The organism is Vibrio sp. Y10_XG_PY6 (assembly GCF_024181795.1).
GTDB lineage: Bacteria > Pseudomonadota > Gammaproteobacteria > Enterobacterales > Vibrionaceae > Vibrio > Vibrio diabolicus.
In genome coordinates this window covers 285,825-343,495 of sequence record NZ_JAMZAQ010000003.1, presented here as the reverse complement: position 1 = coordinate 343,495, position 57,671 = coordinate 285,825, and the positions used below count along the sequence as shown (strand labels likewise).

The 57,671-nt window shown below is 45.7% G+C and carries 51 protein-coding genes and 1 riboswitch (2 of these 52 cut by a window edge); of the genes, 21 read left to right on the top strand and 30 right to left on the bottom strand.

Annotation, left to right across the window (positions count from 1 at the left end):
• Together dhaL and dhaK are read right to left on the bottom strand one after the other, a co-directional pair.
• Nucleotides 1-320: the 5' portion of a dihydroxyacetone kinase subunit DhaL gene (gene dhaL, locus NL644_RS17700; RefSeq protein WP_053304323.1), read on the bottom strand. 316 nt of this gene lie to the left of the window's left edge; 320 of the gene's 636 nt are visible here — the first part of the coding sequence; its start codon is at nucleotides 318-320; the stop codon falls past the left edge of the window.
• A 15-nt stretch (nucleotides 321-335) separates the two neighbouring features.
• Nucleotides 336-1,394: a dihydroxyacetone kinase subunit DhaK gene (gene dhaK, locus NL644_RS17695; RefSeq protein ID WP_253658682.1), complete on the bottom strand. Its 1,059-nt coding sequence runs from the start codon at nucleotides 1,392-1,394 to the stop codon at nucleotides 336-338.
• 353 nt (nucleotides 1,395-1,747) lie between these two features.
• Here dhaK and NL644_RS17690 point away from each other — a divergent pair, with 353 nt between their 5' ends.
• Nucleotides 1,748-2,830, top strand: coding sequence for a glycerol dehydrogenase (locus NL644_RS17690; protein ID WP_005379703.1), 1,083 nt, complete (start codon nucleotides 1,748-1,750; stop codon nucleotides 2,828-2,830).
• Between the two features lie 54 nt (nucleotides 2,831-2,884).
• On the opposite strand, the gene NL644_RS17685 is transcribed toward NL644_RS17690, so the two are convergent.
• From NL644_RS17685 to NL644_RS17665, 5 genes are all read right to left on the bottom strand, one after another.
• A complete protein-coding gene (locus NL644_RS17685) occupies nucleotides 2,885-4,270 on the bottom strand; it encodes a heavy metal sensor histidine kinase (protein WP_253658681.1) in 1,386 nt (461 codons plus the stop codon).
• Nucleotides 4,263-4,955 carry a heavy metal response regulator transcription factor gene (locus NL644_RS17680; RefSeq protein ID WP_005480575.1) on the bottom strand — a complete coding sequence of 231 codons (693 nt, stop codon included), beginning with the start codon at nucleotides 4,953-4,955 and terminating at the stop codon, nucleotides 4,263-4,265. The genes NL644_RS17685 and NL644_RS17680 overlap by 8 nt, the downstream gene beginning before the upstream one ends.
• A gap of 102 nt (nucleotides 4,956-5,057) precedes the next feature.
• Nucleotides 5,058-5,435 (bottom strand): DUF3316 domain-containing protein, encoded by a 378-nt coding sequence (locus tag NL644_RS17675; protein ID WP_021823444.1) that lies wholly within the window; start codon nucleotides 5,433-5,435, stop codon nucleotides 5,058-5,060.
• Nucleotides 5,436-5,639: 204 nt separating this feature from the next.
• Entirely contained in the window at nucleotides 5,640-7,472 is a 1,833-nt protein-coding gene (gene glmS, locus NL644_RS17670) for a glutamine--fructose-6-phosphate transaminase (isomerizing) (RefSeq protein ID WP_005392238.1), read from the bottom strand.
• 113 nt (nucleotides 7,473-7,585) lie between these two features.
• The gene (locus tag NL644_RS17665) at nucleotides 7,586-8,347 is read right to left on the bottom strand and encodes a DeoR/GlpR family DNA-binding transcription regulator (RefSeq protein WP_005392240.1); all 762 of its coding nucleotides are present in this window, start codon (nucleotides 8,345-8,347) and stop codon (nucleotides 7,586-7,588) included.
• A gap of 433 nt (nucleotides 8,348-8,780) precedes the next feature.
• Between NL644_RS17665 and pykF the strand changes: the two genes are divergently transcribed.
• Together pykF and NL644_RS17655 are read left to right on the top strand one after the other, a co-directional pair.
• Nucleotides 8,781-10,193 carry a pyruvate kinase PykF gene (gene pykF, locus NL644_RS17660; RefSeq protein ID WP_005392243.1) on the top strand — a complete coding sequence of 471 codons (1,413 nt, stop codon included), beginning with the start codon at nucleotides 8,781-8,783 and terminating at the stop codon, nucleotides 10,191-10,193.
• A gap of 157 nt (nucleotides 10,194-10,350) precedes the next feature.
• Nucleotides 10,351-11,037 (top strand): GntR family transcriptional regulator, encoded by a 687-nt coding sequence (locus tag NL644_RS17655; RefSeq protein WP_258586607.1) that lies wholly within the window; start codon nucleotides 10,351-10,353, stop codon nucleotides 11,035-11,037.
• A gap of 64 nt (nucleotides 11,038-11,101) precedes the next feature.
• On the opposite strand, the gene NL644_RS17650 is transcribed toward NL644_RS17655, so the two are convergent.
• The 8 genes from NL644_RS17650 to NL644_RS17615 form a co-directional block, all read right to left on the bottom strand.
• The gene (locus NL644_RS17650; RefSeq protein WP_253658680.1) at nucleotides 11,102-12,982 is read right to left on the bottom strand and encodes a diguanylate cyclase; all 1,881 of its coding nucleotides are present in this window, start codon (nucleotides 12,980-12,982) and stop codon (nucleotides 11,102-11,104) included.
• Between the two features lie 109 nt (nucleotides 12,983-13,091).
• Nucleotides 13,092-13,586, bottom strand: coding sequence for an acetolactate synthase small subunit (gene ilvN, locus NL644_RS17645; RefSeq protein ID WP_005392253.1), 495 nt, complete (start codon nucleotides 13,584-13,586; stop codon nucleotides 13,092-13,094).
• A 1-nt stretch (nucleotide 13,587) separates the two neighbouring features.
• The gene (locus tag NL644_RS17640) at nucleotides 13,588-15,312 is read right to left on the bottom strand and encodes an acetolactate synthase 3 large subunit (RefSeq protein ID WP_053809447.1); all 1,725 of its coding nucleotides are present in this window, start codon (nucleotides 15,310-15,312) and stop codon (nucleotides 13,588-13,590) included.
• A gap of 449 nt (nucleotides 15,313-15,761) precedes the next feature.
• Complete coding sequence (locus NL644_RS17635; protein WP_046874025.1) at nucleotides 15,762-17,570, bottom strand: long-chain fatty acid--CoA ligase; 1,809 nt, start codon at nucleotides 17,568-17,570, stop codon at nucleotides 15,762-15,764.
• 293 nt (nucleotides 17,571-17,863) lie between these two features.
• The gene (gene calR, locus NL644_RS17630) at nucleotides 17,864-18,823 is read right to left on the bottom strand and encodes a LysR family transcriptional regulator CalR (protein ID WP_005379693.1); all 960 of its coding nucleotides are present in this window, start codon (nucleotides 18,821-18,823) and stop codon (nucleotides 17,864-17,866) included.
• 555 nt (nucleotides 18,824-19,378) lie between these two features.
• Entirely contained in the window at nucleotides 19,379-20,425 is a 1,047-nt protein-coding gene (locus NL644_RS17625) for an MJ1255/VC2487 family glycosyltransferase (protein WP_005379691.1), read from the bottom strand.
• A gap of 3 nt (nucleotides 20,426-20,428) precedes the next feature.
• Nucleotides 20,429-20,977 (bottom strand): phosphatase PAP2 family protein, encoded by a 549-nt coding sequence (locus NL644_RS17620; RefSeq protein ID WP_005379690.1) that lies wholly within the window; start codon nucleotides 20,975-20,977, stop codon nucleotides 20,429-20,431.
• Between the two features lie 148 nt (nucleotides 20,978-21,125).
• The gene (locus NL644_RS17615) at nucleotides 21,126-21,923 is read right to left on the bottom strand and encodes an SH3 domain-containing protein (protein ID WP_047009047.1); all 798 of its coding nucleotides are present in this window, start codon (nucleotides 21,921-21,923) and stop codon (nucleotides 21,126-21,128) included.
• 514 nt (nucleotides 21,924-22,437) lie between these two features.
• On the opposite strand from NL644_RS17615, the gene leuA reads away from it, so the two are divergent.
• The 5 genes from leuA (at nucleotide 22,438) to NL644_RS17590 (ending at nucleotide 28,423) form a co-directional block, all read left to right on the top strand.
• A complete protein-coding gene (gene leuA, locus NL644_RS17610) occupies nucleotides 22,438-23,985 on the top strand; it encodes a 2-isopropylmalate synthase (protein WP_006742733.1) in 1,548 nt (515 codons plus the stop codon).
• 82 nt (nucleotides 23,986-24,067) lie between these two features.
• The gene (gene leuB / locus NL644_RS17605) at nucleotides 24,068-25,159 is read left to right on the top strand and encodes a 3-isopropylmalate dehydrogenase (RefSeq protein ID WP_006742732.1); all 1,092 of its coding nucleotides are present in this window, start codon (nucleotides 24,068-24,070) and stop codon (nucleotides 25,157-25,159) included.
• 110 nt (nucleotides 25,160-25,269) lie between these two features.
• The gene (leuC, locus tag NL644_RS17600) at nucleotides 25,270-26,670 is read left to right on the top strand and encodes a 3-isopropylmalate dehydratase large subunit (protein ID WP_039841408.1); all 1,401 of its coding nucleotides are present in this window, start codon (nucleotides 25,270-25,272) and stop codon (nucleotides 26,668-26,670) included.
• A gap of 11 nt (nucleotides 26,671-26,681) precedes the next feature.
• On the top strand, nucleotides 26,682-27,284 hold the full coding sequence (gene leuD, locus NL644_RS17595; protein ID WP_104971226.1) for a 3-isopropylmalate dehydratase small subunit: 603 nt from the start codon (nucleotides 26,682-26,684) through the stop codon (nucleotides 27,282-27,284).
• Nucleotides 27,285-27,640: 356 nt separating this feature from the next.
• A complete protein-coding gene (locus NL644_RS17590; RefSeq protein ID WP_253658679.1) occupies nucleotides 27,641-28,423 on the top strand; it encodes a DUF547 domain-containing protein in 783 nt (260 codons plus the stop codon).
• A 100-nt stretch (nucleotides 28,424-28,523) separates the two neighbouring features.
• Here the strand turns inward: NL644_RS17590 and djlA are convergent, their stop codons facing one another.
• On the bottom strand, nucleotides 28,524-29,378 hold the full coding sequence (gene djlA / locus NL644_RS17585) for a co-chaperone DjlA (RefSeq protein WP_005383076.1): 855 nt from the start codon (nucleotides 29,376-29,378) through the stop codon (nucleotides 28,524-28,526).
• Between the two features lie 266 nt (nucleotides 29,379-29,644).
• On the opposite strand from djlA, the gene lptD reads away from it, so the two are divergent.
• From lptD to NL644_RS17555, 6 genes are all read left to right on the top strand, one after another.
• Nucleotides 29,645-31,990: an LPS assembly protein LptD gene (gene lptD, locus NL644_RS17580; RefSeq protein ID WP_006742729.1), complete on the top strand. Its 2,346-nt coding sequence runs from the start codon at nucleotides 29,645-29,647 to the stop codon at nucleotides 31,988-31,990.
• A 60-nt stretch (nucleotides 31,991-32,050) separates the two neighbouring features.
• Entirely contained in the window at nucleotides 32,051-33,334 is a 1,284-nt protein-coding gene (surA, locus tag NL644_RS17575; protein WP_114323105.1) for a peptidylprolyl isomerase SurA, read from the top strand.
• Nucleotides 33,324-34,322: a 4-hydroxythreonine-4-phosphate dehydrogenase PdxA gene (gene pdxA / locus NL644_RS17570; protein ID WP_104974541.1), complete on the top strand. Its 999-nt coding sequence runs from the start codon at nucleotides 33,324-33,326 to the stop codon at nucleotides 34,320-34,322. The genes surA and pdxA overlap by 11 nt, the downstream gene beginning before the upstream one ends.
• Nucleotides 34,319-35,128 carry a 16S rRNA (adenine(1518)-N(6)/adenine(1519)-N(6))-dimethyltransferase RsmA gene (rsmA, locus tag NL644_RS17565; RefSeq protein ID WP_005379669.1) on the top strand — a complete coding sequence of 270 codons (810 nt, stop codon included), beginning with the start codon at nucleotides 34,319-34,321 and terminating at the stop codon, nucleotides 35,126-35,128. The genes pdxA and rsmA overlap by 4 nt, the downstream gene beginning before the upstream one ends.
• A gap of 75 nt (nucleotides 35,129-35,203) precedes the next feature.
• Nucleotides 35,204-35,584, top strand: coding sequence for a Co2+/Mg2+ efflux protein ApaG (gene apaG / locus NL644_RS17560; RefSeq protein ID WP_005379668.1), 381 nt, complete (start codon nucleotides 35,204-35,206; stop codon nucleotides 35,582-35,584).
• Between the two features lie 15 nt (nucleotides 35,585-35,599).
• Complete coding sequence (locus tag NL644_RS17555) at nucleotides 35,600-36,406, top strand: symmetrical bis(5'-nucleosyl)-tetraphosphatase (RefSeq protein WP_114323104.1); 807 nt, start codon at nucleotides 35,600-35,602, stop codon at nucleotides 36,404-36,406.
• A gap of 268 nt (nucleotides 36,407-36,674) precedes the next feature.
• Here the strand turns inward: NL644_RS17555 and folA are convergent, their stop codons facing one another.
• From folA to rplU, 6 genes are all read right to left on the bottom strand, one after another.
• Complete coding sequence (folA, locus tag NL644_RS17550; RefSeq protein ID WP_114323103.1) at nucleotides 36,675-37,154, bottom strand: type 3 dihydrofolate reductase; 480 nt, start codon at nucleotides 37,152-37,154, stop codon at nucleotides 36,675-36,677.
• Between the two features lie 9 nt (nucleotides 37,155-37,163).
• Complete coding sequence (locus NL644_RS17545; protein ID WP_005392295.1) at nucleotides 37,164-37,637, bottom strand: threonine/serine exporter family protein; 474 nt, start codon at nucleotides 37,635-37,637, stop codon at nucleotides 37,164-37,166.
• A complete protein-coding gene (locus NL644_RS17540; RefSeq protein WP_005392296.1) occupies nucleotides 37,637-38,437 on the bottom strand; it encodes a threonine/serine exporter family protein in 801 nt (266 codons plus the stop codon). The genes NL644_RS17545 and NL644_RS17540 overlap by 1 nt, the downstream gene beginning before the upstream one ends.
• Nucleotides 38,438-38,632: 195 nt before the next feature.
• Entirely contained in the window at nucleotides 38,633-39,808 is a 1,176-nt protein-coding gene (gene cgtA, locus NL644_RS17535; RefSeq protein ID WP_005383091.1) for an Obg family GTPase CgtA, read from the bottom strand.
• 205 nt (nucleotides 39,809-40,013) lie between these two features.
• A complete protein-coding gene (gene rpmA, locus NL644_RS17530) occupies nucleotides 40,014-40,271 on the bottom strand; it encodes a 50S ribosomal protein L27 (protein ID WP_005383095.1) in 258 nt (85 codons plus the stop codon).
• A gap of 20 nt (nucleotides 40,272-40,291) precedes the next feature.
• Nucleotides 40,292-40,603 (bottom strand): 50S ribosomal protein L21, encoded by a 312-nt coding sequence (gene rplU, locus NL644_RS17525; protein ID WP_005383096.1) that lies wholly within the window; start codon nucleotides 40,601-40,603, stop codon nucleotides 40,292-40,294.
• 256 nt (nucleotides 40,604-40,859) lie between these two features.
• Between rplU and ispB the strand changes: the two genes are divergently transcribed.
• Nucleotides 40,860-41,831, top strand: a complete 972-nt coding sequence (ispB, locus tag NL644_RS17520; protein WP_005392297.1) for an octaprenyl diphosphate synthase — start codon at nucleotides 40,860-40,862, stop codon at nucleotides 41,829-41,831.
• An 89-nt stretch (nucleotides 41,832-41,920) separates the two neighbouring features.
• Here ispB and NL644_RS17515 read toward each other — a convergent pair whose 3' ends face one another.
• Both NL644_RS17515 and mdh read right to left on the bottom strand, forming a co-directional pair.
• Entirely contained in the window at nucleotides 41,921-42,112 is a 192-nt protein-coding gene (locus tag NL644_RS17515) for a hypothetical protein (RefSeq protein WP_005392299.1), read from the bottom strand.
• 113 nt (nucleotides 42,113-42,225) lie between these two features.
• The gene (mdh, locus tag NL644_RS17510; protein ID WP_253658678.1) at nucleotides 42,226-43,161 is read right to left on the bottom strand and encodes a malate dehydrogenase; all 936 of its coding nucleotides are present in this window, start codon (nucleotides 43,159-43,161) and stop codon (nucleotides 42,226-42,228) included.
• A gap of 359 nt (nucleotides 43,162-43,520) precedes the next feature.
• Here mdh and argR point away from each other — a divergent pair, with 359 nt between their 5' ends.
• The 4 genes from argR to NL644_RS17490 all read left to right on the top strand — a co-directional run bounded on the left by argR (nucleotide 43,521) and on the right by NL644_RS17490 (nucleotide 48,722).
• Nucleotides 43,521-43,991: a transcriptional regulator ArgR gene (gene argR, locus NL644_RS17505; RefSeq protein WP_031780246.1), complete on the top strand. Its 471-nt coding sequence runs from the start codon at nucleotides 43,521-43,523 to the stop codon at nucleotides 43,989-43,991.
• Nucleotides 43,992-44,396: 405 nt separating this feature from the next.
• Nucleotides 44,397-45,365, top strand: coding sequence for a TAXI family TRAP transporter solute-binding subunit (locus NL644_RS17500; RefSeq protein ID WP_005392302.1), 969 nt, complete (start codon nucleotides 44,397-44,399; stop codon nucleotides 45,363-45,365).
• Between the two features lie 295 nt (nucleotides 45,366-45,660).
• Nucleotides 45,661-48,240 carry a TRAP transporter permease gene (locus NL644_RS17495; RefSeq protein WP_065644958.1) on the top strand — a complete coding sequence of 860 codons (2,580 nt, stop codon included), beginning with the start codon at nucleotides 45,661-45,663 and terminating at the stop codon, nucleotides 48,238-48,240.
• Between the two features lie 44 nt (nucleotides 48,241-48,284).
• Nucleotides 48,285-48,722, top strand: coding sequence for a universal stress protein (locus NL644_RS17490; protein WP_005392306.1), 438 nt, complete (start codon nucleotides 48,285-48,287; stop codon nucleotides 48,720-48,722).
• A 63-nt stretch (nucleotides 48,723-48,785) separates the two neighbouring features.
• On the opposite strand, the gene NL644_RS17485 is transcribed toward NL644_RS17490, so the two are convergent.
• The gene (locus NL644_RS17485) at nucleotides 48,786-49,862 is read right to left on the bottom strand and encodes an alkene reductase (RefSeq protein ID WP_253658677.1); all 1,077 of its coding nucleotides are present in this window, start codon (nucleotides 49,860-49,862) and stop codon (nucleotides 48,786-48,788) included.
• Between the two features lie 92 nt (nucleotides 49,863-49,954).
• On the opposite strand from NL644_RS17485, the gene NL644_RS17480 reads away from it, so the two are divergent.
• On the top strand, nucleotides 49,955-50,902 hold the full coding sequence (locus NL644_RS17480; protein WP_253658676.1) for a LysR family transcriptional regulator: 948 nt from the start codon (nucleotides 49,955-49,957) through the stop codon (nucleotides 50,900-50,902).
• 18 nt (nucleotides 50,903-50,920) lie between these two features.
• Here NL644_RS17480 and thiQ read toward each other — a convergent pair whose 3' ends face one another.
• The 5 genes from thiQ to mpl all read right to left on the bottom strand — a co-directional run bounded on the left by thiQ (nucleotide 50,921) and on the right by mpl (nucleotide 56,489).
• Nucleotides 50,921-51,625, bottom strand: coding sequence for a thiamine ABC transporter ATP-binding protein (gene thiQ / locus NL644_RS17475; RefSeq protein WP_182019211.1), 705 nt, complete (start codon nucleotides 51,623-51,625; stop codon nucleotides 50,921-50,923).
• Nucleotides 51,625-53,211: a thiamine/thiamine pyrophosphate ABC transporter permease ThiP gene (gene thiP / locus NL644_RS17470; RefSeq protein ID WP_253658675.1), complete on the bottom strand. Its 1,587-nt coding sequence runs from the start codon at nucleotides 53,209-53,211 to the stop codon at nucleotides 51,625-51,627. The genes thiQ and thiP overlap by 1 nt, the downstream gene beginning before the upstream one ends.
• 41 nt (nucleotides 53,212-53,252) lie before the next feature.
• Nucleotides 53,253-54,245, bottom strand: a complete 993-nt coding sequence (gene thiB, locus NL644_RS17465) for a thiamine ABC transporter substrate binding subunit (protein ID WP_047009039.1) — start codon at nucleotides 54,243-54,245, stop codon at nucleotides 53,253-53,255.
• A 71-nt stretch (nucleotides 54,246-54,316) separates the two neighbouring features.
• A riboswitch (TPP riboswitch) is annotated at nucleotides 54,317-54,453 on the bottom strand.
• A gap of 37 nt (nucleotides 54,454-54,490) precedes the next feature.
• Complete coding sequence (locus tag NL644_RS17460) at nucleotides 54,491-55,126, bottom strand: flavin prenyltransferase UbiX (protein ID WP_046874042.1); 636 nt, start codon at nucleotides 55,124-55,126, stop codon at nucleotides 54,491-54,493.
• A 4-nt stretch (nucleotides 55,127-55,130) separates the two neighbouring features.
• A complete protein-coding gene (gene mpl, locus NL644_RS17455) occupies nucleotides 55,131-56,489 on the bottom strand; it encodes a UDP-N-acetylmuramate:L-alanyl-gamma-D-glutamyl-meso-diaminopimelate ligase (protein WP_253658674.1) in 1,359 nt (452 codons plus the stop codon).
• Between the two features lie 312 nt (nucleotides 56,490-56,801).
• Between mpl and fbp the strand changes: the two genes are divergently transcribed.
• Nucleotides 56,802-57,671 carry the 5' portion of a class 1 fructose-bisphosphatase gene (fbp, locus tag NL644_RS17450; RefSeq protein WP_005392321.1) on the top strand. 147 nt of this gene lie beyond the right edge of the window, so 870 of the gene's 1,017 nt are visible here — the first part of the coding sequence; it begins with the start codon at nucleotides 56,802-56,804; its stop codon lies beyond the right edge, outside the window.

Genomic DNA, 57,671 nt, shown 5'->3' with positions numbered 1-57,671 from the left:
ACCAACTCTTCAAACGTTAGTTGCTCTCGGGTTCCGACAGCAGCAGCCGTGCGAATAAACAGCGTGCCATACAGCGGGCCACTTGCCCCACCGACACTAGAAAGCAAAGTCATGCCCGTATTCTTGAGAATGCTGCCGATATTTTGGTCCGCAAATTGCGGCAGTTTTTCAGCAACTTTTTTAAAGCCTCGGTTCATATTGAGACCATGGTCTGCGTCACCAATATCACGATCAAGGTCGGTCAGAAAATCTTGATTCTCTTGATACGTTTTTGCACATAACTCTAACCAGTGAACGATATGTTGTTTTTCAATTTGCATGTTTGCTCCCCCCTGTTACCACTTGATCGCAGCCGTATCGACAGGAGCATCAAACAGCTCCAACATCTCTTTATCTACTTTCAGCAACGTAATTGAAACGCCTTCCATATCAAGTGACGTACAAAAGTTACCGACCATATTACGCACGATACGGAACCCCGCTTGCTCGCAGTTATGGGCAAGACGGCGGTACACTCCGTAAAGCTCAGAAATTGGCGTTCCGCCCATACCATTCACCATCACAATGTAGTCGTGTTCAGCGGCGAAAGGCTCAATGCTGGATTCCACTTCATCCCATTCACCTTCGTCACGATTCCAAATACGCAATGTGCGCTGATAAGGTGTGTTTTCAGCAACTTCAGCAAACATTTCATCCACTAACGTATCGACGTCGGTGTATTTCACTCGCTTGATACCTGGTTCACCATGGATACCAACACCAAACTCCACTTCATCATCTTCCAGAACAAAAGATGGTTTACCCGCCGCTGGCACAACACAAGCATTAAGCGCCACGCCAAATGAGCGACAGTGATTATTAACGCGACGAGCCAGAGCTTCACATTGCTCCAGCGAATAACCTTTGTTCGCGGCAGCCCCAACTAACTTCTCAACCAATACCGTTCCAGCGACGCCACGGCGACCAGCGGTATACAGGCTGTCTTTGACTGCAACATCGTCATCCACCAACACCGACCCAACTTTGATGCCATCGGTATGAAGGAGCTCCACGGCCGTTTCAAAGTTCAACACGTCTCCGGTGTAGTTTTTAATGATAAATAGCACACCTTCACCAGTATTCACTTGGTTGCCACATTCGTACATTTGATCAGGCGTAGGTGAAGTAAATACCTCACCAGGGCAGGCACCTGTCAGCATGCCTTTACCAATAAAACCTGCGTGCAAAGGTTCATGACCACAGCCACCACCAGAAACCAATGCCACTTGCCCCGGCGTTTCCTCGTGCCACATGTAACGAGGCTCGTAGTTGGCTTTTAGCTCAGGGCGGGACAATGCCAGGCCCTCCATTTGCTGCAATACAACATCATCGACTTGGTTAATTAACTTTTTCATCGTTCTATCTCATTCCATTTATATTTTTATGTAGGGTATGAATTCATCTTAAACAGAGAAAAAGCGTACTCAACAAAAATCAATCCGTTTCATATTGAAACAAAATCTTCGACATTCTTGTTTCAATATGAAACGAAAAACGACAAATTTTCCTGAATAGTGATCGTCGCCATAAAGCATGCTGATGCTTATTACTTCTGACAGTCGGTTTGACACAGAGGTCATAAAAGCATGGAACAAAACCAGAGATATCCTTCACCACTTACCACACCAAACCTAATATAAACCTTATCGCTACAATGGACTTTCATTGCAGTCAAAAACACACATAAAAAAGGTTAAAGGTTTGAATTATGGACAAAATTATTATCAGCCCAAGCAAATACGTCCAAGGTGAACAAGTACTTACATCTATCGCTCACTATGTGAAAACATTAGGTGAACGTCCGTTAGTCATTGCCGATGAGTTCGTCACTAACCTGGTTGGTGATGACGTCAAACAAAGCTTTGCTGACGAAAAGCTTCCACTCACTATGAACATTTTTGGTGGCGAATGTTCGCGCGTTGAGATTGAACGCATCACGGACATTTGTGCCACTCAAAAACATGATGTCATTGTCGGTATTGGTGGTGGTAAAACCTTAGATACAGCTAAGGCCGTTGCGTTTTACACCAAAATTCCTGTCGTGGTGGTTCCTACGATTGCCTCGACTGATGCGCCAACCTCAGCGCTTGCGGTGATATACACACCAGAAGGTGAATTTGCGGAATACTTGATGATCCCTAAAAACCCAGACATGGTCATAATGGATACATCAGTCATCGCCAAAGCCCCTGTTCGCTTACTTGTATCGGGGATGGGCGACGCGCTTTCCACCTACTTTGAAGCTCGTGCCAACATGACCTCTGGTAAGGCAACAATGGCTGGTGGGTTAGCGACGCGTTCAGCACAAGCGCTTGCGAAACTTTGCTATGAAACCTTGCTTGAAGATGGTGTAAAAGCAAAAGCTGCGGTAGAAAATGGTGTGAGCACCAAAGCGGTAGAAAACATTATTGAAGCCAATACATACCTAAGCGGTATCGGTTTTGAAAGCAGTGGTCTAGCAGGCGCTCACGCTATTCATAACGGCCTAACTAAGCTTGAAGAGTGTCATCATCTCTATCATGGTGAGAAAGTCGCGTTCGGCACACTAGTTCAGCTGGTACTAGAAAACGCAGCGATGGAAGAGATTAATACGGTTCTTGCATTCTGCCGCTCTGTAGGTCTACCAACCAACTTATTTGATATGGGCGTTAAAGAGCTTAATCACGCTAAGTTGCGCGAGGTCGCCGAAGCTTCAACGGCCGAGGGAGAAACCATCCACAATATGCCATTCCCAGTGACGGCAGAAAATGTCTACTCTGCTATTCTAACCGCTCATCAACTGGGCCAATAACCCAAATAACTTCAAACGAGTTTGAGTCTCAAAAGGCAAGCCAAGGTTTGCCTTTTATGCTTCAACTGACTTATCACTTCCATTGACACCTGCCGATGGCAACATCATAACAAACCGCGTCTTGTCTTTATCTGATGTTACTTTTATCTGTCCTTCATACGCTTGCACGATAGATTGGGTAATCGACAAACCTAGCCCTGCACCTACGCTACCTACATGTTGGCGAGATTTATCTGCGCGATAAAACCGGTCGAAAAGGTACGGTAAGTTTTGCTCGGCAATGGTGTCACCTTGGTTGCTGACCGATACCGTAACCTGTTCATCAACCTCTTGAACGTCAATCACAATGGTTGAATCAGCATACGCATGACGAATCGCGTTGGAGAGCAAATTGCCCACCGCACGCTCAAACATGTTTTTGTCCATATAGAGCTGACCGTCGCCTGAACTCACGATTCGCACCTCGGCATCTTCGGCCAATATTTCAAAATACGCGACCAAGCGGTCAATTTCCTCCTGCACCGCAAACACTTCGTCATGGCGATGAATGAGCTTGTTTTCAGCCTTGGCAATGTAGAGCAAATCGTTGATGGTTTTCGTGATGCGGTTGAGTTCTTCCAACGTTGAGGCAATCGCATCCTGATACTCTTCAGACGTTCGACACGCACCTAAAATGACCTGATTTTGCGTAGTAATGTTGGTGAGTGGCGTTTTTAACTCATGTGCTATATCAGAAGAAAACTCGCTCAAGCGGCGAAAACCAGTTTGCAACCTATCGAGCATCGCGTTGTGTTTGTTGGCTAACTCGCGCAGTTCTATTGGCAACGAATCGGGGTCGAGACGAATGCCCATCTGCTCTGGTGATATCTGTTGAATGTGCTGATTCAATCCCACAATCGGCTTCAACCCACGTTTTACCATCCAACCGCTCAACGCGGAAGAAATCACAAACGCCAAACCGAGCGCCCAAAACAAAATCCAGTCGAGCTTATCCAAAAACAAAATATGGTGGTTGATACTCATGCCGAGCACCACCTGATACTCCCCAGCTTGAAACGCAAACGCGCGAATATTCAGCGAGTCCTCACTCCATTCGATGGAGCGCTCGTGATTTAAAACTTGAGGTGAGCTAATGCTGTAGGCTCGGTTCTGAGGAATCGTCAGGCTCGAATTCTGATAGACGTTCTGCTTGCCTTCAAACACCCACATGTAGAGCGTGCTGTTATTCGCTTGCTTGAACACATCCTCTGGCGAGCGTTTTAACTCGTTCTCAATGGCATTGAACTTACTGGAAATATAGCTGAAATCTTGCGAATAAAAGTGGCGCTCAATGGCGTACTGTAGGATGAAAGCCAAAGAAAAATAGGTCACAAACGTCATACTAACAAACATCAGCACGAGCTTGTTTTTCATGGAAAAAGGCAGCGAGAACTTAGGCATCACGACTCTCTTCGAGTTTGTAGCCCATCCCTCTGACAGTGTGAATCAGTGGTCTATCGAACGGTTTGTCCACTTTGCTACGCAGACGTTTGACCGCCACATCAATCACATTGGTATCGCTATCAAAGTTCATATCCCACACTAACGACGCAATGGTGGTACGTGAAAGTACTTGGCCAGTTTTGCGCATCAACAACTCAAGCAGGGCATATTCTTTGGCGGTAAGCGACATCGACTGCCCCGCGCGCGTGGCAACGCGTTTGATCATATCAAGTTCTAAATCTGCCACACGTAATGTTTGCGGCGATGCGACCACTTGCGCGGCAATATGATGACGAAATACGTTTTGAACACGCGCCAGTAGCTCTGCAAACGCGTAAGGTTTTACCACATAGTCATTGGCACCCAGCTCAAAACCGCGCACGCGATCTTCCACTTGCTCCTTCGCTGTCAGCATGATCACTGGAGTGTGAATCCCACTACTGCGCAATGTATTAAGCACCTGCCAACCATCGAGTTTAGGCAACATAATGTCGAGGAGGATTAAGTCATATTCTTCACTGGTAGCGTGATAAAGCCCATCGACCCCATCATGCACCAAATCCACCACATACCCAGATTCAATCAAACCTTTTTGCAGATATTCTCCGGCTTTGTGCTCATCTTCGACGATCAATATTTTCAAGTTCACTTACCTAGTGTGTTAGCGGGAGGATGAAATCCCAGTATAAAGATCGAAAAAGAGTATGATGTGAACCACACCATACTCTTCCCGATTGGCAAACCATTATCGATTGTTATCGCGTTCGGCATAATGCACTTTGACATTCACTTTGCCCAAATATTCCAACTGACCATCTTCATTCATGCGTTCTTGCACGGTCACGAAGCCACCATCTTTTAAATGCGTACTGCGAGACTTCACATTAAACGTCAGGATATTGAGCTCTTTATTCAGTTCACGAGCCGACATGGTTTTAAGTGAATTGAGTTCAGACAGTGCCTGTTGATAAGCCTCATCTGACGTTGCTGTCGGCGTAACTGAGATGGTTTTCATCTCTTCGCGGCTCACGTAGTTGCCACCAGTGAAAAGTGGTTGAGCGAATGCAGATGCGCTAGTCATTGCCATTACCGTTACAAAAAGAGCAGTTTTGATTGCGTTCATGTTGTTAACCTTTGAGTGCTTGTTTTCAATGAGGTCATTATTGAACACCGCCTCTGACACCACCCTTTCAACAAAATGACATTTTTGTCATGAAAGTAACCTACTGGCGAAGGCTCTTGAGCGTTCCATTACGCTTAGAATAAGACAAAAAAAGCGGCACATACTCTCGCATGTGCCGCTTGGGATTTTTGCTGTTAAGCGTAATTACTCAACCGTTACCGCTTTCGCTAGGTTACGTGGTTGGTCTACGTCCGTACCTTTGATCAGTGCTACGTAGTAAGACAGCAACTGCATTGGGATGGTGTAGTAGATCGCCGCCGTGATTTCACTAACGTGAGGCATCGTGATGATCTTCATTGTTTCATCGCCTTCGAAGCCTGCGTCTGCATCTGCGAATACGTATAGAAGGCCGCCACGTGCACGTACTTCTTCAACGTTTGATTTTAGCTTTTCAAGTAGGTCGTTACTTGGTGCAACCACAACAACAGGCATGTCAGCGTCAATCAGCGCTAGAGGACCATGTTTCAGTTCACCCGCCGCGTAAGCTTCTGCGTGGATGTAAGAGATCTCTTTCAATTTTAGAGACGCTTCCATCGCGATTGGATAGAATTCACCACGACCTAGGAACAGTGTGTGGTGCTTGTCTGCGAAATCCGTCGCTAGTGCTTCAATGTCTTTCTCGAAAGAAAGTGCCGCGTTGATTTGCTTAGGAAGTGCGTGTAGCGCTTCAACAATCTCTTTTTCTTTCTCTTTGCTAACGCGACCTTGCTCTTTACCTAACGCCGTAACCAGCATCAATAGTGCAGAAAGCTGAGTCGTGAACGCTTTGGTTGAAGCGACACCGATTTCAACACCAGCGCGAGTCATGAACGCAAAATCTGATTCACGAACCAAAGAAGAACCTGCTACGTTACAAATGGTCATCGCCGCCATGTAACCTTTTTCTTTCGCAAGACGAAGTGCTGCTAGCGTATCGGCGGTTTCACCAGACTGAGACAACGTGATCAATAGGCTGTTTGGACGCGTCACAAACTTGCGGTAACGGAATTCAGACGCAATTTCTACATCACAGCTCACGCCAGCAATGTCTTCAAACCAGTAACGTGCTGTCATGCCCGCGTTGTAAGACGTACCACACGCAACGATTTGTACGTGTTCTACTTTGCTTAGAATGTCTGCCGCGTGCACACCGATCGCGTCTGTCACAACAGAATCTGCCGTGATACGGCCTTCCATTGTGTTGATCAACGCTTTAGGTTGCTCATAGATTTCTTTTTGCATGAAGTGGCGGTATTGGCCTTTATCGCCAGCATCATGTTCTGCGTTAGATTCTACGATTTCACGCTCAACCAGCTCGCCCGTTGCGTCAAAGACAGTAACTTCACGGCGAGTGATTTCTGCCACATCACCTTCTTCTAGGTACATGAAACGGCGCGTTACATTCAGTAGCGCAAGTTGGTCAGAAGCCAGGAAGTTCTCACCCACACCAAAACCAATTACGATCGGGCTGCCTGAACGTGCAACTACGATGCGCGAAGGATCTTTACGATCAAGTGCTACCGTACCGTAGGCACCTTCCAGTTGTTTTGCTGTTTTTTGTACTGCTTCTAGTAGCGTTTCTGAAGTGCGAAGTTCCCACTCAACCATGTGTGCGATAACTTCTGTATCCGTTTGAGATTCAAACACGTAACCACGAGATTGAAGCAATTCACGAAGCTCTTCGTGGTTTTCGATAATACCGTTATGTACAACAGCAATATCGCCAGACATATGTGGATGTGCATTAACTTCAGATGGTTCACCGTGCGTCGCCCAGCGAGTGTGTGCAATACCCGTTCCGCCGATCACTTTTGCTTCTTCTACTGCATCAGCCAGTTCTTGCACTTTACCCAAGCGACGAACGCGCGTTAGGTTTGACTCGCCATCAACAACAGCAACGCCAGCTGAGTCGTAACCGCGGTACTCTAAGCGGCGTAGACCTTCAACCAAAATTTCTGCAACATCTCGTTGTGCTACTGCACCTACGATTCCACACATGTGTTTATCTCCGTTTGTAGTTTGGTTCTTCCCTAGCCATGTTTCAGATAGAGACAGCAAGCAAAGGCCTGTATCAGAGGGAAGTGAAATATGAAACTGATTACATTATTAGATTAGGCGCAAATAACTTTCACGCCATGTTGTTCAATCTGTATTTTGTGTTCTTGCTGAATATCAGCATCCGTCACTAGCACATCAATTTGATGCCAAGCGAGCTCTAAATTCGGGATCTTACGACCGATTTTTTCCGATTCGATCATGACGATCACTTCGCGCGACACTTCCGCCATTACCTTACTCAAACCAACCAATTCATTAAATGTTGTGGTGCCGCGTTCGAGATCGATGCCATCCGCACCGATAAATAGCTGGTCAAAATCGTAAGCTCGTAATACAGATTCGGCTACTTTGCCTTGAAAAGATTCTGAGTGCGTATCCCAAGTCCCGCCAGTCATCAGCAGTGTTGGTTCGCTCTCTAATTCATTAAGGGCGTTAGCAACATGCAACGAGTTGGTCATGACAACTAAGCCACGTTTGTCATTCAACTGTTGAATCAACGCAGCCGTCGTACTGCCACTGTCGATCACGATGCGATTATGGTCTCGAATCAGTGATGCCGCTGCTTTTGCCAAGTTTAGCTTTCGAGTCGAAACATTAGCGCTCAATTCTTCGTGAATGACTTCTGTTGGGATAGCAATCGCACCGCCGTAGCGGCGTAGAAGTTGGCCATTTTTCTCTAAAGAAGCTAAATCCTTTCTAATCGTGACCTCTGAGGTTTCGAATTTCTGAGCGAGTTCGTCAACGCTGACTTCTCCTAGCTCAGAAACCAAGTTAGAAATGGCGTGTCTTCTTAGTTGAGTGTTTCGTTTCGACATTTACGTTTTGAACTTAAGTTTCGATGTGAAACTTATTATAGTCAAACCGAAACTTTTAAGTCCATTTATTTCGATCCAAAAAATTAATATTTCTCGATAAAACCTTGTCCTAAGACAATTCTTAAACAGTGATATTGGATTCATTCAGTGGTAGAATTCGCCACCGAAAAGAAAAAAAATTACAGAATTGAAGGCTATTTTTTTGCAACTTTCTGCATATAAAGTGGGATTAGTCACAAAAAGGTAACCAAAATCGCCGATCTTTTAGTCATAAAATGACTAAACTTGGTGAAAGACTTTCAGAATCTGAAGTACTGATAATGAGGCGAAAAATCGGTGGGTGACAGGCACTAAATGTCATCAATAACGCCCTAACTTCAGAGTAAACAACCGACTTTCAAATTGTAACTATACTTACCGGAGAGTATCTTCCATGAAAAAGACCAAAATCGTATGTACGATTGGCCCTAAAACTGAATCTGTAGAGAAGCTAACTGAGCTAGTGAACGCAGGCATGAACGTAATGCGTCTTAACTTCTCTCACGGTGACTACGAAGAACACGGCACTCGTATCGCGAACTTCCGTAAAGTAATGGAAGCTACTGGCAAACCACTAGCAATTCTTCTAGATACTAAAGGTCCAGAAATTCGCACTATTAAGCTAGAAGGCGGTAACGACGTTGATCTAGTAGCTGGTCAAGAATTCACTTTCACAACTGACACTTCAGTTGTAGGTAACAAAGATAAAGTTGCAGTAACTTACGCAGGTTTCGCAGCAGACCTAAACGTAGGTAACACTATCCTAGTCGACGACGGTCTAATCGAGATGGAAGTTATCTCTAAGACTGAAACAGAAGTTAAATGTAAAGTACTTAACAACGGTGCACTAGGCGAGAACAAAGGTGTTAACCTTCCTGGCGTTTCTGTAAACCTACCTGCTCTATCTGAAAAAGATAAGAACGACCTTAAATTCGGTTGTGAGCAAGGCGTTGACTTCGTAGCTGCTTCTTTCATCCGTAAAGCTTCTGACGTTCAAGAAATCCGTGAAGTTCTAGCGGCAAACGGCGGCGAGAACATCCACATCATCTCTAAGATCGAAAACCAAGAAGGTGTTGATAACTTCGACGAGATCCTAGAGCTTTCTGACGGTATCATGGTTGCTCGTGGTGACCTAGGTGTTGAAATCCCAGCTGAAGAAGTAATCTTCGCTCAGAAAATGATGATCGAGAAGTGTAACCGTGCACGTAAGATGGTTATCACTGCAACTCAGATGCTTGATTCTATGATCAACAACCCACGTCCTACTCGTGCGGAAGCAGGCGACGTTGCTAACGCGGTAATGGACGGTACTGACGCAGTAATGCTTTCTGGTGAAACGGCTAAAGGTAAGTACCCTGTTGAAGCGGTAACTATCATGGCTCAAATCGCGAACCGTACTGATTCAGCGCTAAAAGCTGAGCTAGGTTCTCGTCTAGACAGCCCACGTCTTCGCATCACTGAAGCAGTATGTAAAGGCGCGGTAGACACAGCTGAAAAACTGGCTGCTCCACTTATCGTAGTTGCAACTGAAGGTGGTAAATCTGCACGTTCAGTACGTAAATACTTCCCAACTGCAAACATCCTAGCACTAACAACGAACAAGAAAACAGCAGCACAACTTGTTCTAACTAAAGGTGTGACGCCAGTTGTTGTTGATTCTATCGAAAGCACTGACGCATTCTACGTAGCAGGTAAAGAGCTTGCTCTAGAATCTGGTCTAGGTAACAAAGGCGACATCGTAGTGATGGTTTCTGGTGCTCTAGTCGCTTCAGGTACTACGAACACAGCTTCTGTACACGTACTATAAGACTGAACTTTTCATACTTCAGTTGATTGATAAAGAGGGCTTATGCCCTCTTTTTTTATATGGCTTTCTTGCTCTAATAATAGCCTAACTGTATCATTCACCATGCGCAGAATTGCGTACTGTTTAATTTTGTCGTCACGATTAAAATTTCTATGAGGTGTATGTGTCCAGTCCCACTCTTACCGACAAAGTATCAAAAATGATCCGTCAGGATATTCTCGATGGCGTGCTTAAACCGGGTCAAAAACTCGTGGTTGCGGAACTCAAAGAGAAGTACAACGTAGGAGCGTCACCCATTCGCGAAGCTTTGGTGCAGTTATCGTGGAGCAAATACGTCAAACTCGAGCCGCAAAAAGGCTGCTGGGTTGCACCTGTATGTAAAGATGAGTTGAATGACTTGTACGAGAGCCTACAAATGGTCTCTGCATGCCTACTAAATAAAGCAATTGTGAGTGGCGATGAAAATTGGGAACTGGACGTCCTAACCGCTTATCACAAGTTATCCCGCTCTAAATCTGGCGAAAGCTTTTGCTGGAAGGAATGGGAAGAACGCCATAATCAGTTTCTTACTGCGCTGTTTGAAGGCGCTGGCTCTGCCAATATGTTTGGTTTTTTCCGCGATCTACTCACGCAAATTAAGCGTTACCAATATTTTGCTATGCAAATGTTAGGTACTGGAAACCCAGGGCACTGTAATATCGATGAACAAGAAATGCTGATGAAGACGTCGTTAGATAAAAAGAGCCAGGATGCTTTAGGTTATCTAGAGCGTTATTTGAGACAGTCAATGCAGTGTATCGAAGCGGCCATCGACAACCAATATCGCATACTGGCTAGCGAATAACGCTGAGGCTAAAATAAGCATAAAAATCGGGGTCTATCCCCGATTTTTTGTTTTTGAAAAAGAGCTAAGCAATATCATCGAAACTATGGCATAGCGATACGCAGTTACGCCCTGCACTTTTGGATTCATACAAGGCAATATCAGCACATTTATAAGTACGCGTGCGATCAGAAGTTAAATCACTATACCCGGCGCTAACGGTAATCGCTCTATCACTGCGCAGTTGAACCGCCACACGTAACCGGTTCAATACAACTTCTGCTTCTTCGAGTGTGGTATGCGGCATGATCACCGCAAACTCCTCACCACCGACGCGAGAAACAAAGTCAGTACTGCGCACCTCTTTAAGAAGAGTCTCAGCGACACTGCAAATCACTTTGTCCCCTTCATCGTGCCCAAGTTCATCGTTAATGCGCTTAAAGTGGTCAATATCAAACAACGCCAAACATGCAGGGGGACTGTCAGGATAACGCTCAATAATCCCGGCATATTGCGCTAATTGCTCTTCAAATTTTCGGCGGTTCCACAAGCCCGTCAAACCATCTTTTTCACTGAGGTTGCGTAGCTTTTCTTCCAGCTCTTTTTGCTCGGAAATATCCACCAGCGACGTGATGTAATAGCCTACTTTACCTGACTTGGTTAAGTTTGCCTGAATGCGCATAATGGCGGTAAATACGTGATTAAACTTGGTTCGACAACGAACCTCACCTTCCCAAACGTGCTCGTTTGCAAGCTTATTCCAAATATTGAGGGTCGACTCGAGATCTTCCGGTAAGAAAATTAGATTATGCGCATTCCAGCCTTGAGTATGCTTGGTTGAATAGCCCATCATGTTTTCAAATTCTTGGTTCACCATAATGATTCGGTGTGACGCATCTGAGATCATCACCGCAGTCATGCCATCAAGTGCAGCCCGAGCTAACTTCGACTCCATACTATGACGTCGATAGTGCAGGGCCAGCGCAGTCGTTGGTAAAGTAAAACCAAACACCAAACTTAATACAAAAAACGCTTCTTGGATTAAGTCATCAATATCTCTCTGAGATCGAGATAGTAACTGCTCATTCGTGAGATCAATCACTAGATGAAGTGGTTCACTAGAAACAAATTGGATCGTGCTATACGCTATCAAATTCGAGCCGTTGTACTCATAGCCCGAAACTTCTGAGATCATCGTGCGCCAAATGTTGGGGTACATCCGGCCAAAATTAAATTGAGAACGAGCTGGGATAATATTGCCGTACAAGCGTGATGACTTAGGACTCGCGATATAAAAGCCATCACTTTTAATTAACTCAATATGAAAATCCCGCACCGGTGAGTAGTTGAGTCGAGAAGATAAATACTCAATATCAACATTAAGAACAAGATACCCTTCGCGTTTCCCATTGAGAGAAATCGGCATCAGAATACGCAATGAAGGGCTATAAGGGTAAACAAGCTCACCATTTTCTCGCTCCAGCTCAATCCCCCACGACGCAATTTCATCATTACCTAAACCTTGCGCGTAATGAAAATAATCCCGCTCTGACTTGTCATGTAATTTGAGGGCGGGTGCAGCGATACCCGTTTTGAAATCGTAATTAATCCGTGCTTTTTCCTGACCGGTAATATCAAGAAAACGAATTTGTTTATATAGCTTTTGGTTGATCGCAACCGAGATCCACATATCTTCTAAGATAGAAAGGTTGACTCGGTTCGGCTGACGTAGATAGTCGTAAAGACTTTGGCTGTGACCGAGAAGATCGCTGATCGTCTCAATTTGATCCTGAATATTGTTGTATTCGCGACCAGTATAAGCCAGTTGGTGTAATGCTTCTTGAGCGGTATTCTCAACGTTACTCTCTAATAACGTCAGATATTTCTGATAATAGTAAACTGCAGTGAGCGCACTAAAAAATAGTGCTGTCGCCAACAATGTGCCGACTCGCTTAGGTATTTTCACGCGTCTACTGCCTATAATGCTTACTAAAACGACAATTATATCATTAATTGTTATTTTCTAAACAAAAAGCCACTTAGATTAAGTGGCTTTTCTATATGCAGTTAGATGGCTAAGGTTTGAGTGCGCGCTCACCTCGGGCAATGCCCACTACCCCACTACGAGCAACTTCGACGACTTCAGTTACTTCAGATATCGCTTGAATGAAGGCATCCAACTTTTCACTCGTGCCCGCAAGTTGTACCGTGTATTGAGCAGCAGTGACATCCACGATCTGGCCACGGAAGATGTCTGCCGTCCGTTTCACTTCTGCTCGCGCAAAACCGCTGGCTTTCACTTTCACCATCATCAGTTCACGTTCGATGTGCTCATACTCGGTGACTTCTTGTACTTTCAGCACATCGATCAATTTGTGTAACTGCTTCTGAATTTGCTCCAACTGCATCTCATCAGACGTCGTGGTAATGTTCATTCGCGACAGCGTTTCATCATCTGTCGGTGATACCGTCAAAGATTCAATGTTGTAACCACGTTGAGAGAACAAGCCAACAACACGAGACAACGCACCCGGTTGGTTTTCCAATAGCAATGAAATAATGTGTCTCATATTAAGTTCTCTCCGTTTTGCTTAGCCACATTTTATCCATACCCTCACCTTTAATTTGCATCGGGTATACGTGTTCGGTTTCGTCTACGTTGATGTCCACAAACACCAGACGATCTTTCATATCCAACGCTTTTTGTAGCCCTTCTTCGAGCTGATCAGGCGTTTCGATACGAATACCGACGTGACCATAAGCTTCTGCAATCGCTGCAAAATCAGGAACAGAACTCATGTAAGAATTAGAGTGACGACCTTGATAAATAATGTCTTGCCATTGTTTTACCATGCCTAGGAATCGGTTGTTCAGGTTGATGATCTTCACTGGAATATCGTATTGCATGGCTGTCGAAAGCTCTTGGATATTCATTTGAATACTGCCATCGCCCGTAACAACCACGACTTCTTCTTGTGGCATGGCAAACTTAACACCCATACCAGCCGGAAGGCCAAATCCCATAGTGCCCAATCCACCCGAGTTGATCCAACGGCGTGGTTTGTTAAATGGGTAGTAAAGTGCTGCAAACATCTGGTGCTGACCCACATCAGAAGCAACATACGCATCACCATTGGTCAGCTTGTGCAAGGTTTCAATCACTTGCTGTGGCTTAATTCGCTCTGGTGACTTCTCATAAGCCAAACAGTTGCGGTCACGCCACACTTGAATGTCATCCCACCACGCGGTAATAGCATCTTGATCATTCCCACCTTCTTGCTCTGCCAGCAGGCCAAGCATTGTTGTAAGCACTTTTTCCGCAGAGCCGACGATAGGTAAATCTACTTTCACGTTTTTCGATATCGATGATGGATCGATATCAATATGCATGACTTTTGCGTTTGGGCAGTATTTTTCAAGGTTGTTCGTCGTGCGATCATCAAAACGCACACCGATACCAAAAATAAGATCCGCTTCATGCATCGCCATATTGGCTTCGTAAGTACCGTGCATACCCAGCATGCCCAGTGAGTTTTTGTGCGTCCCAGGAAATGCGCCTAGTCCCATCAACGTACTGACTACTGGAAGGTTCAGCTTGTCGGAGAGCTCTAAAATATGTTCATGAGCGCCAGAAATCACCGCACCACCACCGATATAAAGCACTGGTTTTTTCGCTTCTAACAGCGATTTAAGGGCTTTTTTAATCTGGCCTTTATGACCCGACGTCGTCGGCTTGTAAGAACGCATAGAAAGGGTTTCTGGGTATTGGTAAGGCAGTTTGATTTGCGGATTCATTACATCTTTCGGCAAGTCAATCACTACTGGACCAGGTCGACCTGTGGTCGCGATATAAAACGCTTTCTTGATCGTTTCAGGAATATCTTCCGCTTTTTTCACTAAAAAGCTGTGTTTGACCACTGGGCGAGAGACACCAACGATGTCACATTCTTGGAAAGCATCATTACCAATTAGGCTATTAGGTACGTTACCCGAGATAACGATCATTGGGATGGAATCCATATAAGCCGTGGCAATACCAGTAATGGTATTGGTCGCGCCCGGACCTGAACATACCAGTACGACACCCGGTTTACCGGTAGCGCGAGCGTAACCATCTGCCATATGAGTGGCGGCTTGCTCATGCCTTACAAGTACGTGTTTGATTTGATCGGTTTTGGCATGCAGTGCATCGTAGATATCCAAAACAGAGCCACCTGGGTAGCCAAAGATCTGCTCTACGTGCTCTTCTATCAGAGATTGAACCACCATCTCTGCGCCTGACAACATTGCTGTCATAATTGCTCTCCTTAGCCAGTTTCCTCACCGTAAGGTCAACGGATTGGTCTGGTTTTACATAGTCTAGGTCTTATTCGTAGCCTAATCGAAATACTTCCACGTTTTCGGCTATGTCTTGCGTTCGTCATAACATCCCGCAAGGTTACCCAACAAATGTAACGTTTTATTATCAACGGGTCTAATGAGAGGTTGGTCTACTTTTTAAACAAGATGCTAGTAATTAGAATGTTAGTAGGAATAGCAGCCACACATACCTTATTTCACAGTACAACCTAAAAATTTAACGTTTAAAAAAAGAACATTATTTCAGAACCTTTTAAGTATAGGGTGCTAAATAGCTGTATTTGGTGAGCAAAATAGAAAGAATCAACACAAACAAAAATCCCCAGTAATGCGCAATATCATCACTGGGGATTTTTTCATCAATATAAAATCTAAGTCAGCTTAAGTTACTTTTTCTCTGACTTTTCCTTATACATTTCTTCAATTTCATCTTGGTATTTGTCATTGATGACTTTACGACGCAGTTTTTGAGTTGGCGTTAACTCACCATCATCCATAGAGAAAGCTCTTGGTAACAGTTTAAACTTCTTCACCTGTTCAAACTTTGCCAACTCTTTTTGGAGATCGTTAACACGCTTTTCAAGCATTTCGACCACTTGGTGATGCTTAATCAATTCAACGCGATCGTGATACTTGATATTCAGCTCTTTCGCATACTCTTCAAGAGAATCAAAACACGGCACAATCAGCGCCGAGACAAACTTACGCGTGTCCGCGATAACCGCGATTTGCTCGATGAAGTGGTCTTTACCAATCGCACCTTCAATCATTTGTGGAGCGATGTATTTACCACCTGAAGTTTTCATCAACTCTTTGATACGATCAGTGATGAACAGGTTGCCATTTTCATCAATGTAACCCGCATCGCCAGTTTTTAGGAAACCGTGCTCGTCAAAGGTCTTTTCGGTCTCTTCTGGCATTTTGTAATAGCCACGCATCACCATTGGACCACGCACGAGAATCTCGTTGTTCTCACCGATCTTCACTTGCGCGCCAGGCATCGACATACCAATAGAGTCTGGATTAAAGCACTTATCATCCCAACACGATACTGTCGCCGTGGTTTCAGTCATGCCGTAACCTAACTTCACATTGATACCAATCGCGTGGAAGAATCGGCCTATGGTTTCATCTAACTTTGCACCGCCACACGGCATAAAGTTGATTTGTCCACCAAGTAACGCACGCAGCTTGCTCAGAACCAATTTATCCGCCAGGGCATATGACTTGCGCAGCATGAGAGATGGCTGACGTTTTTCTTGATGACAAGCGGCCATTTTTGCGCCCATGTTCACAGCCCAAGTAAACATGATCTTGCGATGAATTGGCGCGCGAGACACTTTCTCGTGAATCGCAGAGAAGATCTTCTCATAGAAACGCGGCACGGCACACATCACGGTAGGTTGCACTTGGCTCAGTGCATCACGTACCTGCATGGTGTCTTGCAAATAGCAGTTGGTCGCCCCTTTGTACAACACATAAAAGGTCCAAGCGCGTTCAAATACGTGTGACAGCGGAAGGAAACACAGTGACACATCACTTTGAGAAAGGCTCAAGCGTTGATCGTGCCCTTCCAATTGCGCCGCAATGTTTGCGTAATCTAGCATTACACCTTTCGGTTGACCTGTGGTACCAGAGGTGTAAATCAGCGTGAGTAGATCATCTTCCTTTGCTTGCTCTAAACGTGCGTCCAATTCAACTTGGTATGTAGTATCGCCTTTGGCGACAAATGCTTGCCAAGAGATAACGAAATCATGCTCGCCAAGTTCGATATCATCAGACATTGCAACAATGAGCTCTAACTGCTCGCACTGGTCGAAAATGCTCACTGCTGCGTCAAATTGTGGCTGCTCACCAACAAACAGCACTTTGACGTCTGCGTTGTCAATGATGTACGCCGACTGAGCGGCGGTATTGGTTGGGTAAATAGGTACTGTTACGCCGCGTAGTTGTAGCGCTGCAATATCAGCAATCGTCCATTGCGGCATGTTGTTCGAGAAAATGCCGATTTTATCTTGGACTCCTAATCCCTGAGCCAAAAGTGCAAGTGATAAAGCATCAACTTGCTGACCAAATTGCGTCCACGTAATACCTTGCCACTCCTCACCCACTTTATGCTTGAGTGCAACGCGTGTACCACCGTTCGCAATTTGTTCACGAATACGTTTAACGATATGAAAATCTAACTTGGCCATTCTTTTACTTACCTTTTGGCTTACAGGCGTAAGCTAATTGAGCGAACAAGTGTACTCACGGCTTGCTAAAACGCAACTGACCAGTATCAAACTTATCACTAATAAGAGACAACTATCACTTATACGTCGCGAACGTACCTCAAATTGCTGAATGATTACTCTATTTAACTTACTGTTTCGATTGTTGATTACGAAAACAAAAAGCCCCGAGAGACAAAAATCGCTCGGGGACCAATGAATTGTAAAAATTGATGATTACCAATATGGTCTAATCGAGAAGACCAAACGTCATCTTATTTTGCGGCAACGACTTCACCACAAGTGATCATCAGTTGATCGCGCAGCCAAATGTGGCCTTTATCTTTTTCACTTGATTCATGCCAGCTTAAGAATCCGCTGATTTCTTTGTTCGCAAATGGGAAATCAAGAATTTGCAGTTGATCGCTGTTTACCGCATTTTCCGCCATCCAACGTGGTGCAATAGTCACAAGCTCAGATTGACCCACCACGTATAGTAGGTTGCTTAAACTAGAACCTTCATACGCCGCTTGGCAATCCAGTTCACGGTACGCTTGCTCTGAGAAACTACGTTGGCCATGCACTTTCGATAACTTCGCATGCTTTTCGTTAAGCAGTTGCTCAGCCGTCACACCACCTTGAATGCGTGGGTGGGTTTTTGATGCGATAACCACTAATTCATCTTTGAAGATTTCAGTACTTGAGAAACCTTGCTCATCAAAACGAGCGTAGTCGATCACGAAATCAATTTCTTGGTAGCGCATACGCTCAGACAACAAACGGTCAAATTCTGCATCTAGGTGAAGCTGAACGTTTGGTGCTTGTTGATTCACTTTTGCCATGATCTTCGGAGCAAAACGCATGTCACAAGGGCTGCAAATCGCAAGCTTGAATAAGCGAGTCGAAGATTCTGGTTGGAATACAGAGCTAGGAAGTTCATTGCGAATCAGCTGTAGTGCTTGGCGAATAGGACCAAACAGTTGACGTGCTCGTTGCGTAGGCTGAATACCACGACCTTGGCGCATGAATAGCTCGTCGTTAAACATCACTTTTAAGCGTGCCACGGCGTTACTTACCGCCGGTTGAGACATGCCTAGGTTATGTGCTGCACGAGTAATATTTTGCTCTTGCATTACAGCATCAAATACAGTCAGTAGGTTTAAATCTACACCACGCAAAGTGCTTTCCATACGGTAGCTAGCAATTGCGCTCATCGCGTCTTTCTTCTCTAACATTGAGTGCGCCTCTTTTGTAATCGTCAACTTTGTTCATTAAATTCATAACGAATAGAATCCCATCTCGCACAAAAGACGGCGGCTGGATTCGAATCATTTTACGAATAGATAACCTAACTTTTTATTATATTTATCGTCCGGATACTTCCGGCTCGAACTGTACTATCAACTAATCGATTGCGGTTTCGCAACTAGATTGATATTTAATCAGTAAATTTTAGCCAATTAGGTATTTATTCTTTAAATAACAAAAGCTTGATAAAAACATAAAAAACTATAAAACACGTAAAAATGCATTCTTTGAGGACGTATTTAGCAAATTGATAGGACAGGCGGTTAACACAAGCATGCATTTAGCTCGGTTATTGGTTGGGATAGGAACAACATATAGCAGCTATATCTCTGATTGAATTTTGCACTTATCAGTCAAATTATCAGCAAATACACACTGAATAGAAATGAGAGAGGAAGAATAAAAATGCAGCCTTCCAAACAGAAAGGCTGCAACAAAATCGTGTCAAAAATGGAAGGAACAATGTACTTAGAACAACGTACTTAAATGTTCGACACGTAACTTGGAAAATCAACCTGCTCCCACAGCTGTCTGGATAACTCTGCTTTTGAATCCCATGCACCTTGCAGTACCCAATGAACAATAGCCTGAGCAACATCTGGGTATTTCACACTTTCGGCTTGTTGCTCCTTTAGCCACTGGCGTACTGCGGAAATGTCTAAGCTCTCCATCGACATCGCAAGCCCTAAATCTTCTAAGGTCGCAACATTGCTCTGCTGCTCGAATTGACCCGCGAGTGGCTTTAGTAACAATTTTTTCCCCAAAGACAAGGCTTCTGAAGGAAGCTCAAACCCACCATTAGCAATGACACCACTACAGCGATGCAAATGATGCTGGAAGTTGCTGTGGCATAAAGGGCGCAGTTCTATGTTTTCCACCTGCTCACATTCGATCACATCCGGGTGATAACAGATAAACGCTTGTTGATTAAAGTGGAACAATAAGTCCGAGATATCTTCAATCGATTCGAACGGTAGATACACCAACACGAAGTCGTCGTTTTCTGCTTGGCTATCGACGGTATGCACTATCGGTGGTAACAAAGGTTGATCAAAATGATGCCAATGCAAACCAAGGTGGTGTTGAGAAGGCGCAAAGTATTCAATGACGGATTTATCTAACCAACTTGCTCCCTTTAGTGGCACCGGATAACGGAAAGCATTTTGGTGGCTGATACCAATAGAAGGCTTATTTTGTTGTCTCGCTGCCCACGCAGTCACAGGTTCGAAGTCATTAATGATAAGATCGTAGGACGACAGATCGAGTTGCTTAACTTCTTTGAAAAACTGCACCAAATTGTTATTCAATGCTGTTTTCGCGTAGTTTACAGAGCCTTTTTCAGTAATAAAGGTGAAGCCTCGGCGAGTCTGGTAATCGCCAAATGCTTCCATTGAAAAGTATTTTTCCGGCGCTCGCCCAGAAAACAAAAAGTCGACCTCAACATCGTGCTCTTTAAACGCATGACTCATCGCCCTTGCGCGTGCAATATGTCCGTTTCCTGTCCCTTGAACACCGTACAAGATTTTCATCAATTAGCCTCCCAACATCGCAATCGCTAATCCACCACAAAGACTGCCAAGCAGTGCACCAATGATGACATCGGTAAAAAAGTGTACACCCAATAAGATTCGCGCGGTTCCGATTAAACTTGCCCAAAAGAATGCAGCAACGCCTAGGCTCGGATAGAAATGGTCAATCAGCGTCGCCATGACAAACGCAGCGGCAGTGTGTCCTGAAGGAAGGCTATAGCGATCTGATGGGGTAATAAAAGCAGGAAGGAGTGCACTGAGTTCTTCAGGGCGACGACGCTTAAAACTGTTTTTCAGCGTCCAATAAATTGGCAACTCGATAGCAAAAGCAAGCAAACCCGCCAGTAAAAACCAGACTCCCTGCTCTTTATCTAAATACCAAGCTAATAAACCTAGCACCAAGTACAGATGTCCGTCACCACTGTGGGAGACTCCTTTACTGATGTTGGCAACTTGCTGATTAAAACGGTGCTTAAGACAAACACTAGAGAGCGCTAAATCAAACTTAGCAATGGTTGCAATTGGCTGTGTAATTGTCTCTATGGTTCGCATGTGGCCTTTCCTTACTTTGACAACGCCGTTGTGTGAAAAGTAGGAGGTTTAGGTGACAACTGCATGACGGGAGTTTGGACAATTAATGACAAATGCCAAATTAGAGTGTGCCCAATGATCTATTGAGCACAATCGTAGGAGAGAACGATTAAGAAGGGTTTGCTTGCTGCGGTTGAGGCGTATCGATGTACCAGACCTTTCTCTTCTTACGACAGGCGCGCAAAGAGCCCATCGTCATGTCGCCATCTTTTGTTAGCTCGTAGCTAAGGGAGCGGCAAGTGTAATTTCCTGACAGTTCATGCTCGATGCCCGTTTGCTCAGTTGTGCTCGAAGCAGACTCTAAAAGAGGATTAGGCTGTGTCGATAGAATGTCACGATTTACCACATTGCTGCGCGCATAATCCTTATGGACATAACCTTTTATCACGCCTTTCTGTTCAACGAGAAACCAAGGTTGATCCACCACTTTTGCCAACACATTAAAAACTTCCCCTTTCGATAACACGCCAAGCTTTTCTCCTTCTAGGCTCGGCTTGGATCGCAGGTTTAATGTGGTCTTAGAGCGATAGGAGACATCCATAAACTCAACGGGGTTTGAGGTATCCACACCGTCAGCTGTTGGTCGGAAGACTTCCGCTTGTTGTTTCTCACTAGGTTGCACTCGGATCTTCCACCACGAATAGGTTTCCGGATCTTTGCCTTTAAATTTATCTCGACTGTCCGACTCAAGAGCAACGAGCATTTGATTCAAAAACGACTCACGTCCCTCGTAGCTCAAGAATCGATCCATTTGATCATTAATCACCATGACACTCTGAGAGTGATCATTAATAGCAACAGGGGAAATCTCTGCCATATAGGTTTGAGATTGAAACAGCTGACAACCCGATAAGCTGACCAGAGTAAATACTGCGGCTGAACGTCCAAATTGTTTTGCTAACCTCATTATTCCTTAACCCTTCTTTTTACCTAGTGCAACTGCACTACTATAAATGGTCATTCAAAACTTTTGCCAAACAATTCGGGCCTTTGTGTGACAAGTCGCAATCCCAATGTTTGTTTTGGTAATGAAACGTCGCAAACTTGATGAGAACTTGCCTCTTCTAGCACGTTTCTATCGCACCATGCAGTTTCACTTAGCGCATCATTTTTCTCGAGTAAATGAAAAGACTCATCCGATATGAATAAAAAATCGACTTTAGGGTTGACGCGCTCCATGGAGTGCGGTACTAATTTGTTAACTTAATTATGTGGAAAGCTTAACAACTATGTCAGCTCATTTTTCTATTTTGCTTAGCCTCCTCCTGATCGTGACCAGTTCGCGCGGGTAGGCTGTGGAAGAAAAATAACCACACCAATTTCTAAGAACCCGCATGAGAATGCGGGTTTTTTTATATCTAAATACTGGAAGTAAACGATTAACTTGCACGTAAAGTGCAGAAATCAGGAAGGAAGCAAACATGAACGATCAGGTCATTATATTCGACACCACATTGCGTGATGGCGAGCAAGCGTTGTCAGCAAGCTTGACGGTTAAAGAAAAACTGCAAATTGCCTATGCGCTGGAAAGACTCGGCGTTGATGTTATCGAAGCTGGCTTCCCAATCTCTTCACCAGGTGATTTCGAGTCGGTACAAACCATTGCAAAAAACATCAAAAACAGTCGAGTTTGTGCCCTTTCGCGAGCCGTTGCGAAAGATATTGATGCCGCCGCTGAAGCATTAAAAGTGGCCGACCAATTCCGTATTCACACGTTTTTAGCCACTTCCACCATTCACGTAGAAGACAAACTACGCCGCAGCTACGACGATGTACTTGAAATGGCGGTCAACGCCGTTAAACATGCGCGTAACTACACCGATGATGTCGAGTTTTCTTGTGAAGATGCAGGTCGTACTCCTATCGACAACCTATGTCGCATGGTAGAAGCTGCCATCAATGCAGGTGCGAGCACAATCAACATTCCAGATACCGTTGGCTACACAGTACCAAGCGAGTTTGGTGGCATTATTCAAACCCTTTTCAACCGCGTTCCAAACATTGATAAAGCGATCATCTCCGTTCACTGTCACGACGACTTGGGGATGTCAGTTGCCAACTCTATTGCCGCCGTTCAAGCCGGCGCGCGTCAGATAGAAGGCACCATCAATGGCATTGGTGAGCGAGCGGGAAACTGTTCACTTGAAGAGATCGCAATGATCATCAAGACGCGTCAAGAGTTCTTGGGCGTTCACACTGGCATTAAACATGATGAAATTCACCGCACCAGTAAATTGGTGAGCCAGTTATGCAACATGCCAATTCAGAGCAACAAAGCGATTGTGGGCGCGAATGCCTTTAGCCACTCTTCAGGTATCCACCAGGATGGCATGTTAAAGAATAAGAATACCTACGAAATCATGACCCCTGAGTCGATTGGCCTTAAAAACCAAGCACTAAACTTAACCAGCCGTAGTGGCCGCGCAGCCGTGAAGAGCCACATGGACACCATGGGATACAACGAGGACGAGTACAACCTAGACGCTCTATACGCGGACTTCTTGAAACTTGCCGACCGCAAAGGCCAAGTGTTCGATTACGATCTAGAGGCCCTAATGCACTTCTCGAACCTGCGTGAAGAAGATGACTTCTACAAACTGAACTACCTAAGCGTGCAATCGGGCAGCGTAATGGCCACCACCAGCATCAAAATGCAATGTGGCGATGAAGAAATGTGTGAAGCGGCAGTCGGTAATGGCCCAGTTGATGCGCTATACCAATGTATCTACCGCGTGACAGGCTACGACATCGTACTGGATAAATTCGACCTAACCGCGAAAGGCGAAGGTGAAGATGGTTTGGGTCAAGCTGACATCATTGCCAACTACAAAGGTCGTAAATACCACGGTACGGGCGTTTCCACCGATATCGTTGAAGCTTCCGGCCAAGCACTATTGCACGTTATTAATAGCATCCACCGTGCAGACAAAATCGAAGAAATGAAGCAGAAAAAGATTGCGACTGTGTAATAACAACCGAGCTACATGGCTCAGGAAAGAACACGCTCGTTGAAATAATTAAGCTCAAAATTAGAAAACTTAAAGGATTAACATGACAGACAAATCATACAAAATTGCCGTCCTACCCGGTGACGGCATCGGCCCGGAAGTAATGGCGCAAGCACACAAGGTATTGGATGCTATCGAAAAGAAGCACGGTATTGCGTTTGAGCGTGACGAACATGATGTAGGCGGCATCGCGATCGATAATCACGGCTCTCCACTTCCAGAAAGCACAGTAAAAGCGTGTGAAGAGTCTGATGCAGTCCTATTTGGCTCGGTTGGCGGTCCGAAGTGGGAACACTTGCCACCAAATGACCAACCTGAACGCGGTGCCCTACTACCACTACGCAAACACTTCCAACTGTTTTGTAACCTACGCCCAGCGCAAATCCACGCAGGCCTGGAAGCTTTCTCACCACTTCGTGCTGACATCTCAGGCCGTGGTTTTGACATCGTGGTGGTCCGTGAACTGACTGGTGGTATCTATTTCGGTCAACCAAAAGGCCGTGAAGGCGAAGGCGCGACAGAAAAAGCGTTTGATACTGAGGTGTACCACCGCTTTGAGATCGAACGTATTGCAAAAATCGCCTTTGAGTCTGCTCGTCTACGTCGCAAGAAAGTTTGCTCAATCGACAAAGCGAACGTTCTACAAAGTTCAATCCTATGGCGTGAAGTAGTCGAAGAAATCGCGAAAGATTACCCAGATGTCGAGCTATCACACATGTACATCGACAACGCAACCATGCAGCTTATCAAAGACCCAGCACAGTTCGACGTCATGCTGTGTTCAAACATCTTCGGCGACATCATTTCTGATGAGTGCGCAATGATCACTGGCTCAATGGGTATGCTGCCTTCAGCAAGCCTTAACGAAAGTAAGTTCGGTCTGTACGAGCCAGCAGGCGGCAGTGCACCGGATATCGCAGGTAAGAACATCGCTAACCCAGTGGCGCAAATCCTATCTGCGGCACTGATGTTACGTTATAGCCTTGGCGAAGAAGCCGCAGCACAAGACATCGAAGCAGCGGTGTCGAAAGCACTTTCAGCTGGCGAGCTAACAGGCGACCTTGCAGGCAACAACCCGGCACTTACAACATCAGAGATGGGCGATAAGATCGCTGAGTACATCTTAAACTCGTAATACAGAACAGATTCATAATAAATACTAAATCCTCTATCCACCAATGACTTACCTCTAAGTCATTGGTGCTAAAACAAAGCAACAAGGATAACGAGGAAAGGAAGCAAACAATGGGCAAAACACTATACGAAAAAGTCTACGACGCACACGTTGCCGTCGCAGCAGAAGGGGAAAACCCTATCTTGTACATCGACCGTCACTTGGTACATGAAGTGACGTCTCCGCAAGCATTTGACGGCTTGCGTGAAAAAGGTCGCAAAGTGCGTCAGGTCAGCAAAACTTTTGCCACCATGGACCACAACGTTTCGACAACCACTAAAGATATCAACGCATCCGGTGAGATGGCGCGTATCCAGATGGAAACGCTATCAAAAAACTGTGAAGAGTTTGGTGTAACGCTTTACGACATTAACCACAAATACCAAGGTATTGTGCACGTCATGGGCCCAGAGCTTGGTATTACCCTACCGGGCATGACCATTGTTTGTGGTGACTCGCACACGGCTACACACGGTGCATTTGGCTCGCTAGCATTTGGTATTGGTACCTCTGAAGTTGAGCACGTATTAGCAACTCAAACGCTAAAACAAGCGCGTGCTAAAACGATGAAGATCGAAGTGAAAGGCAAAGTGGCTCCGGGCATTACTGCGAAAGACATTGTGCTAGCAATCATCGGTGAAACGACAGCAGCAGGCGGTACAGGCTACGTAGTTGAATTCTGTGGTGAAGCGATCACTGACCTTTCAATGGAAGGTCGCATGACCGTATGTAATATGGCGATTGAGTTAGGTGCAAAAGCCGGTTTGATTGCGCCAGATGAAACTACATTCGAATACATCAAAGGCCGTAAGTTCTCACCTCAAGGTGCGGATTTTGATGCCGCTGTAGAATATTGGAAGACATTAAAAACTGACGATGATGCCCAGTTTGATGCGGTCGTGACACTAAACGCAGCGGATATCAAACCTCAAGTCACTTGGGGTACTAACCCAGGACAAGTTATCGCGGTAGACCAACCAATCCCAGCCCCAGAAAGTTTTGCCGACCCAGTAGAAAAAGCATCGGCAGAAAAAGCTCTGGCTTACATGGGTCTAGAAGCGGGCAAGTCATTGTCGGATTACAACGTCGATAAAGTCTTCGTTGGTTCTTGTACTAACTCACGTATCGAAGACATGCGCGCAGCGGCGGAAGTGGCGAAAGGTCGCAAAGTCGCGTCTCACGTTCAAGCGCTAATCGTTCCTGGCTCTGAGCAAGTAAAGGCGCAGGCGGAAGCAGAAGGCCTAGATGTCATCTTTAAAGAGGCGGGCTTTGAGTGGCGCCTACCAGGTTGCTCGATGTGTCTAGCAATGAACAACGACCGTTTGGGTCCACATGAACGTTGTGCGTCTACTTCAAACCGTAACTTTGAAGGCCGCCAAGGTCGTGATGGCCGTACACACCTAGTGAGCCCTGCGATGGCAGCGGCAGCAGCAATTGCTGGTCACTTTGTAGATATTCGTGAACTAGACTAAGGAGCAAACAAATGTCAGGCTTTAAACAACACACAGGCTTAGTTGTTCCTCTAGATGCAGCGAACGTTGATACTGATGCCATCATTCCAAAGCAGTTCCTACAAAAGGTCTCCCGCCTAGGCTTTGGTAAACACTTGTTCCATGACTGGCGCTTCCTAGACGATGCTGGCGAACAACCAAATCCAGAGTTCGTGATGAACGCACCTCGCTACCAAGGCGCGTCTATCTTGCTGGCTCGTGAAAATTTCGGCTGTGGCTCATCTCGCGAGCACGCACCGTGGGCACTGGCGGATTACGGCATAAAAGCGATGATCGCACCAAGCTTTGCCGATATCTTTTACGGCAACTCGATCAACAACCAAATGGTGCCAGTTCGTTTGACTGAACAAGAAGTGGATGAAATCTTCCAGTTTGTTGAGGCAAATGAAGGTGCAGAAGTCGAGGTCGACCTAGAAGCGAATGTGGTTCGTGCCAACGGCAAAGAGTACAGCTTTGAAATTGATGAGTTCCGTCGTCACTGTTTGTTAAATGGTTTAGACAATATTGGGCTAACGCTTCAACACGAGGACAAAATTGCGGAATACGAAGCGAATATCCCAAGCTTCTTGCGTTAAAACGCATTAGTAAATACACAAATCAAGGGCTGGCAATTGTTGGCCCTTTTAATATTTTAAGTGACTGATTTTATAGCGCTTTACTTACGAAACACCGAACGCCTCTGTTGAAATTCGTCATCCTGAACAGCGGCGAAGGAGCGTGATTCAGGATCGACTGCCAGAATGTACTGTGCAGATTCATACTTTCTTTACTCAAGCGTTTGTGGGGATTAGATTCCTGCTGTCGCTTATGCTCCTCGGAATGACGGAGAATAAAGGCAACTGATTACTGATTACTGATTACTGATTACTGAAAGAAAACAAGCACTCAACAGGTCTACACTATCAACAATATCTCATTCAAAGGTATCTCTATGAAGCGTCTGTTATTGCTATTGTGTGCTCTGGTTTCTTTCTCAGCGTTCGCTGCTCCTAAATCTGACTTGTGGCCGTATTGGCAACAATCGAATCAGGCCAACCAAACACACATTTCGCACCAGGAATGGCAACAACTGTTAGACAATTACTTGGTTGAACAAGGTGAGAATACTTTGTTCCGCTATAGCAAAGTCACGGCTTCCGACAAAGCGAAGTTAAAGCAGTACATCCGACGACTGGTAAAACTCGATCCATTGCAGTACAACCAAGCAGAGCAATACGCCTATTGGGTGAACCTTTACAACGCCATCACGGTAGATCTTATTTTGGATAACTATCCCGTCGAATCCATCACCAAGCTAGGTGGTTTATTTAGCTTTGGGCCTTGGGGAGACGATGTGGTCGTGGTCAACGGGAAGGATCTGACTTTAAACGATATTGAACATCGAATTTTGCGTCCAATTTGGAATGACCCAAGAACGCATTACGCCGTAAATTGTGCAAGTTTGGGATGCCCTAACCTACAAGCTCAAGCATTCACTGCCGAAAACACTGAAGCCTTGCTTGAAAGTGCTGCCAAAGCGTTTATTAACAGCAACAAAGGCGTATCTATCCAAGGAAACACGGCGCAGCTGTCTTCCATTTATGATTGGTTTGCAGCGGACTTTGGTGGAGAAAAACAAGTCTTCAACCACATCGCGAAGTACGCGCCACAGTACAAAGACTTCTCTGGAAAAGTGAAGTACGAATACGATTGGAGTTTGAATCAAACTGACTAATTTATCGTCACCGTTCAGCTTGCAACGCTTTTGGTCACCCGTAACCCAAAAGCTAAAAAGGGCACCAAGTGCCCTTTTCATTTTCTAGATTTTAACAAAATCACTTAAAGCCTTTGACCTTTTTAATCAGATCATAAGCGTTTTGAATCTCTTGAGATTTTTCTTTCGCTACGTTCATCATCTCTGGTGGTAGACCTTTAGCCATCAATTTGTCTGGGTGGTGCTCGTTCATCAGTTTACGATAAGCACGCTTGACGGTTTTACTGTCTGCATCTGAAGACACATCCAGAATTTTGTACGCGTCAGCCAGTTGATCCGCTTGTGAAGCTTGTTGCCAGCTACCACCAGAAGATTGGCCTTGATGCTGACCATGAAAACCACCTTGGCTTTGGAAACGGAATGCGGCTTCTTGCATTTGCAAGCGACGCTCTAGCTGCTCAGAAGAGAAACCCAAACCACGTGCTATTTTGTGTAACACATTTCGTTCACTAGGATGAATCGAGCCATCAGCAAAGGCCGCCGAGATTTGTAGTTCAAGGAAAAATTGCAACAAGTCAAAACGGCCTGCTGTCGAAATTTTCACACGAACAAGAACGTCTTCTAACGGAAAGTCACTGTCTTTACCTTCACGAAACGCATCTTGCGCAGCGCGGCGCTGTTCGCCATGCAAATTCATGCGGTCCATCATTGCAGAAGCAAGTTGGATTTCCTCTTTGGTGACTTGGCCTTTCGCTTTTGCCACATGTCCCATTACCGCAAACGCCGCTTTAAAAAATTCTTCTTGGCGCTGAGCTTGGCTCGGCCCTTTTCCAAAGCCGCCAGTAGAGAACCCGGCTTGACTCAAGCGACGTGCTTTATCGAATTGATGGCCAATAAATAAGCCAAAGAGTAAACCTAGCGGCCCGCCAAGTAACAAGCCAAAAAAGGCACCCAGAATTTTGCCAAAAATATGCATTATGTGTTCTCTATCAATGAATTTTTATCGACGACGGCGGTCTTATAGTGCCGGATGCAACGATTTCCTTTATGATAATGGAATTAGTTTTATTTCGGCTAGGCCATTTCGCCTGCTTATCTTTGCAGCTATTTTGTCGTCATTATGCCACAGTGAATCAATACGCTGGGATAAATGCGACTATAGTTGATTCATTTGGCTATTACGCTAGGGTACAACAAGCCCTATAGCCATCGAGTAGTAGTGACACAGGAAAGTTCAATTCAATGCAACATTTCTCCCGCACATGTTTAGCGGCCTCTATCAGCACCGCCTTGTTTGTACCCACCACTCAAGCTGAAGCGAATATCCATGATAGTGTGCAGGAAATGCCCGCCACAGATCAATGTTTGGTCGATACCAGTGGCGAGGAGGACGCTCTTAATACCCCAGTAGTGGTAGAAGCTGACACCCTGCAAGCCATCAATGGTGACAAAGCTCAGTACTCAGGTAATGTACAAGTCACCCAAGGCCAGAAGAAAATCACCGCAGATAGCGTAACGCTGCACCAACAAGACAACGTCGTGGTTGCCGAAGGCAACGTGACTTTCAATGACGGCCAAGTCAAAGCTCGATCTGATCGTGTTACTAATGACATCAACCAAGACACGTTTTCACTGGAGAACACCGATTATCAGTTCCTTTGCCAACAAGGTCGAGGCACAGCAGCATACATCGCGCGTACAGGTCAGTCGGTTTATGAACTCGAAGATGGTTCAATTACATCATGTCCTCAAGGCGACAATTCATGGCGTTTAGTGGCATCAGGTATTGACGTTGACCAAGATGAAGAGACGGCGACGCTGCACCATCCTCGATTTGAAGTGTTAGACGTTCCTGTTTTCTATGTGCCGTATCTAACCATGCCAATTGGAGATACGCGTAAAACGGGTTTCCTCTTCCCTTCTTTATCGTATGGTTCTAGCGATGGTATGGAAGTCGAGGTGCCATTCTATTGGAACATCGCACCTCAATATGACATGACGCTCACCACGCTCTACATGCAGCAGCGCGGAACAAAACTCGATACTGATTTCCGCTACCTAACGGATGGTTGGGGGAATGGTGAAATCAAAGGCGAATACCTCAATAGCGATCGCAAATATCAAGACGAGTCTCGTTGGGGCTACCAAGTTAAACACGACGGTATTATCAATAAACAGTGGATAGTCAAAGTCGATTACTCAAAAGTGAGTGATATTGACTACTTCCTCGATCTCGACTCCGATATTGGTAACCGTGAAGATGGTCAACTGGTTCAAGAAGGACAAGTACAATATCGTTCTGATTTCTGGGATGCCTCGTTAACCGTTCGCGACTTCCAAATCTTATTGAAAGAAGAGAACCGCCCTTATCGCCTGCTTCCTCAGTTAGACTTGAACTACTACACGCCATTGTGGGGAGATTACCTCAACTTTGACGTGAAGAGCCAAGTCAGCCGCTTCGATACGAGCGATGCTGCGCGACCAAATGCGACCCGTGTTCATATTGAGCCAGGACTTACATTGCCGCTTTCAAATTCATGGGCAACGTGGACAACGGAAGCTCGCGTGCTTTCCACGTACTACTCTCAAGACTTAACGGGTCTGACAGATGTAAATTTGCAAAACCAGTTAGATGACGAAGTTTCTCGTGTTATCCCCGAGTTCCGTACGCATGCGCAACTTTACTTAGAGCGAGACACGAGTTGGATCAAGGGCTACACACAAACACTGGAACCTCAGCTGCAGTACTTGTACGTACCTGAAGAAGATCAAACCAATATCTACAACTACGATACCACCTTGCTACAAACCGACTACTACGGGCTATTCCGCAGTCGTAAGTACAGTGGCATTGATAAAATCGCCTCTGCGAACCAGTTAAGCTACGGTGCGAGTACTCGCTTCTTTGATGATGACTATAAAGAGCGTCTTAACGTTTCATTTGGTCAGATTTACTACTTCGATAAAAAGACCAAACTGAGCAACAGCCCAAATCTTCCGGATGAGACCACCAACTACTCATCATGGGCGATTGAAGCTGATTTCAACTACAACGATTACTTGTTCTATCACGGTGGAATTCAATACGATATCGATTTGAGCTCCATGCAGTTGGCGAACAGTACCTTAGAGTACCAATTTAACGGTGGCTTTATTCAGGGTAACTATCGTTACGTCACGCGTGAATACATCGAAGATACGATCATTCTCGAAAACCTAGACACAATTACTCGTAAAGGCATTTCACAAGCAGGTATTGTAGCGGCCTACGAGTTCAACCCGAACTGGTCTGCAAGTGGTCAATACTACTACGACCTAAATGAAAATGCGGACCTAGAATGGCTAGCGAGCCTGCGTTACCAGTCTGACTGTTGGTACATTGGTGTGACTTACGCCAACCAATTGCTTGGTTGGGAAAACCAAACTATCGGCAGCACTGGCGCATCACCTGAATACGAAAATAACTTTAGCGTTAACTTCGGTATTCAAGGCTTTGCGACCAATCAGCGTGAAGACACTGCAGTCAAAGAACTGGATGGTTCTGACAACGCGATTAAGTACGGCCGCCCATTCTATCTGAACAATTAATCGAAATAGGCGTCTTAAATGAATAAGACGCCTATTCAAAAAATACTGACGGAATTTTAAATGAAAATTTGGAAATCAATCTTATTCACGACCCTACTCTCTTGCGGAGCGGTTGCAGCACCAGTAGAGATCGATAAGGTTGCGGTCATCGTGAACGACGGTGTAATTCTACAAAGCGACATCGAAACAGCGATGAAAACGCTGCAAGCCAACGCACGTCAAAGCGGAAAGAGCTTACCTTCTGCTAGCGTGTTAAAAGAACAAGTTGTTGAAAAGCTGATTATTGACACGTTGCAAGGCCAAGAAGCAGACCGTATCGGTGTGCGTATTGACGATAACCGCTTAAACCAAGCGATTGCGGAGATCGCACGTAATAATGAGCAATCGGTAGAACAACTCGCCGCTTCTGTAGAAAGTGAAGGCTTGAGTTACCCAGAATTCCGCGAACAAATTCGTAAGGAAATCGCCGCTTCAGAAGCCCGTAATGCACTGGTTCGTCGCCGTATTAATATCCTTCCAGCAGAAGTCGACAGCCTTGCTGAGCAACTATCACAAGAAACCAATGCGACCGTTCAATACAAAATTGGACACATTCAACTGCGCTTCTCTGACGATAAAGAAAAATCTGCTGTAGAAGAAGAAGCTAAAGCGCTCGCGAAAAAGCTAAACGAAGGTGCAGACTTTACGGAGATGGCCTACACCTACTCAAAAGGTCCTAAAGCTTTACAAGGTGGTGACTGGGGCTGGATGCGTAAAGAAGAGATGCCAACCATCTTTGCTGATCAGATCAAGATGCAAAACAAAGGCAGCATTATTGGTCCATTCCGTAGTGGTGTTGGCTTCCACATCCTAAAAATAGAGGATGTAAAAGGCCTAGAAACGGTTGCGGTAACGGAAGTAAATGCGCGTCATATCTTGATTAAACCAACCGTGATTCTGAGCGATGAAGGGGCGAAGAAGCAACTGAATGAATTTGTACGCCGCATCAAAGCCGGCGAAGCAACGTTCGCTCAATTGGCAACGCAATACAGCCAAGACCCTGGCTCGGCAGCACAAGACGGTGAGCTAGGTTATCAAACACCAGATCTTTACGTGCCAGAATTTAAACACCAAGTAGAAACTCTGCCTGTTGGCTCAATCAGCGAACCGTTCAAAACCGTTCACGGCTGGCATATCGTTGAAGTGTTGGATCGTCGCCAAGTTGACCGCACTGACTCAGCGATGAAGAATAAGGCTTACCGTATTCTATTTAACCGTAAATTTAATGAAGAAGCGGGCGCATGGATGCAAGAGCTACGCGCAAGTGCGTTTGTTGAAATCGTGGATGACAACAATGACAACTAATACAATTCGTAGAATTGTCGTAACCGCAGGGGAACCTGCGGGTATCGGCCCAGACTTAGTGCTTGCCCTATCGAAGGAAGATTGGGCACACCAAATTGTCGTCTGCGCCGATAAAAAGATGCTGATGGACAGAGCCAAGCAGCTTGGCATTGAAGTCCAACTGTCTGATTACAATCCAGAAGAAGTGCCTAAAGCACAAAAAGCAGGCACGCTTATCGTTGATCATATCCAAATATCGGAACCTGCGGTCGCAGGCGAGCTCAACGAAGCGAATGGTCACTATGTACTAAAAACGCTAGAAAGAGCCGCTTTAGGCTGTATGAATGATGAATTTGATGCTATTGTCACCGGCCCTGTTCATAAGGGGGTGATTAATCGCGCAGGTGTTGCATTCAGTGGTCATACTGAGTTTTTCGCCGAGAAGTCAAAAACGCCGCTAGTCGTCATGATGCTAGCAACGGAAGGACTACGCGTGGCGCTAGTCACAACACATATTCCTTTAGCATATGTGTCCAAAGCGGTCACCGAAGAGCGATTAGAAAAAATCATCGATATTCTTCATAAAGACCTTGTAGAAAAGTTTGCTATCGCCCAACCAAACATTTACGTTTGCGGGCTTAACCCTCATGCTGGTGAAGATGGCTGCTTAGGTCGTGAAGAGATCGAAACCATCACTCCGACACTGGAAAAGATTCGACAAGAAAAAGGTATCAACCTGATCGGCCCTTTGCCGGCAGATACCATTTTCAATGAAAAATATTTAAATGATGCTGATGCTGTTTTAGGCATGTACCACGACCAAGTGTTGCCAGTATTAAAATACAAAGGCTTTGGTCGTTCAGTAAACATTACTCTTGGTCTACCTTTTATTAGAACATCGGTGGATCACGGTACTGCATTAGATCTGGCAGGGACAGGTCAAGCGGATACAGGGAGTTTCCGAACAGCGCTCACGCATGCGATAGATTTGGTAGAGAAGAAACAATGAGAAATGATGTCCATTTAGGACACAAAGCGCGTAAACGTTTTGGTCAAAACTTCCTGAACGATCCATACATTATTGATGGAATCGTATCAGCGATTAACCCAAAACCAGGTCAAAACCTGGTTGAAATTGGTCCTGGTCTTGGTGCAATCACTGAGCCGGTAGGTCGTGAAGTGGATAAATTCACGGTCATCGAATTAGACCGCGATCTGGCAGAACGCCTACGTACTCACCCTGAACTGGCGGATAAGTTGACCATCCATGAGGGTGACGCTATGCGATTTGACTTCACTCAATTGGTGAAGCCAAACAACAAGCTACGCATTTTCGGTAACTTGCCGTACAACATCTCTACACCATTGATGTTCCACCTTTTTGAATTCCATAAAGACATTCAAGACATGCACTTTATGCTGCAAAAAGAAGTGGTAAACCGCTTAGCCGCCGGCCCTGGCAGCAAAGCTTACGGCCGTTTAACGGTAATGGCTCAGTACTACTGTAAAGTGGTACCAGTACTGGAAGTGCCGCCAACGGCATTCGTTCCACCACCGAAAGTGGACTCTGCCGTTGTTCGTTTAGTGCCATATGAAGAGCTACCATGCCCTGCGAAAGATCTGCGTTTGCTGGATCGCGTTTGTCGTGAAGGCTTTAACCAACGTCGTAAAACAGTTCGTAACTGCTACAAATCGTTGTTAAGCACAGAAGTACTAGAAGAGCTAGGTGTTAATCCAAGCATGCGTCCAGAGAACCTGACGCTAGAACAATTCGTCGCGATGGCGAACTGGCTTGCGGATAACCCGCAGCACTAAGAACTCAAACGATAAGCCAAACCCTTGCCGGTTTGGCTTATTATTATTGGGATATTACGTTTCTGAGGAGTGCACATGGACGTCATTCAACCTTGCATCAAAATTCAAGTTCACACCAAATACATCGAAGAACAGTCCAATCCTGAGCTACAACGCTACGTTTTCGCCTATATCATCACCATCAAAAACCTTAGCCAACAAACCGTGCAGTTAGTGAGCCGTCGCTGGTTAATCACAGACTCGAATGGCAAGCAAATGACGGTTGAAGGTGATGGTGTGGTGGGTCAACAACCTTTTATTCCAAGCAATGATGAATACACGTACAGTAGCGGAACCGCGTTAGAAACCCCTGTCGGCGTTATGCAAGGGCACTACAAAATGCTGGATGAAAAAGGACAGGAGTTCATCACCGAAATTGAACCATTTCGTCTTGCTGTTCCAAATGTTTTAAATTAGTAAATTGGAGATTCAGTGGCTACCTATATTGTTGGTGATATTCAAGGCTGTTTTGATGAATTGCAGCGACTACTAGAACAAGTCTCTTTCTCTGCGAAAAAAGACCAACTTTGGCTCGCTGGTGATTTGGTCGCCAGAGGGCCTAAATCACTAGAAACTTTACGCTTTGTGAAGTCGCTTGGCACAAGCGCAACCGTGGTGCTTGGTAATCACGACCTTCACCTGCTCGCCGTTGCTCACGGGATAAAAAAGGTCAAAGATAAAGATAAAACCGCGCCTATTTTCACTGCACCCGATAAAGAAGATCTATTGGCATGGCTAGCTCAGCAACCTCTTATGGCCGAGCATGACGAGTTCGTGATGTGTCACGCTGGGATATCACCGCAGTGGAATCTAAAAACCGCAAGAAAATGTGCCCGCGAAGTTGAACGCATCATCCAAAGTGAAGAGCAGCCTTGGCTCTTAAAAAACATGTACAGCAATCAACCTGATTCCTGGGATGACTCTCTACAGGGTTTGGATCGATACCGTTATATTATCAATGCTTTTACACGGATGCGTTTTTGTTTCCCTGACGGTCGTTTGGATATGGATTGTAAACTACCACCACAACAAATTTCCGGTAACGAACTTATTCCATGGTTTGATGTACCTCAGCGCGTTCACCTCAATAAAACGGTGTTATTTGGTCACTGGGCTGCACTACAAGGCCATGTAGACGAAGAGATCATCGGTCTGGATACTGGCTGTGTTTGGGGCGGAAGCCTAACCATGATCCGTTGGGACGATAAGAAAATCTTTACTCAGGATGCGTTAAGTTAAACACGGAATAATAGTCGATAATCCATCGTAGGGAGAATGCCTGTCACCTAACATCTCCTGTAGGGTCATTCCAGCGAGCCTTAGCGAGACTAGGAATCTAATATCCGCACGCTGCGGGTAGATAGAGATACCTTTGACAACAAAGTACTCGTATAGAAGATCCTGAATCACGCTCCTCCGTCGCTTTCAGGATGATGGCAGGCCGGGATGGCCGCTCGCTGTTATACGAACGGCATTACCGTATTAACTACGCTGTTTTAATCTCGAATTACTTTTCTAACACAGTAAAGCGCATGTTGTAGGCGTTCTTCTCATCCGCTTGATACGTTTCTGAGTAGGTTTCCTTAAATTGATCTCCCCAGTCTGGGAACTGAGTATCACCATCAATCGCGGCTTCAATGTGTGTTACATACAGTTTATTGGCCATCGGCAGACAAGCTGCGTAAATCGCCCCACCACCAATGATCATCACTTCTTCCACGTCACCAGCCACGTCCAAAGCTTGCTCAATCGATGTTACGGTAGTGACGCCTTCGATCTTTAGTGTCTCATCACGGCTGATAACAATATTCAAGCGACCAGGTAAAGGGCGACCAATAGACTCATAGGTTTTGCGTCCCATCACAACCGGTTTTCCCATGGTACAACGCTTAAACCAAGCGAAATCGGCGGGAAGATGCCAAGGCATTTGATTGTCTTTGCCAATGATGCGATTGTAGGCCATCGCGGCAATCATACTAATGATCATGTTAGGTCCTTATACAATAGGTCTGCGGCGATAGAATAACAGCCCTGGAACAGCAAGACCAACAGCTAAACCTGCAATAATAAACATGGCCTTAAGAAAGTTCTCCATACAAGTTGCAACGAGCTCAGGTGAATAACCAATATGGTTGATCTCAACCATGGCTATCATTGCTTTGTAAGCAAACACGCCAGGTACCATCGGGATCAAAGCTGCCACTGTGAACACTTTTGGGTGCGCGAGAAAGCGGCGAGACCAGTACACACCAATCATCCCAACTAGCGTCGCGGCAAAAAAGGTCGCCCATTCAATGGGAATACCAAACTGCATCATCAAATAACGGCTGCCGTGTCCAATCGCGCCGCCAACAGCGCAATACACTAAAGCTCTTTGTGGCACGTTAAAAACCAGTGCAAATCCAACTGCGGGAATCGCAGCGAAAAACATGTCATTCAGCAGTCCAAGCATCAAATCAAACAAACTCATTAGATTGCCCACCCCCAAATTCCAGTAACGCTCATCGCAGCAACGATGCCCAAACACGTCGCCAACGTCAGTAAGCTGGCCATCACAAACCGGGCAATACCCATGTTAATGTGCCCTTTCAGCATGTCTGCCACCGAGTTAATCAACGGGAAACCCGGCACGAGCATTAATACCGACGATGCCATTGCAACGGTGGGCAGATTGCCGATTTGGTAGATTTCAGCTTGCGCAGAAATTAAGGTCGTGACAAAGGCGGTCGCTGCAAAGTTCAGTAACGGATTAAAGTGACGATGACCAATTTCTTGGCGAACGATCATGCCACCAGCTGATGCTAAAAAGGTCATAACAAATACCCCCCAATCGCCACCAGCCAGATGACTGAATGCCGCACATGACAAGCCAATCATAAACACCACCAGCCAGCGGTTATAACGCTCTGGACTGATGGCGTTCAGCTTTTTCTGCGCCATGGTTGCATCGAGCAGCCCACGCTCCATCATGATGCAGATACGTTGAATTTGCGTAATAACGCGCATATTAATGCCACGATCGGCACAACTTCGGGTCGTGGTGATGCAGTGTCCATCCATTACCGTCGTTACAACCAGTGCATTGGCTGATAGCGCAACCGCAACTTCATTAACCCCACAAGCAAGGCCAATACGGCGCATAATATCGCTCACCAGAGTACTTTCAGCACCATGAGCGAGTAGCATTTGCCCGGCTTGGGCAACAAGGCGAGAAATAGATCGTTGAGTGGATACCGCCAACTCTCCAGACGGTATGGTTTCTAGAGTCATAAATAAGTCTAATTCCTTTTAGGGTGTTGCTCATTCATACGCGAGAGGTCCAAACTAGCCCTCAAAAATCACGACGTATCGGCTATTGTGCCGTAAATCACACCATCTAAATATGATTTAGATACAAAAAAAGCCGCAATAAATAATTGCGGCTTAATGAATTATAGACAAACAGGCATTATTTGACGGTTCTGATTAGTCACGAACGTAGACAACGTGACCGTCATCTTCTTCATCGTCCCAGTCATCCCAATCGTCGTCGTCATCTTCAGTGATAACGTCTTTACCCGCCATCGCATCTTTATGGTAGTCATCCCACATGAAGTTAACTTTATCTTCTTCAGCCACCTCTTCCTCTTCGCGAGGTAGATTATCCATAAAGTCAGCCAGTTTGTAACAAAGCTCTTTAGTACCGTTGCGGTTGATCGCCGAGATCTTAAAGTACTCGTCTTCCCAGCCTAGTGCGTCTAAGATTTCTTGGATCTTCTCATTCGCTTCTTCTTCAGGCATTAAATCAACTTTGTTGAATACTAACCAGCGTGGCTTGCTTGCCAGTTTTTCACTGTATTGCTCTAGCTCATCAATGATCGTCAGTGCATTTTGCACCGGATCAGACTGATCAATTGGCATAATATCGATCATGTGCAGCAACACTCGGCAACGCTCTAAGTGCTTCAAGAATCGAATACCAAGACCAGCGCCATCTGCTGCACCTTCGATAAGACCTGGAATGTCTGCAACAACAAAGCTTTTCTCTGGTACGACACTCACTACGCCCAAGCTTGGGATCAACGTCGTGAATGGGTAATCAGCGACTTTTGGTTTTGCTGCTGAGACTGCGCGGATAAAGGTTGATTTACCTGCATTAGGTAGACCAAGCATACCAACGTCAGCAAGAAGCAATAGTTCAAGGCGAATTTCACGTACTTCACCTTTTGTGCCTAATGTTCTTTGACGAGGCGCGCGGTTTACTGAAGATTTGAAACGCGTGTTACCTAGACCGTGCCAACCGCCTTTTGCGATCATCACTTTCTTACCGTGTTCAGCAACTTCTGCCACGATTTCATTTGTGTGGATATCCACTGCGCGCGTACCTACAGGCACGCGAAGAACGATGTCTTTACCACGTTTACCAGTACAGTTACCACCGCGGCCATTCTCACCACGCTCCGCTTCGTAGAAGCGCTGGAAACGATAATCAATCAGAGTGTTAAGGTTTTCATCGGCTTGGATATAAACATCACCACCGTCGCCACCATCACCGCCATCAGGGCCACCTTTAGTGATGAATTTTTCACGCCAGAAACTGACAACGCCGCTACCGCCGTCGCCAGCCTGAACTTTTACTACCGCTTCATCTACGAACTTCATCTTTTACTCCGACTACTTCGTGCGTGGATTAAATCTACTTTGTCATCTGACAATTTTAGCAGATGACAGATCTAAGCTCCCAGCCCACAAAAACGTGGAAACGAGAAACTTCGATATGTCGACTGCCATAAATAAAAAACCCCGCCGATTCGGCAGGGCTTTTGAATTCAGCTTAAAGCTATTAAGTAACTTGGTAAAAACCTAATTACTCAGCTTCGATGCTTACAAACTTACGGTTCTTAGGACCTTTCACTTCGAACTTCACTTTACCTTCAGTAAGAGCGAATAGAGTGTGGTCTTTACCGATACCTACGTTGTTACCAGCGTGGAACTTAGTACCACGTTGACGAACGATGATGTTACCTGCAAGTACAGATTCACCACCGAAACGCTTAACACCTAGACGTTTGCTTTCTGAATCGCGGCCGTTACGAGTAGAACCACCAGCTTTTTTGTGTGCCATTGTTAAACTCTCCTAATAGATTAAGCGTTGATACCAGTGATCTTCACTTCAGTGAACCACTGACGGTGACCCTGTTGCTTACGAGAGTGCTTACGACGACGGAACTTAACGATTTTAACTTTATCGCCACGACCGTGTTGTACAACTTCAGCAACAATTTTGCCGCCCTCTACAAGAGGAGCACCAACTTTGATGTCTTCGCCGTTAGCAACAAGAAGAACTTTATCAAATTCTACAGTTGCACCAGTTTCAACGTCTAATTTCTCTAAACGAAGAGTTTGACCTTCGCTTACACGGTGTTGTTTACCACCAGATTGGAAAACAGCGTACATATTTTACTCCGCTTTTTCCGCACAGCCTTTCTTGAGGGTGTGCGCTAAACTAATCATCAATAGGGCGCAGATTCTACAGAATAGATGCTCCTATGACAAGCCATATTTTGAAAAAATTGGCGAAAAGCTAATCGCCAAAGAAAAGTGCGGCAATCATGCCCTTTAGTAATGTATTAATCAACGTTTTTTAGTGTATTATTCGACAATTATATAAATCGAATAAGCCTTGCAGGGTCTAACTTCAGCCGGATATACGATGGATTTTAAAACTATCCAAGCGCTTACTGCCGATGACATGGCAAAAGTGAATGAAACAATTCAAGCCCAACTTAATTCTGATGTCTCTTTAATCAACCAGCTCGGTTTTTATATCGTGAGTGGTGGAGGCAAACGTCTGAGACCGCTTTTAGCGATACTGTCAGCCCGCGCACTTGGTTACCAAGGCAACGGTCATACCATGGCAGCTGCGTTTATTGAGTTCATCCATACAGCGACTTTGCTGCATGATGACGTGGTCGACGAATCAGACATGCGCCGCGGTAAAGCAACTGCGAATGCTGCATTTGGCAATGCTGCTAGCGTGTTAGTTGGGGACTTTATCTATACTCGCTCATTCCAAATGATGACGGAGCTAGGATCCATGAAGATCCTTAAGCTAATGAGCAACGCCGTAAACGTGATCGCCGAAGGTGAAGTTCAGCAGTTGATGAACTGTAACGATCCTGACACGACAGAAGAAAGCTACATGCAAGTCATCTACTCTAAGACGGCACGCTTATTTGAGTCCGCAACTCAAATTGGCGCAATCTTAAACGATGCTCCTGAGCATGTTGAAATCGCAATGCAAAATTACGGTAAGTATTTGGGTACTGCGTTTCAGCTTATTGATGACGTCATGGATTACACCTCTGATGGCGAAGACATGGGTAAAAATGTGGGGGATGATTTGGCTGAAGGCAAGCCAACTTTACCTCTACTTCACGCTATGCGTAATACCACGCCAGACAATGCCCTCATGATTCGCGAAGCAATTGAGAAGGCCAATGGCATGGATCGCTTAGAAGAAATTCTCGCGGTGATGAAAGAGGCCGGATCTCTGGAATACACGACGCAAAAAGCACTAGAAGAAGCAGACAAAGCAATCGAAGAACTATCAGTATTGCCGGAATCTGAATACAAGCAAGCGCTTATTACTCTGGCTCATGTCGCGGTACAACGCACGAAGTAATTATAGCAACCCATAACGCAAGACTTAAAACAAAAAGGAAGAGCAAGCTCTTCCTTTTTTGTATCTGATACCTAATGCCGTGATAGGCGCTAGTAATATCTGTCACTACCGCCATGCAGTTGTGGGTCATCTTCTATTTCATCAAAGCTAACCGCAATCTGCTGATCAGAGCCTTGTTTCGACAACAGTACCGTCTCTGCTTCACGGTCGACCACCAATATCGTACCTACGCCCTGCTGGCACTCAACAACCATGCCTTTACGGATTCGACTTGCTTCCATCATCTTCTCCTTCACCACGTTGTTTTGATCAAGTAATTTTACGAAGCAGAGAAGCCAAAGATCAAAAAAGCCGATCATTTTGATCGGCTTTCTTCTTATTCGAGCTTTCTAGATTACTTTGCGAATTCAACACCAATATTGATGTCGCCATTTAGTGTTTCTAGCATACCGTCTAGTGCAGACTTTTCGTAGTCGCTGAGTTTGCCGTAGCTTAGTACTTCTTCTACGCCTTCTTTACCCAGTTTCACAGGCTGTGCGAAGTAAGTCGCATGTTCACCGTCGCCTTCAACGTATGCACATTCAACTACGCCTTCTTCACCTTGAAGAGCACGAACTAGAGACAGACCAAAGCGACATGCAGCTTGGCCCATTGATAGTGTTGCACTACCACCACCCGCTTTCGCTTCTACAACTTCGGTACCTGCGTTTTGAATACGTTTCGTTAATGCTTCTACTTCTTCAGCTGTAAACTCAACGCCTTCCACTTGAGACAGTAGAGGTAAGATCGTTACGCCAGAGTGACCACCGATAACAGGTACGCGAATGTCACCTGGATCTTTGCCTTTTAGCTCTGCAACGAATGTTTCTGAACGGATAACATCCAGTGTTGTTACACCGAACAAGCGACGCTTATCGTAAACACCCGCTTTTTTAAGTACTTCGGCGGCAATTGGCACTGTTGTATTTACCGGGTTTGTGATGATACCAACACAAGCTTTCGGACAAACAACCGCAATCTTCTCCGCTAGCGACTTAACGATACCAGCATTTACATTGAATAGATCCGCGCGATCCATACCAGGCTTGCGAGCAACACCTGCAGAAATCAGCACAACATCCGCACCTTCTAGTGCTGGAGTAGGATCTTCACCCGCGTAACCTTTGATAGAAACTGGCGTCGGGATGTGGCTAAGGTCAGCAGCCACACCAGGAGTTACTGGAGCAATATCGTATAGGGCTAAATCAGAACCAGCAGGAAGACGGTTCTTAAGTAGAAGGGCCAGGGCTTGACCGATGCCACCAGCGGCACCAATAACGGCTACTTTCATGTAGTTCTCCTTGAGAGTATTTCTCTTATAAACGTATTCGTAGGGTAGTTTGTAACCAACTTAAATAAAGCTATCGGAATCACAACTTGATTACAATCAATTAACGCTAGCTTTGCGACCTCGCGCAACTCGCTGTTACCGTGCTACAAATGGGGCTTGGATTATTCTTTTATTCTGTTGAAATGACAAGGAATTCAAGAAAACAAAAACAGCCCTACTTCATATAGTTAAAGAATTCCATGTGGTATATAGTTTACAGTGACGTAACTAACATAATACTGGGACTCTTTGGCACCGCATGAATATATATGCGAGAATATGCAAAATTGCTGACCCGTAATAAGAGATTCGTAATGACTATGCGCAATTCAGAAAAACAAGACAACTTAGTCCGCGCCTTTAAAGCCCTATTAAAAGAAGAGAGCTTTGGCTCACAGGGTGAGATTGTTGATGCACTCAAACAACAAGGATTTGAAAGCATTAACCAATCGAAAGTATCACGCATGCTGACTAAATTTGGCGCCGTCCGCACACGCAATGCAAAAATGGAAATGGTTTACTGCCTTCCTGCTGAGCTAGGCGTACCGACTGTAAGCAGCTCTTTGCGTGAACTGGTGCTAGACATTGACCATAACGCGGCATTAGTTGTTATCCATACTGGCCCTGGTGCTGCGCAGTTGATTGCTCGCTTGCTTGACTCACTGGGTAAATCCGAGGGTATTCTTGGTGTTGTTGCAGGTGATGACACTATCTTTATCACTCCAACGATGGCGATTACGACTGAACAGTTGTTCAAATCAGTGTGTGAACTGTTCGAATACACTGGCTAAGTTCTTTCACATTTAGATCAGCTAACTCTTTGTGGGCTATAAAAGAAATCTCATTTTGTAGCCCATGATTTATGTAAATTTTTTGCTTATCCAGACCATTATTTAACCACCTATTTTGTGATTAACATCACGCAATTGATCTTTTTCACTTCGTTCACTTAATACTTATTAAGTGTTTGTTATAAAAAGAATTAAATCACAAATCTAACACTATCCTCCTGCACAAGATTCAGACTTATCAACTATAACATTTAACAATTGGATAATTTTCTGCCAATTTTTTGTTATGATTCGCTCGCTTTTTCAAACGATTGGATTGGAAAAGATGCCGTTTCCAAATAGGAAACTCCAGAAGTGATTTATGGTTATTTCCGGGTAAATAATGAATATAAGGAAGGGAAATTCATGGCATTTAACAAACTTCTCAAAGTAGGCGCTATCGCTGCAGCAGTAATGGGTGCAGGCGCAGTTAACGCTCAAGAGTTTATTACTATCGGTACTGGCTCTGTTACAGGTGTTTACTACCCTACTGGTGGTGCTATCTGTAAATTGGTCAATAAAGGTCGTAAAGAACACAACATTCGTTGTTCAGTAGAATCGACTGGCGGCTCTATTTACAACGTTAACACTATCCGTGCTGGCGAGTTAGATTTTGGTATCGTGCAATCGGATTGGCAGTACCACGGCTACAATGGTACGAGTAAGTTTGCGGAACAAGGCCCGTACAAAAAGCTACGTGCAATGTTCTCTCTTCATACAGAACCTTTCAACATCATTGCTCGTGCAGATTCAGGTATCGAAAACGTTGAAGACCTAAAAGGTAAGCGCGTAAACATCGGTAACCCTGGCTCTGGTGACCGTGCAACCATGGGCGTTGTTATGGAAGCAATGGGCTGGACAAACGACAGCTTCAAATTGGCTTCTGAGCTAAAGGGCTCTGAGCGTTCTCAAGCACTTTGTGACAACAAAATTGACGCATTCATTTACATGGTGGGTCACCCGAACGGTTCAATCAAAGAAGCAACAACATCATGTGATGCTAAGCTAGTTTCTGCAACAGGCCCGAAAATCGATAAGATTGTTGCTGATAACCCATACTACGCCTTTAGCTCAGTGCCAGCTGGCATGTATCGTGGCACAGACAAAGACGTAAACAGCTTTGGTGTTGCAGCAACGATGGTTACAACAGCAGACGTTTCAGACGATGTCGCTTACAACGTTGCAAAAGCCGTGTTTGAAAACTTCGATACGTTCAAACGTCTACACCCTGCGTTTGCAAACCTGAAAAAAGAAGACATGGTGAAAGCGGGTCTATCTATCCCTCTTCACCCAGGTGCAGAAAAATACTACAAAGAAGTGGGTCTACTTAAGTAACTTCCTCAGACTCCAAACTCACAGGCAGGAAAAGATGGTTTTCTGCCTGTTTGAGCATGCAGGTTGTAGCACGTGCTAACTGCATGCTTCATTCGCCAGTTTTCTTCCGAAAATTGCGAGTTCATACCCAAGAAAAACTTAAACGCCGCCTAGCAGAGTCTCCAAAATTCAACACTTTGAGTTCAGGCAGCAAAATACTCGAAAGCAAACTTCGCTCCATTCGCTACACTGATAAAGGCGAAGTGTGGTTCTCGATAAAAATCCGACAGGACCATCAATAATAAGGAAAAAGTACATGGCGACGAATCAAGCTCCGTCACAAGATGTGCAAGAAATGGTGGCTCAGGCAGACACAGGTGCACGTAGCCCCTCGGGAATGCAAGGACGAATCCTTTGGTTTGTTCCTCTGTGTTGGTCACTATTTCAATTATGGTACGCATCTCCGCTACCATTTATTTTTAATTTCGGCGTACTGAACGACACGGAAGCGCGATCAATCCACCTCACTTTCGCGATCTTCTTGGCTTTCACTGCTTATCCAGCGATGAAAAATTCCCCTCGCGATCATATCCCTCTTGTCGATTGGATATTGGCGCTAGCAGGTAGTTTTTCTGCGGCATATATTTACCTTTTTTATACCGAGCTAGCTGGACGTTCCGGTGCACCAACAACGGTAGATATCGTCGTTGCTGTCATCGGTATGGTTCTCCTTTTAGAAGCAACGCGCCGAGCGCTCGGTCCACCATTGATGGTGGTTGCTGCTGTCTTCCTTACTTACACCTTTGCCGGCCCTTACATGCCCGATGTTATCGCGCATAAAGGAGCGAGCTTAAACAAGGCCATGTCTCACTTATGGCTAACAACGGAAGGTGTATTCGGTGTCGCATTAGGCGTTTCAACCTCTTTTGTGTTCTTGTTTGTATTGTTTGGCGCCATGCTGGAACGCGCTGGCGCAGGTGCTTACTTCATTAAAGTCGCCTTTTCTTTACTGGGTCATATGAAAGGTGGTCCTGCAAAAGCAGCCGTTGTTGCATCTGGTTTATCCGGGCTTGTTTCTGGCTCTTCAATCGCAAACGTGGTAACCACTGGTACCTTTACCATCCCATTGATGAAACGTGTCGGTTTTCCGGGCACCAAAGCGGGAGCCGTTGAAGTTGCCGCCTCAACCAATGGTCAGTTAACACCACCAATCATGGGCGCAGCGGCATTCTTGATGGTGGAATATGTCGGTATCTCCTACGTTGAGGTGATTAAGGCTGCCCTACTTCCGGCACTTATCTCTTACATCGCTTTGATTTACATCGTTCACCTTGAGGCGTGTAAAGCGGGTATGACAGGTCTTCCTCGTCGCCACAACCCAACGTTAGTGCAAAGTTTGCTTTCCTTTACTGGCACAATCTTAGGACTGTGTGTGATCAGCGCATTGGTTTACTACGGAGTAGGTTGGACGAAAGATGTCTTTGGTGATGCCGCGACACCAATTGTTACGGTTGCCCTGTTAATTGCGTACGTTGGCTTGGTGAAGATCTCAGCAAATCACGTGCAAGATGGCGCAATTGAGATTGATGCAGAGTTAACAGAAGTACCTGATCCTGGCCCAACGGTTAAATCTGGTTTGCACTATCTACTGCCTATCGTTGTATTGGTTTGGTGTCTGACTGTAGAGCGCTTCTCGCCAGGTCTTTCAGCATTCTGGGCAACGGTGTTCATGATTTTCATTTTGCTGACTCAGCGTCCATTGATTGCTCTGTTATCAAAGCAAGGTGACATGATGCAGCAAACCAAAGATGGCTTCGTCGATCTGGCTGAGAGCTTGGTTGCTGGCGCTCGCAATATGATTGGTATCGGCGTTGCAACGGCAGCGGCAGGTACCGTAGTTGGGGTCGTCACCCTAACGGGTATCGGCCTGGTCATGACGGACTTCGTTGAGTTTATCTCTGGCGGTAGCATCATTCTTATGCTGCTGTTTACTGCAATAATCAGCTTGGTTCTTGGGATGGGTCTCCCGACAACGGCGAACTACATCGTCGTCTCTACGTTGATGGCACCGGTTATTGTCACACTAGGTGCAGCACATGGCTTGATCATCCCACTCATTGCGGTGCACTTGTTCGTTTTCTACTTTGGTATTTTGGCCGACGACACCCCACCCGTAGGTCTTGCGGCATTTGCGGCGGCTGCGATTGCTAAATCAGACCCAATTCGTACAGGTATCCAAGGCTTTACTTACGATATTCGAACCGCCATTTTGCCATTCATGTTTGTGTTCAATACCCAGCTACTGTTGATGGGGATAGACTCTTGGTGGCATTTAGCACTCACTGTCATCTCATCGATCATTGCGATGCTGATCTTCTCCGCCGCAACACAAGGATGGTGGTTCACGCGTAACAAGTGGTGGGAAACCGTTCTATTATTAGTACTGACATTTTCGTTTTTCCGTCCTGGTTTTTGGTGGGACATGCTGTATCCAGCGAAAGTTCTTTCTCCTGGCGTTGAGGTAGCTCAAATCACGGAAACGCTAAATGTAGGAGAATCATTGGAGCTACGTGTTGCCGGCGAAAACCTTGAGGGCGACTACATCGAGAAAACGGTTCGTCTTCCATTCGAAGACAGTGCGACAACAGCGGAAGCACGTATTTCGTCTATGGGTCTGATGCTGACCGAAAGCGACAACAAAATGATTGTCGATATGGTCGAGTTTGGTAGCCCGGCAGAGTCTGCAGGTATCGACTTTGATTGGGAGATCAAGTGGGTTATCCAAGATGCAGAACGTCCGATGAAAGAATGGGTATTTGTGCCATGCTTAATGATTTTGCTGGTGCTTGCCATGAACCAAAAACGTCGTGCTCGTAAGGAACAATTGAGCGCATAACCGATTTGGCCCCGAGGACAAGGGGCCTTAGTGAGAGACATTGAATGTACAAACAAATTCTTGTTCCGGTTGATCTAAATGACCAAGGCTTTTCAGACCGAGCGGTTGAACTAGCGGTTTGGCAAGCAAAGCAAGCGAATGCGCAAATCCACCTTCTGACAGTATTACCTGGAATTCACATGTCGATGGTTGCTACATACTTCCCAAAAGATGCAGCAGCCAAAATGAAGCAAGACGTGAAGCAGCAATTAAAAGCTTTCGCCAATAAGCATATTGCTGAAGATGTTGTGTACCAAGTGCATGTTGCTGAGGGCAAAGCCTACGCGACAATTCTTGATTATGCAGAGCGCTTGGGCGCTGATCTCATCATTATGCCAAGTCACAAGCGTTCTAAAATCAATAAAGTAATGCTTGGCTCTGTCGCAAGTAAGGTCGTGGAATATTCTCCAATCAATGTGATGGTCGTGAAACCGCAAGGTTAAACAACTAAAGAAACGAAAAAGGACGCTAACATTAGCGTCCTTTTTATATTGAACAAGTAAGGATTATGCCATTACTGGGTAATCGGTATAACCTTCTGCTCCACCTAAATAAAAGTGCTCAGGTTTTGCCTCATTAAGAGGTGCATTTTTCTTAAATCGCTCAACTAAATCAGGGTTGGCGATAAATGGAACGCCAAATGCGACCACATCAACTTGATTTTCTGCAATTGCCGTTGTCGCTTCTTGTGCACTGTAGCCCACGTTCGCCATTAAGTGACCTTGATAGTTTTCGCGTGCTGGCTTGAGAACATCTGCTTTTTGTACGCCCTTTAGATCCGCACGCATCACGTGCCAATAAGCAAGATCGAAAGCATTAAGTTGCTCGGCTAAATAACGAACCAAGCCAACCGGATCGCTGTCTTTCATGTCATTAAATCCATTTAATGGTGATGTGCGCAGCCCTACTCTTCCAGGTCCCCATACCTCGACCACTTCTTTAACTATCTCAAGTAAGAAACGAGCACGATTTTCGACCGAGCCACCGTACTCATCAGTACGTAAATTCGATCCATCACGAAGAAAGTTATCGATAAGATAACCATTGGCGCCATGTATCTCCACACCATCAAAGCCTGCTTTCTTGGCGTTTTCCGCACCTTGCTTAAACGCCGCCACAATAGAAGCTATCTCATCCACTTCGAGTGCTCGTGGTACTGTATATGCTTGCTTACCTGAAGGGGTATGGACTAGCTCATCACGAATGGCTAGTGCGCTCGCTGCAACAGGCGTTTTCCCATCATTCAGTTCAGGATGACAAGCGCGTCCCGCATGCCAAATTTGCAATACGATCTTACCGCCTCTTTCATGAACCGCATCCGTTACCTTTTTCCAAGCTGCAATTTGTTCTTCGTTATAAATGCCCGGCTCAGCCATGAAAGCAGACGTTCCTTCCATCACCATGGTGCATTCAGCAATGATAAGTCCAGCACTCGCGCGTTGAGCATAGTACTCAACCATAAGGTCATTCGGGATATGATCTGCGCTGGCACGAGCGCGCGTTAAAGGGGCCATAATGGCACGGTTATCTAATGCTAATTGACCGAGTTCGATAGGAGAAAATAAGTCTACAGAGTTGGACATGTTGTTTACCTCAAATGACAATAACTTGATGACTAAGGATGAGGAGCCAGACTATAATCAGATCAATATTGAAACAATATGGATAATTGAAAGTGATTGTTCGAAATTTAGAAACAATTGACTTTAGGACGCTCTCTATCTTTGTCACAAGCTGTCGACTACTGAGCTTAACCAAGTGCGCGCTGGAGTTAAACCTACCAAAATCTACTGTTAGTAAAGCCATAACCAAACTCGAACAACACTTTGAAGCCAAGCTCCTAGAGCGCACGACCCGAAAGTTGGTTATTACCGAAGCTGGTCAAATGGTTTTAGAGCGTGCTACAAGCTTAGTTGAGGAATTTCACTCGATTGGTCAAGACGTTCAGGAAATGGAACAGCAGATCCAAGGTCGGCTTCGCATTGCTGCGCCGCCAGCCTTGGACGCGTATATGGCTGAGCACATCTTTTTACCATTTTTAAAACAATGGCCAAAAGTACAAATTGCGTTAGAAGCATCGAACGATTTTGTTGATCTGTTTTCACACGGTTTTGATATGGCAATTCGAGTCGGCCAGATCGTCGATGATCGACTGATTGCTAAAAAATTGGGTTACACCACCCGAGTATTGGCCGCCAGTCCTGAGTATTTAGCTGAGTGTGGCGTACCTAAAACGCCAGAAGATCTGACAACACACAACTGTTTGAGATATCAGTATGTTTCAGAGATAGGCCCTTGGACGTTGATTTCTCAGGACAACACGGTCAACGTCTCGGTAAGCAGTAACTTCTCTAGCACCACCGTAGAAGCGGTATTAAAAGGCGCGCTCAAAGGATTGGGAATCGCTAACTTACCTATGCAAAACATGACGCAAGAGCTGGAAAATGGCTCCTTAGTCAGAGTTTTACCTCAATGGCACACGGTACCAATGCCCATTTATTTAGTCTATCGTCCTGGCGCAAACCGAACGCGACGAGTACAAGCGATGATTGACCATATCATGAGCCTAAGATCTCAGTTTGAATTTGGTCCTCGACATGGTTTGTGTTGCGGTGAAGCATAACCCCGCCACCATTGAGCATTAGCGTGCGGCTCGGATAAATGCCGCAAGCTTCTCACTAGCATGCTGCTCACTCAATGCAGACATACTATCCGCCGCTTCCACTTTGCCATCAGCCACAAACACAAAGTGGCTGGCAATGGCTTTGGCATCGCTTAAATGGTGCGTGACCATCAATACGGTTATTCCCCGCTCTGCCGCCAGTTTTTTTACCAAGCTCAGCATCTCTTCACGTAAAACCGGATCAAGCGCCGAGAAAGGCTCATCCAACAGCCACATGGGATGAGGCTGAACAAAACAACGCGCCAAGGCAACACGTTGACGCTGCCCTCCAGAAAGGTGCTCAGGCAAACGGTCGAGGTACTCTGCAACGCCAACTTGCTGCGCCGCTTGTTCAATCTGACGCTTTTGGTCTACAGTGAGCTTTAGCCCTGGGTGTAAACCTAAGCCAATGTTGTCACGCACCGACAAGTGAGAAAACAAGTTATGCTCTTGGAATAACATGGAGAAAGGACGCTGATAAGGCTCTTTACGCACAATAGACTCACCATCAACCCGAATGTCACCTTGGTCAGGATGGATAAACCCAGCCACCAACGCCAGCAACGTCGATTTTCCAGCCCCACTTGGTCCCATCAGCGACACTATCTGACCTTGCTCAATCGTTAAGTCAAAACGAAACAGCTCACGTTGGTAGGTGTACTGCACATCATCCAACACTAACATTACGCTCTCTCCTTCGTTTTCAATACTTTCTCAATCAAGGCAAAACAGCCCACACTCAACAACAACAAGGTCACCGATACCACCGCAGCCGCGTCCATCTGATAGCTGCCAAGTAACTGGAACAAATACAGAGGTAAAGTTCGGAACTCTTGTCCACCAAACAACGCGATAGCACTTAAATCGCCAATCGCAAACATAAAGCTGATCGCAAACGCATGTGCGAATGGCTTGCGCAGCGCCTGCCACTCCACCACTTTAAAGCGTTGCCAGCCACGCATGCCTAAGCTGGCACACAGATACTGGTATTGCTGCTCGATGTGCAGCATTGGCTGTGCCAGCGTTTTGATCACGTAAGGCAAAGCCATCAAACCATTTACCAAAATCACAACAAAAAACGCCAAACTAAAAACATCGGTAAATGATCGCAACAGCAAGAATAATCCGGTGCTAATCACCAAACCTGGCGTCACCAAAATAATGGTGCCGATTAGCTCAATCTGATCGGCTCGCGTGTTTTTGTACTGCAAACGCCAACGACGGCTAGTCAACAATATGGACACGCCCGCAGCGACCGCAAGCGCACTGGCTAACCCTGCCACTTTGAGTGAGTTAGATAACGCAGACCAAAAACGTTCATCGGTTAACACCGTCCAAACTTGTTGGTTGATGCCACTCAGTAACACCATCAATAACGGTGGTATCACCAGTAAAAAGGCACCTATGATCCAAAAGCTATCCCAAGCTTTTGACCACCCATGATCCTTCGTTAAATATTGCTGTACCGATGTGCTGCCAGCACTGATAGAAACAGGCTTTGTTAGCTTCTGCACTCCAATCGCAAGCAGTCCACATAACAGCATCTGCCACAGTGCCAATAACGCCCCAGCTTGTAAATCAAAATCAAACTTAATCGCTTGGTAAATTGCCAATTCAATGGTGGTGGATTTTGGCCCGCCCCCCAGCGCCATTACAGTGGCAAAACTGGTGAAGCACAACATAAATACCAAGCCACAAACGTGGGGAAGTTGCTGCCTTAAACGCGGCCATTCCACCCAACGAAACTTATTCCAATGGTTCATACCTAAATGCGCACACAGCTTATGCTGCTCGGCAGGAATAGATTCTAATGCTTGCAACAGCAAGCGCGCCGCGTAAGGTAAATTAAAGAACACATGGGCGAGTAAAATTCCGTTCAAACCGTAAATAGAAAATGGCAGTTTAGTATCGAAACTTTGCAACCACTGCGCTAACAAACCGCTGTTGCCATAAATCGCTAACAGCCCGAAAACACCAACCAAAACAGGCAAAACTAGCGTCGATGCAAACAGCTTAAGCAGTAATGACTTACCCCAAAATTGGCGACGTGAAAGCGCGTGCGCAACTGGAATGGCAAAGCCAACACTGAGCAATGTGGAAAGAAAAGCTTGGTAGAAGCTGAACTTGGTGACATGTTGATAATACGGGTCGTCCCATACCACAGACACATCAAGTGAAGGGGCTTGAACAATCAAAGCACCTAGGGCAGAAACAACAAAGACCGCGATGATCATCGCGACCCCTAAACCTATTTTTGGAACAGAATTCAAAGGTAAAACCTATCTCATTCAGATGAGGGATGGAACGTCAGCTAAAACGTCAGTGCGCTTTGCCATTCGCGAATCCAAGACTTACGCATTTTTGCCACTTCATCAGCACTAAAGCTCAACGACTTGTTTGGAACGCTCAAGGTTTCAAAACCTTTAGGTAACTCAACGTCAGTAACAGGGTACATCCAGTTACCCGTTGGCATCGCTGACTGGAACTCATCACTTAAAATGAAATTCATAAATTGATCAGCAAGTTCTGAATTTTTTGCCCCTTTCACTTTAGCGGCGACTTCAACTTGCATGTAGTGACCTTCAGCAAAATTCGCCGTCGCAAACGTTGAATCGTTTTCCGCAATTAAGTGGTACGCAGGTGACGTAGTGTAAGAAAGCACTAAGTCCGACTCGCCGTTAAGGAACATGGAATACGCTTCTGACCACCCTTTCGTGACCGTTACGGTTTTGCTCGCTAGCTTCTGCCACGCTTGCGTCACATCGTCGCCATAGATGGATTTCATCCACAGCATCAAGCCTTGGCCCGGCGTTGACGTACGCGGATCTTGATAAATCACTTTCAAATCGTCGCGCGTTTCCACCAGCTCTTTCATGCTTTTCGGCGGATTAGCCAGTTTCTCTGTGTTGTACACAAATGCGAAGTAGCCGTAATCGTACGGTACAAACGTCGTATCGCTCCAACCATTTGGTAACACTGTGTTGGCCGTATCCACATTGTGCTCGGTAAGCAGACCGGTTTTCTTTGCTTCTGCCATCAGGTTGTTATCCAGACCTAACACGATGTCGGCTTTGCTATTACCGCCTTCAAGACGAAGACGATTCAGGATCGATACACCATCGTCCAACGCTACGAAGTTAACGTCACAGCCACATTTTGCTTCAAAAGCTTGCTCGATTTTAGGACCCGGCCCCCAATCTGCGGCAAAAGAATCGTAGGTATAAATAGTTAATGGGTTTTCAGCAGCAAACGCTGAAGTAGAGGTAATTGCAGCTAAGGCAATCAGACTTGAAGTGGTTTTCACTGCTCGCTCTCCATGAGTATTTCAGAGAAATAAGTTGAGCGGCACAGGGTTGAGGCGGCTATTAAGGACTTCCAATATCCAGACTCAATTCCTACGCCAGCATTATCTGGTTCAGGTAATACGGGTCCCTAGTTAAGAACTTAGGTCTCAGCGCCCAAATGCATTGATTGACTCAATGCTAAATGGGTTTGCTCCCCGATGAGTTGGATGGATTGTAAAGGTATTTGAGTGGTTACACAATCAGCTCACGAACGCTGGTCATAACCCCAACGAGGCACTAGACCTTGCTCAATACCTAAGTGGTCGAGAATTCTCGCCACCATAAAATCCACTAAGTCTTCAATGCTCTTTGGCTGATGGTAGAAACCCGGAGCCGCTGGCATGATGGTGACGCCCATTTGCGATAGCTTGTGCATGTTCTCCAGATGCAGCGTTGAAAATGGCGTTTCGCGAACGACGAGCAACAACTGCCCACGCTCTTTCATCACCACGTCAGCGGCCCGTTCGATCAAGTTGTCCGACATACCGTGTGCTATGGCCGCAACGCTTCCCGCAGAACATGGGCAAACCACCATTTGCTTGGGTGCCGCAGAGCCAGATGCTACCGGTGAGAACCAGTCATCTTTACCGCAAACGGTGATGTTATCGGGATTGCAGTTCAGGTGCTCTACCAACGCTTGCTTTGCGGCTTCTGGCCCACTTGGCAGCTTAAGGTTGTGTTCGGTTGCCATCACGACACGAGCCGCCGAAGAGATCAGAACGTAGACATGATAATCCGCCGCGACCAAACATTCTAAAAGGCGCAGACCATAAGGCGCACCAGATGCTCCAGTTAACGCTAAAGTGATGGCTTTTTCTGCTTGCTGCTGTTTGTTTTGCATAAAATCAGGCTTTTTGTTTAAGTTGCTCGAGGATCTTGCCGTGAATACCGCCAAAGCCACCATTACTCATCACGAGGATTTGGTCACCTGGCTGCGCACGTTCAACGATTTTCGCTACAAAGTTATCGATGTCAGCGTCAAAAAAAGCAGGTTGCTGACATTGTTCCGCGATATCTTGCACCGACCATTCGATGTTGTCTGGTTGGAATAAGAACACTTCATCTGCGCTGTGTAGCGAATCCGCGAGTGTGTTTTTGTGCACGCCGCGCTTCATAGTGGCAGAACGAGGTTCCAACACGGCAAGAATGCGTTTTTCGCCTACCTTGTTACGCAAACCACCGACGGTGAGTTCAATTGCCGTTGGGTGATGCGCAAAATCATCGTAAACCGTCACACCTTGCTCTTCACCTTTTAACTCAAGACGGCGCTTGGTGTTAATGAAACGGCCCAGAGCCTGACACGCAAGCTCCGGCGTTACGCCAACGTGTCGCGCCGCGGCAATCGCCATCAGTGCATTATCAACGTTATGATCACCCACCAAATCCCATTCGACGGTACCGACCTTCTCGCCTTGCAGAGCAACTTCAAATTTTGAGCCATCGACCACTAATTTGTGCGCTTGCCAGTCGCCATCAACACCTGAAAACTGCTTTTCTGTCCAGCAACCACGCTCTAATACATCCGCCAAAGCTTGGTCTTGCTTCGGAGCTAAGATTAAGCCATTGCCGGGAACCGTTCGCACTAAATGATGGAATTGGCGCTTGATCGCCTCTAGATCATCGAAGATGTCAGCATGATCAAACTCAAGGTTGTTCATGATTAAGGTTCGAGGATGGTAGTGCACAAACTTAGAACGCTTATCGAAAAAAGCACTGTCATATTCGTCCGCTTCAACGACAAAAAACATGCTTTCGCCCAAACGAGCAGAGACTCCAAAGTTACCAAGAACTCCACCAACTAGGAAACCAGGTTGATAACCGCAGTCTTCGAGTATCCAAGCCAGCATGCTCGACGTGGTCGTTTTACCGTGTGTACCCGATACCGCCAATACCCAGCGATCGTGCAGCAAAAACTCGTTGAGCCACTGCGGACCAGAGGTGTAGCGCATGTTGGTATTGAGCACATGTTCAACACATGGGTTACCGCGGCTCATGGCATTACCGATCACCACAAGGTCTGGTTGAGGGTCGAGTTGAGACGGGTCGAAGCCTTCAATAATTTCAATACCTTGAGACTCAAGCAACGTGCTCATCGGTGGGTAAACGTTGGCATCAGAACCAGTGACTTTATGCCCTAATTGGCGCGCTAAAATCGCAGCGCCGCCCATAAATGTGCCACAGATACCCAAGATATGAATGTGCATAAACTAAACCTTGTAATGCGTTCTTTAATGCTTTCATTATCGCGATCACAACCAGAAAAGCGAGAGACTTTAGCCTTCTTCTTGCAGTCCCTTTCACAAATATGACAAGGTTGAACACAGACTGTACAACCTCTTGCTTACTGATGAATCCCTCAAACAAGTCTACAAATAAATTGAGATCTCAAACAGTTACTTCATTACCATTAAAAAGATCTGCGACTTAAACTTACATCCAGCGCAATCGTTTAACATCCATAAAGAGATGCTCACTTGCGCACTACCCCCAATGAAATGAAAATGTAAGGATTAACCATGTCAGGACTGCGCACCCTAGGCGAGTTCATTGTCGAAAAACAAGCGGATTTCCCCCACGCTAGCGGTGATCTATCATCCCTTTTAGCCTCCATTCGTTTAGCTGCAAAAATCGTTAACCGCGAAATCAACGCAGCGGGTCTCGGTGATATCACTGGTGCTGTAGGCACGGAAAATGTCCAAGGTGAAGACCAGCAAAAGCTCGATGTTTACGCGAACGATAAGTTCAAAGCCGCGCTTGAAGCTCGTGACCAAGTGTGTGGCGTTGCCAGTGAGGAAGAAGACGAAGCGGTTGCTTTCAACAAAGAGCTCAACCAAAACGCCAAATATGTGGTACTGATGGACCCACTTGATGGTTCTTCTAACATCGATGTGAACGTCTCTGTCGGTACTATCTTCTCTATTTATCGCCGTGTTTCACCTATTGGCACACCAGCGACAGAAGAAGATTTCCTTCAGCCTGGTCATAAGCAAGTTGCCGCTGGTTACGTGATTTACGGTTCATCAACCATGTTGGTTTACACCACGGGTAACGGCGTAAACGGCTTTACTTACGACCCATCTATCGGCAGCTTCTGCCTTTCTCATGAAAACATGATGATCCCAGAAGAAGGCAAGATTTATTCGATCAACGAAGGTAACTACATTCGCTTCCCTCAAGGGGTGAAGAAGTACATCAAGTACTGCCAAGAGAATGTGCCAGAAGACGGTCGTCCATACACTTCTCGCTACATTGGCTCATTGGTTGCTGATTTCCACCGCAACTTACTGAAAGGTGGTATCTACCTTTACCCTAGTACGCAAAGCCATCCTCAGGGCAAACTGCGTCTACTTTATGAATGTAACCCAATGGCGTTCTTAATTGAGCAA

What these genes read in the sequence shown, in the direction of transcription:
- dhaK (WP_253658682.1), bottom strand. Translation starts at nt 1,394, where the DNA reads ATGAAAAAGTTAATTAACCAAGTCGATGATGTTGTATTGCAGCAAATG.
- NL644_RS17690 (WP_005379703.1), top strand. Translation starts at nt 1,748, where the DNA reads ATGGACAAAATTATTATCAGCCCAAGCAAATACGTCCAAGGTGAACAA.
- NL644_RS17685 (WP_253658681.1), bottom strand. Translation starts at nt 4,270, where the DNA reads ATGCCTAAGTTCTCGCTGCCTTTTTCCATGAAAAACAAGCTCGTGCTG.
- NL644_RS17675 (WP_021823444.1), bottom strand. Translation starts at nt 5,435, where the DNA reads ATGAACGCAATCAAAACTGCTCTTTTTGTAACGGTAATGGCAATGACT.
- glmS (WP_005392238.1), bottom strand. Translation starts at nt 7,472, where the DNA reads ATGTGTGGAATCGTAGGTGCAGTAGCACAACGAGATGTTGCAGAAATT.
- NL644_RS17665 (WP_005392240.1), bottom strand. Translation starts at nt 8,347, where the DNA reads ATGTCGAAACGAAACACTCAACTAAGAAGACACGCCATTTCTAACTTG.
- pykF (WP_005392243.1), top strand. Translation starts at nt 8,781, where the DNA reads ATGAAAAAGACCAAAATCGTATGTACGATTGGCCCTAAAACTGAATCT.
- ilvN (WP_005392253.1), bottom strand. Translation starts at nt 13,586, where the DNA reads ATGAGACACATTATTTCATTGCTATTGGAAAACCAACCGGGTGCGTTG.
- NL644_RS17640 (WP_053809447.1), bottom strand. Translation starts at nt 15,312, where the DNA reads ATGACAGCAATGTTGTCAGGCGCAGAGATGGTGGTTCAATCTCTGATA.
- NL644_RS17635 (WP_046874025.1), bottom strand. Translation starts at nt 17,570, where the DNA reads ATGGCCAAGTTAGATTTTCATATCGTTAAACGTATTCGTGAACAAATT.
- calR (WP_005379693.1), bottom strand. Translation starts at nt 18,823, where the DNA reads ATGTTAGAGAAGAAAGACGCGATGAGCGCAATTGCTAGCTACCGTATG.
- NL644_RS17625 (WP_005379691.1), bottom strand. Translation starts at nt 20,425, where the DNA reads ATGAAAATCTTGTACGGTGTTCAAGGGACAGGAAACGGACATATTGCA.
- NL644_RS17620 (WP_005379690.1), bottom strand. Translation starts at nt 20,977, where the DNA reads ATGCGAACCATAGAGACAATTACACAGCCAATTGCAACCATTGCTAAG.
- NL644_RS17615 (WP_047009047.1), bottom strand. Translation starts at nt 21,923, where the DNA reads ATGAGGTTAGCAAAACAATTTGGACGTTCAGCCGCAGTATTTACTCTG.
- leuA (WP_006742733.1), top strand. Translation starts at nt 22,438, where the DNA reads ATGAACGATCAGGTCATTATATTCGACACCACATTGCGTGATGGCGAG.
- leuB (WP_006742732.1), top strand. Translation starts at nt 24,068, where the DNA reads ATGACAGACAAATCATACAAAATTGCCGTCCTACCCGGTGACGGCATC.
- leuC (WP_039841408.1), top strand. Translation starts at nt 25,270, where the DNA reads ATGGGCAAAACACTATACGAAAAAGTCTACGACGCACACGTTGCCGTC.
- leuD (WP_104971226.1), top strand. Translation starts at nt 26,682, where the DNA reads ATGTCAGGCTTTAAACAACACACAGGCTTAGTTGTTCCTCTAGATGCA.
- NL644_RS17590 (WP_253658679.1), top strand. Translation starts at nt 27,641, where the DNA reads ATGAAGCGTCTGTTATTGCTATTGTGTGCTCTGGTTTCTTTCTCAGCG.
- djlA (WP_005383076.1), bottom strand. Translation starts at nt 29,378, where the DNA reads ATGCATATTTTTGGCAAAATTCTGGGTGCCTTTTTTGGCTTGTTACTT.
- lptD (WP_006742729.1), top strand. Translation starts at nt 29,645, where the DNA reads ATGCAACATTTCTCCCGCACATGTTTAGCGGCCTCTATCAGCACCGCC.
- surA (WP_114323105.1), top strand. Translation starts at nt 32,051, where the DNA reads ATGAAAATTTGGAAATCAATCTTATTCACGACCCTACTCTCTTGCGGA.
- pdxA (WP_104974541.1), top strand. Translation starts at nt 33,324, where the DNA reads ATGACAACTAATACAATTCGTAGAATTGTCGTAACCGCAGGGGAACCT.
- rsmA (WP_005379669.1), top strand. Translation starts at nt 34,319, where the DNA reads ATGAGAAATGATGTCCATTTAGGACACAAAGCGCGTAAACGTTTTGGT.
- apaG (WP_005379668.1), top strand. Translation starts at nt 35,204, where the DNA reads ATGGACGTCATTCAACCTTGCATCAAAATTCAAGTTCACACCAAATAC.
- folA (WP_114323103.1), bottom strand. Translation starts at nt 37,154, where the DNA reads ATGATCATTAGTATGATTGCCGCGATGGCCTACAATCGCATCATTGGC.
- NL644_RS17545 (WP_005392295.1), bottom strand. Translation starts at nt 37,637, where the DNA reads ATGAGTTTGTTTGATTTGATGCTTGGACTGCTGAATGACATGTTTTTC.
- NL644_RS17540 (WP_005392296.1), bottom strand. Translation starts at nt 38,437, where the DNA reads ATGACTCTAGAAACCATACCGTCTGGAGAGTTGGCGGTATCCACTCAA.
- cgtA (WP_005383091.1), bottom strand. Translation starts at nt 39,808, where the DNA reads ATGAAGTTCGTAGATGAAGCGGTAGTAAAAGTTCAGGCTGGCGACGGC.
- rpmA (WP_005383095.1), bottom strand. Translation starts at nt 40,271, where the DNA reads ATGGCACACAAAAAAGCTGGTGGTTCTACTCGTAACGGCCGCGATTCA.
- rplU (WP_005383096.1), bottom strand. Translation starts at nt 40,603, where the DNA reads ATGTACGCTGTTTTCCAATCTGGTGGTAAACAACACCGTGTAAGCGAA.
- ispB (WP_005392297.1), top strand. Translation starts at nt 40,860, where the DNA reads ATGGATTTTAAAACTATCCAAGCGCTTACTGCCGATGACATGGCAAAA.
- NL644_RS17515 (WP_005392299.1), bottom strand. Translation starts at nt 42,112, where the DNA reads ATGGAAGCAAGTCGAATCCGTAAAGGCATGGTTGTTGAGTGCCAGCAG.
- mdh (WP_253658678.1), bottom strand. Translation starts at nt 43,161, where the DNA reads ATGAAAGTAGCCGTTATTGGTGCCGCTGGTGGCATCGGTCAAGCCCTG.
- argR (WP_031780246.1), top strand. Translation starts at nt 43,521, where the DNA reads ATGCGCAATTCAGAAAAACAAGACAACTTAGTCCGCGCCTTTAAAGCC.
- NL644_RS17500 (WP_005392302.1), top strand. Translation starts at nt 44,397, where the DNA reads ATGGCATTTAACAAACTTCTCAAAGTAGGCGCTATCGCTGCAGCAGTA.
- NL644_RS17495 (WP_065644958.1), top strand. Translation starts at nt 45,661, where the DNA reads ATGGCGACGAATCAAGCTCCGTCACAAGATGTGCAAGAAATGGTGGCT.
- NL644_RS17490 (WP_005392306.1), top strand. Translation starts at nt 48,285, where the DNA reads ATGTACAAACAAATTCTTGTTCCGGTTGATCTAAATGACCAAGGCTTT.
- NL644_RS17485 (WP_253658677.1), bottom strand. Translation starts at nt 49,862, where the DNA reads ATGTCCAACTCTGTAGACTTATTTTCTCCTATCGAACTCGGTCAATTA.
- thiQ (WP_182019211.1), bottom strand. Translation starts at nt 51,625, where the DNA reads ATGTTAGTGTTGGATGATGTGCAGTACACCTACCAACGTGAGCTGTTT.
- NL644_RS17460 (WP_046874042.1), bottom strand. Translation starts at nt 55,126, where the DNA reads ATGCAAAACAAACAGCAGCAAGCAGAAAAAGCCATCACTTTAGCGTTA.
- mpl (WP_253658674.1), bottom strand. Translation starts at nt 56,489, where the DNA reads ATGCACATTCATATCTTGGGTATCTGTGGCACATTTATGGGCGGCGCT.